The following is a 54,526-nucleotide window of genomic DNA, read 5'->3' as shown; positions in this document are numbered from 1 at the left end:
GTACAAACACCATAAAATTAGGATTTGTACGACTTAAGCTCGTTATTGGTTGGGGAATTCAGGTTAAATAGGAGATTGAAAAGTAGAGGAAGTTTAATGCTCTTTATTAGGAATGAATGGAATAAGTATAAGTAATTCTTATAATTTTTCCTTCCAACAAAACGGGAAATAGCTCAGTTTGGTAGAGCACTACGTTCGGGACGTAGGGGTCGCAGGTTCAAATCCTGTTTTCCCGATAGGACGGCAAAAATACGGTTTGTCTATTTGAATTAGGGAAATCTAGAAGTGACATGTTATCTAGTCGTTTTTCTGTTATCGAATAATAATAAATAAATTATATTTGCGTGCTTATGGGCACAAGTGAAGAAGTAAGGTTTTTCGGCAGAGAGAAATCTTATTTTTTATCTAAACTGCTCTTTTGTAAAAGATTTGCCTTACTTTTGGTTGACTCGGACTGCCTTTTTAGAAAAGATGCTGGAGCTTAAGTGTTGAAATTTTCTTTAGTTTCTGTATAATAGTCAACAAAGGTCAAATAATAGAAGTGATGAAAGGGAGGAAAAATCATGGCAAACCTATCCGATGATATAGAGCGTTATATCAAAGCTTACTTGCAAGGGATGGATGAGGTCGAATTGCGACGGAATGAAATAGCCTCTCAGTTCGATTGCGTACCCTCTCAAATTAATTATGTGATTAATACACGTTTTACAATTCCAAAAGGCTATGTGGTTGAAAGTAAACGTGGAGGAAGTGGCTATATTCGTATTTCTAAATTGCAAATTCAAGATGAGGGTGATCTTTTAGACCTCTTGAAAGCTCAAATTTTACGGGAAATGACGCCTAATCAAACTAGGCAATACTTAGTTGATTTACAAAGGCATGGACTGTTGACTAAAAGGGAAACTCAGCTTTTATTATTGGTTTTGACGAGTCCAGCTATTTCTGAAGATCATGATGGTAATCTTTGGCGGAGTGAGATGCTAAGAGAGATTATTGACCAATTACGAGTATTATGGGATTAGATTCTCTTGATTGAGAACAGTAGAAGGAAGGGATAATATTGAGCGATGCATTTACACCTTGTGCTAAGCAGGCCGTTTTTTTAGCGGCTCAAATAGCTATTCAATTTAGACATCAAACGGTGGGCACTGAACACATGCTATATGGCTTGACGAGTGAACCGAACGGGATTGCTGGGAAGCTTTTGAGAGAGTTGAAAGTAACACCAGAAGTGATGTTTGATGAGATAGAACTTTTAACGGGATATGGGACCGCTTCTCCTACTCAAGACCCAATGTATATGCCTTATTCACCTCGTGCCCAGAGAGTTGTTATGCAAGCTGCAAAAGATGCAGAACGTCTTGGTAAAGAAACCATTGGAACAGAAACGCTTCTATTGGCTTTGACACGGGATGAAGGTTTAGCGGGCAGAATTTTGACGAATAATCGGGTCAACTTACGCCATTTGCAAGAATTGATTTTTGAAAAATTAGGCGCTAAGGAGCCGCAAAGGGTAGCGAAACAGGCTAATCGTGCAGCCAACCGTCAAAAACAACCTAGTCAAGCAAAAGGCACTCCAACTCTAGATGAATTGGCTCGCGATTTAACTGAACAAGCGCGTAAAGATCTCTTAGATCCAGTAGTGGGTCGAGAAGATGAAGTGCGTCGCTTGGTTCAAATTCTCAGTCGCCGCAGTAAAAATAACCCTATTCTCTTAGGAGAACCTGGTGTTGGTAAGACGGCCGTTGTGGAAGGTTTAGCCCAACGGATGGTTAAGGGTGATTTACCTGAATCTCTTTGTAAGAAGCGATTGATGATGTTGGATACTGGCAGTTTAGTAGCTGGAACGAAATTTCGTGGTGAATTTGAGGAAAGACTGAAAAAAATCATCCAAGAAATTTATGAAGATGGCCATATTATCCTCTTTATTGACGAAATTCATACGTTGATTGGAGCAGGTGGGGCTGAGGGAGCGATTGATGCTTCTAATATTTTGAAACCTGCTTTAGCACGTGGGGAGTTACAAGTCATAGGGGCAACTACTTTAGATGAATTCCAAAAGTATTTTGAAAAGGATGCTGCTTTGGAAAGGCGCTTTGCAACGGTTATGGTGGATGAGCCTAGTGAAGAAGACACTATCGAAATTTTAAAAGGATTGAGAGGGCGTTATGAAGACCATCATCAAGTGACCATTACTGATGAGGCTTTAGAAACAGCAGTGAAGACGTCTACTCGTTATATTACATCTCGTCAATTACCTGATAAGGCTATTGATTTAATGGACGAAGCGAGTGCTAAAGTTTGCTTAGAGCAAGAAAGTATAGGAGATCCTTTAGAAAAACTTCGCCTCAATGTTGAAAAGTATCAAAAGAAAAAAGAAGAAGCCGTGATGACCCAAGAGTTTCAAAAAGCTGCTTCCTATCGTTTGAAAGAGATGAAAGAGCGTGAAAAACTCGATCAGCTGATGCAACAAGAGCCAAAAGAGCTGGTTAGACCTCAAGTGACTGGACGAGATATTAATGAAGTTGTGGCACAGTGGACGGGTATTCCGGTCAAGCAAATGGAAACGAGTGAACGTGAGAGACTTATTCATTTAGAAGAAGAGCTACATAAACGGGTTATTGGGCAAACAGAAGCTGTTAGCGCAGTTGCTCGAGCTATTCGTAGGTCTAGGTCTGGCTTAAAAGATCCTCGTAGGCCAATTGGATCCTTCCTTTTTCTTGGACCAACTGGTGTTGGGAAAACTGAATTAGCTAAAACGCTAGCAGAAGCGATGTTTGGAGACGAAAGTGCCTTAATTCGTATCGATATGAGTGAATTTATGGAACGGCATACGACCAGTCGCTTAGTGGGTTCCCCTCCAGGCTATGTGGGCTATGAACAAGGCGGGCAATTGACTGAAAAAATTCGACAAAAGCCATATTCAGTGGTTCTCTTTGACGAGGTTGAAAAGGCACATCCAGAAGTCTTCAACATCCTTTTACAACTCTTGGATGATGGTCATTTAACAGACAGTCAGGGTCGGAAGGTTAATTTCCGTAACACGGTTATTATCATGACATCTAATTTAGGTGCTACAGCTCTGAGAGACGAGAAGAGTGTTGGATTTGGAGCTGTTCAACCAAGTCAAAACCATGAAGCAATGGAAAAACGTATTCGGGAAGAATTGAAGAAAGCTTTCCGCCCAGAGTTTTTAAATCGAATTGATGAAACGATCGTCTTCCATTCTCTTTCGGATAAGGATCTTGAAGAAATTGTCCGGCTTATGATGGCATCTATTGTGAAACGAATGAGCGAATTGGGAATTCAATTGAAAGTTACGCCAACTGCCTTGAAGGAAATAGCGAAGAAGAGCTATGATCCAGAATATGGCGCACGTCCAATCAGGAGAGGAATTCAACATCTTATTGAAGATCCATTAAGCGAAAAACTCTTGAGTGGAGAGATTCGTTATGGACAAAAAGTGACGATTGGTTCACGGCAAGGTGAAATTTATATAGAAGCAAAGGATAATAAAAAAGAAAAAACAGTAGAAGAGACTAGTCAGGTTTAAAACTAGGGGTCTCTTTGCTGAGTCAAACTTTTTCTGATAGTCTTAAAAAATAGGGTAAAGGTCGTCTGCTCTTTTTTTTGAGGAAGCGGATGGCAAAAAAGAAACCCATAAGAAAGCTTAGGTCGATTGGCATTGATCCTTTAGCAAAGGACGAAGGCGTGATTTAAAAAGATCAGAAAATAGTTGATTATGGTAAAATAGATCTAGCGAAAGAGTCGTCATATTAAGCTGGGAGGGTGATTTTGATGTTAGATAAGAAAAAGGCCTTAGCTCTAGCGATTGGATCCTCAGTGATCATTGGAGTGCTTGCAGCGCTTATTGCCGCAGACGAAGAAAAGCGTGAATCTGTGGCGGCGTATATTAATCGTAAAAAAGTAAAATTCTTTGTTCGAGAAAAGTTAAATGGTAACGAGAAAGCTATGGCTATCGTTGACCGTCTATCAGATGAGGATATTCAGCGCTTGATGAATCTTTTAGAGAACTCTAAGGATTGGAAGGAATCTTTTTTAGCCCATCTGGATCAAGTGAAAGATAATGTGGATCAAGTGAAGGATAAGGCAATGCGCTTGGCTAGGAAATCTGTCACAAAAGACGGCGATTGGTTAGATCGCGCTTTGGAATTAGCAGAAAAGTATTTAGCTTAGTAAGACTGTGGATAAGAGACTGTGGCTAGTTGTGGCCTTCAGTCTCTTTCGTCTGTAAGAAAGGAGAAAGCGGTCATGCTACATTTGCCAAATGGAGAAGTTTATCCAAATTTTGGAATTGGTAGTTGGTATTTGGGAGAAAACACCGCTAGATGGGAGGAGGAAAGGGACTGTATACGCTATGCTATTGAAAATGGGGTTAATTTGATCGATACGGCTGAAATGTACGGAGATGGGCGAGCGGAATCCTTAATAGGTCAGGCGATTAAAGGGGTAGAACGCGATTCGCTTTTGATCGTATCAAAGGTATATCCATGGAATGCAAGTTTGGAGCAAATGAAGAAGAGTTGCTTGGCTTCTTTGGAACGGTTAGGGACGGATTATCTAGACATGTACTTGTTGCATTGGCCAGGGAATATCCCTTTAGAGGAAACTGTCCAAGCTTTCGAAGACCTCAAAAAGGAGGGGCTGATCAGAGCTTGGGGAGTGTCAAATTTCGATGTGGAAGATATGGAAGCTTTGGAGAAAGTGGCTGATGGAGATCAGTGCCAAATCAATCAGGTTCTTTATCATTTAGCTTCTAGAGGGATTGAGTATGCTTTAAAACCAACTTTAGATAGGAAGGGAATCCCTCTTATGGCATATTGTCCTTTGGGGCAGGCTGGCAGGCTGAAGAAGGATCTATTAACCGATCCGAGTATTCAAATGGTTGCAGATAGGCATGGCGTTAGTCGCTATCAAGTTTTATTGGCATTTATTTTGAATCAAGAGCAAATGATGGCAATTCCTCGAACGGGAAATATTGAACATATGGCTGATAATTTAAAAGCTAGGGAGTTGCGCTTATCGAAAGAAGATTATGCGTTATTAGATCAGGCCTTCCCCGCCCCTGATCATCGAGTAGCTTTAGATACGGAGTGAAGGAATTGAAAGAGGGACAGAATCTAAGAAAAAATCCAGATGAAAAAACGTATTCAGAACTTGGGAAAGAATGGGGTACAAAAGGGAAACAAGGGCTAGTTGCCAGTTCGTTGACAGGAGAGGACGCTAACATGTCAGCGAAAAATTTAAAAGATGCTGAGTATTTTATGAGCTTAGCTATAGAAGAGGCAAAGAAGGCGGAAGAAATAGGAGAAGTTCCCATTGGTGCAGTGGTCGTCTATCAAGGAAAAGTTATTGGAAGAGGGCACAACAAACGTGAAAGTAGTTATTTAGCGACTAGTCATGCGGAATTATTAGCCATCAATGAAGCTAATAAAAATTTAAATGCTTGGCGCTTAACAGATTGTGATCTCTATGTGACCTTAGAACCTTGTCCAATGTGTTCTGGAGCGATTATCCTTAGTCGCTTGCGCCATGTTTATTTTGGCGCTAGAGATGAAAAAGCAGGTTGTTGCGGGAGCTTGATGAATCTTTTAGCCGACCAACGCTTTAATCATCAAGTTCCTTTAACAGAAGGAATATGCCAAGAACAGTGTCAACAGTTATTGAGTAACTTCTTTAAGACGTTGCGCCAACGTCAACAAAAGCTAAAGAAGGCTAGACAAGTCACTAAGCGATGGCTAGGGAATTTTAAATAGTTTGACCCTTTTTGAGAGAGGATGAATGATCCTTAAATGAAGCTGTAGGGTAGTTTTTGTGATTGAGATCTAGGTAAATGAAATAGGCTGAAACAAGCTTCTTGTTGAAAGTGATAATAAAGGGACTAGACTTGAGTTGACACATACAATAAAGGGGCTAGACTTGAATTGAAAGGGACAATTTGCTATAATCAACTTACCGAAAGGTCATAGGCAATAACGAGCTTACGAACGAGTCAGGTCCGGAAGGAAGCAGCTATAAGTAAGTTTCGTTATGTGCTCTATGTTTTTTTTTGCCCTAAATTGCGATAGGTTTGTGGTAAAATGAATACAAGTATATACCTATAAAAGGTGGAAGAAGGAGGAAAAGTATGGCCTATCAAGCGCTCTATCGGGTGTGGCGCCCGCAAAGTTTTAAAGAGGTTATTGGGCAAGAAGCAATTACGAAAACTTTGTCTCACGCGATAGCTAGCGGGAAGATTAGTCACGCTTACTTGTTTACTGGACCACGTGGAACAGGGAAGACCAGTGTAGCCAAAATATTTGCTAAAGCAGTCAATTGTCAAAATCCTGTAGAAGGCAATCCTTGTGGGGAATGTGCAGTTTGCCAAGCGGTTCAGGAAAACCGGATGAACGATGTGATTGAAATTGACGCCGCCAGCAATAATGGGGTAGATGAAATTCGTGATATAAGGGATAAAGTGCGCTATGCTCCAACAGAGGGTCGATACAAAGTATATATTGTCGATGAGGTCCATATGTTGTCGATTGGGGCTTTTAATGCCTTGCTCAAAACATTGGAGGAGCCACCTTCCCATGTTATTTTCATTTTAGCGACAACTGAGCCACATAAAGTTCCAGCAACTATCTTGTCACGGGTTCAACGGTTCGATTTTAAACGGATCGATGTGGCAACGATGATCGAGAGAATGCAAGTCATTCTTGATCAGAAAAGTATAAGCTATGATGGAGAGGCTTTAAAAACTATTGCGAGAGTCGCTAATGGTGGGATGAGGGATGCACTTAGTCTATTGGACCAAGCCCTTGCCTATGATAGCTCGACGCTCTCTATGGAGAATGCCTTAGTAGCTACTGGGGCAATAGACCAAAATATTATTGGGGACTATGTCAAAGCTTTGTCTGATGGGAAAGTGCAAGAGGCTTTGGATATTATTCATCGTTGCTTATCAGATGGTAAAGAGGCGGGACGGTTAATTGAGAGTGTCCTAGCCTATATAAGAGATGTTTTGATAGAAGAAGAGGCATCTGATCAAGAAAATTTCCTTTATACTTTAGTAGATTTATTAACTCAGGCACAAGGCTTATTGAAATTTAGCCAACATCCACAAATTTATTTGGATGTGATGACTGTAAAAGCTGGACATTTGCCTAAGCAGAAACAAACATCAGCTAATACTTGCGATGATGGGGCTTGGCGGTTAGAAATGGAGAGTTTAAAAGATCAAGTTGCTCACTTGCAGGCTAAAATCAGTCAATTGGAAAGTCAATGTCAGTTACAAGGGCAAGGAGAAAGCCTTGTAGCCAATGCTTCACCAGGTCAAGCAGGGCAAAGGATAGGGCCTATTTTGCAAGGACAGACCCCTATCAGTGAACAAGGGGCAGATGAAGAAGCATATCGAGTGGATACTGGAGCTGTTTACCGGATTTTAAATCAAGCCACTCGGCCAATCTTGACCCGTTTGCAAGAAAATTGGCAGGATTTAGTGGGTTTATTAGCCCATGTGGAAAGATCTGCCTTAAAAAATTCTGAAGTAGTCGCTGCGGGAGAAAATGGCTTTGTCCTGAGTTTTCCATATGAATTGCTGGCTAGAAAGGCTAATCAGTCTAGTGTACATGCAGCGATTCAACGTTATCTCACCCAACAATTGCAATATGAAGGTGACTATGTTTGTATTCTAGAGGAAGATTGGCAACGATTGAGAAGTCAATATATCTTAGAACGCCGGCAACAGAAAAAGGCAGAAACCGTAACACGAGCCACTATAGGTCAAGAAACTGAAGAAGAACAAGTCGATCTAGCACAAGAAGCTATTGATCTTTTTGGGGCTGATCGAGTGATTGTTGAAGAAAAAAGAAATGGGGAATAAGAAATGCGTGGAATGGGAAATATGCAAGGTATGATGCAAAAAATGCAAAAAATGCAAAAGCAATTAGTGAAAGAACAAGAGGAATTGAACAAAACAGAATTTGTTGGTCAGTCTCAATCTGATTTGGTTCAAGTAACCATGAACGGAAAACATGAAGTGGTTAAAGTGGCTTTGAAACAAGAAGCAGTAGACCCAGAGGATTTGGGGATGTTAGAAGATTTGATTCAAATGGCTGTTAATGATGCCGTTGAAAAAGTTCAAAAAGCTAACGAACAACGGATGGGAAAATACACTAAGGGATTAAATATTCCAGGTTTCTAAAGCTCGATGCTTGATGTTAGGAGGATGGCATGCAATATCCAGAACCGCTCGCGCGCCTTATAAATAGTTATATGAAATTACCCGGTATTGGGGCAAAAACAGCGGCACGCTTAGCTTTCTTTACCCTCAATATGGAGGAAGAAGAGGTTTTAGCCTTTGCGGATGCTTTGGTGAGTTGCCAAAGAGACCTAACGCATTGTTCGATTTGTGGGAATATCACGGAGAATGATCCTTGCCCTATCTGTTCAGACGAGACGAGAGATCTTGGAAAATTGCTGATAGTAGAATCTACAAAAGATCTGATGAGTATTGAGCGAATGCAAGATTATAGAGGCCTCTATCATGTATTAGGTGGAGTTTTATCTCCAATACAGGGAACAGGACCAGAAGATTTGACTATTCCACAACTCATCAAACGCCTACAAGAACACGAAGAAATTAAAGAAGTTATTTTGGCAACGAATGCCACAGCTGAAGGAGAAGCAACGGCCATGTATTTGAGCCGCTTGATTAAACCTTCTGGCATTAAGGTCACACGTTTAGCACATGGTTTGTCGATTGGGTCTGACATAGAGTATGCAGATGAAATAACCTTATTAAAAGCCATTGAGGGCAGACGGGAGATGTAAAGTGAGAGGGCTATTTATTAGTTTAGAAGGAATAGATGGGTCTGGGAAATCGACGGCTTTAACGACGGTTCTTGAGCGCCTAAAAAAACGTTATAAAGAGCTGACATTTGTTCAAAGTAGAGAGCCAGGCGGAAACCTTATTGCGGAAGCTATTCGAGAAATCATTTTGAATCCGGACTATAAGGCTATGGATGCTAGGACGGAAGCACTCTTGTATGCAGCGAGTCGTCGGCAACACTTAGTTGAAAATTTATTACCGCAACTTGATCAAGGGAAAGTGGTTATCTGTGACCGATTTATTGATAGTTCCTTAGCCTATCAAGGCTATGCGAGGTCTTTGGGGATCTACAATGTGCTAACTATTAACCGTTTTGCGACAGAAGGACTTTTGCCAGATCTTACGCTCTATTTTGACATTGATCCTGTTTTGGGAATGGAAAGGGTCAAGGGACGGGGGAAGAAGGATCGACTAGAAGAAGAAGGTTATAGCTTTCAACAAGCGGTCAGAAAGGGTTATTTGGAAGTTGTTGATAAATATCCCGAACGTATTGTAGTGATTGATGCCAGTCGAAATGTAGAAGAGGTTGCAAAGGTTGTTGAAGAAAAGTTGATCCAAGCGATCGATTGCCACTATGGGAAAGGAGAATAACCATGAAATTAATTATGGCTATTGTACATGATGAAGATGCTTATGAATTGGCTCAAGCCTTTAGTGAGAAACACATTGCCGCAACACAATTAAAGTCCTCAGGGAGTTTCTTGCGTAGAGGGAATACGACTTTCCTTATTGGGACTGAAGAAGAAAGAATTGATGAAATTCTTGATTTGATCAAAAAACTCGGCCATCATAGAACAGAATTTGTGGCGCCAACCAGTTATAACGAAGGCGGGATCTTTAACAATTTTACGCCACCAGTAGAAGTGCCAATCGGTGGAGCGACAGTTTTTGTGTTGCCAGTCGATGCTTTTCATAAATTCTAATGATGACAGAAAGTTTATTGGAACGTTTTGAGCGTTTGATTGAAAAGGATCAGCTTAGCCATGCTTATCTGATTGATGGGCAAGATAGGTTAGCACGGCGGAATTTTATCTTCCAAATTGCAGCTTCTTCTTTAGCGGAAAAAGGGCGTAGTAAAGAAGACTTAATCGAGCAAATGCGCCATAATCAACACATCAATGTTCAAATCATCGATGCCTCTGAGCCTGAAAAAATGAAGGGGGAAATCCTTCAGAGCAAAACGGCTGGGAAAAAGGCTAAAGGCCAAACTGGTAAGAAAGCATCAACAAGTTCAAAAGAGCAAAAGGCTAAAAAGGTTATAGGACAATCCATAAAAATTGAAAAGATACGTCGTTTAGTAGACGAATTGAGTCAATCGTCACGAGATGGACGGGATCGCTTCTATATTTTAGATGATGCGGAAAAGTTGACCCTTAATGCGGCTAACAGTTTGCTCAAATCCTTAGAAGAGCCAAACAAGGGAAATCATCTCTTTATTTCAGTGGATAACTATGAAATGGTTTTGCCAACTATTCGTTCTCGCTGTCAGTGGATTCATCTGCCAGACGTCTCACTCAAAGAGACTCGAAAAAGTTTTGAAGAAGCGGGTTTATCTACAGCTATGGCGCAATGGGTAGCTTTTCAAGTCACACGAGTAGAAGATGCCAAAAACCTCGCTAAGGATGAAAGCTATGCGAAGAAATTAGCTGCAGAGTGGAAATGGTTTAGCTTGTTAGGGCGGCAACCTATAGAGGCAATGATTTCTGTCAAAAAATACGTCAGTGATTATTGCGATACAAGAATGGACGCATACAATTATTTGAATGATCTTGCTTTATTAGCAAGAGATGCCTTGGTGTATCCTTATGTATCAAAAGAAGAATTGACTCGTATTGATCGCATTGAGGCCTATAAGGAATTAGTCCAACATAGTCCAGCTGATTATTGGCTAAAAGTAAGTGAGTCTATTGAACAAGCTATGAAAGAGATCAAGGCTAACATTTCTACTGAGGCGGTTTTTGAAGGCTTAGCAGTTCGTTGCCAGTTAGCTTTAAAGACGGGGAAGACTAGATCTAGATAGTGCTAGGGATAGACTTCTTAATCTAAAGAGTCAGTGATATAGGATAAATGGATCACAGAATGATCAAAAGAGATGTAAGCTAGAAAGGCTGGAAAAAGTTGACGAAAGAAAAGAAGAGCCTAAAAAGCGTGACAATGGAGGAGAAAGGAGGGGCGCAAGTGACACGAATTATGGAAGAATTATATCAATTTGAACAAGCCTTGCAACGGATGACGGATACGACAATGATGTTAGAAAATGTCATCAGTGAATTAATGCAAGAGAACAATGCTCTACGCCAAGAGCAAGAGCGCCTCTTAAGCCAAAGTCAGCAAGGCGCTACAATGGAAGAATTTAAACCACAAAAATCCTCGCAAATGATGATGGATTTATATGAACAAGGCTTTCATATTTGTAATGAGGCTTATGGGAAACGTATGCAAGCAGGAGACCATTGTTTATTTTGCGAAGCTATGTTGGAACGTTTAACGGAAGGAATGTAGAATGGTTAAGGGAGAAAAAGAGGACGGAAGACATCTCATCCAAGAAAGGTTGGAAGAAACTTTAGCCAAAATAGAGTTAAAAGAAGGCGAAAGAGTCGATTATTTGATCCGAGAAGGAATTGCCTTAATCCAACACCCAGACGTCTTTGCCTTTTCGATGGATGCAGTCCTCTTAGCAGATTTTGCGATCCTACCTAAACGACAAACGGCGACTGTCTTGGATCTCTGTTCAGGGAATGGGGCAGTGGCCTTTTTGGCGTCTACTAAGACTAAGGCAAAAATACAACTGGTTGAAATTCAAGAACGCTTGGTAGATATGGCAAAGCGGACAATTGAGGGGAATGGATTAGAAGGACGCTATCAAGTGATTCAGGCGGACGTGAAGGATTACCGAAAATGGGGGAAACTGGACTCGGTAGATTATATCTTGTGTAACCCCCCTTACTTTACAGCTAAGAACCACCAAACTGTCCACAATGAAGAAGCTCAACGCATCGCTCGCCATGAGATTCTTTTGAATTTTGAGCAGTTGTGTCAAGCTATTTCCGGTCTATTGAAAACTAGAGGAAAAGCAGCTATTGTCCATCGACCGGAACGATTAACGGAACTGTTAATGACTCTTCAAGCCCATCAATTGACACCTAAACGCTTGCAAATGATTTACCCTAAACAAGGTCAGGAAGCCAATGGAGTCTTGATCGAAGTGATGAAGCAAGGATCATTCGGGGGCTTACGAGTGCAAAAAGCCTTGACTGTCCATGAAGAAGATGGTAGCTATACTCCCTATATGGCGCAATTATTGGGGTTGAATAAAGGGGATAGGGCCACTAGTGAGAGATGAAGGGGATTAAAAAGGAGTTGCTAATGGAGGCTTATGTCTATGTCTTAGAGTGCGCAGATGGCACTCTCTACACTGGCTATACCAACCGATTGGAGGAGCGAGTAGAAAGGCACAATGCTGGGAAGGGAGCAAAGTATACACGAATCAGACGACCAGTTCGCTTGGTATGGGCTAAAAAATGGCCGAATAAATCTCTAGCGATGAAAGCGGAGTACGCCTTCAAACAGTTAAAACGTCCTGAAAAAGAAAAGTACCTAGCTCAATATGGTATTCATTTCCCTTTAGCTCAATCCCATTCGGCTTTGATCGTTGAGGCGAGTAAAAGCGAAGTTCAAGCGCTGACTGTAACGAGTGAGAAGAGAAATAATGCAAGCATTGAAGCTGACGAGTAGCTAGAAAAAATGCAGTGAGGACTGTTTGAAGTCAGCAGAGGAAACGCCAAGCGCTGATTATGGCAGTCAAGAAGAGAAGAAGCCAAGTACTGATTGTGGCAGTCTAGAAGAGAAGATGATAAGCGCTGATTGTGGCAGTCAAGAAGAGAAAAAGCCCAGCTATGATTGCGCAGTTACGAAGAGAAACAGGTCAAGTGATGACTGCGCAGTCAAGAAGAGAAGAAGCCAAGCGATGACTTGAATAAGTAAGAAGAAAGGCGATGATTTCGATGGCCGGTAATCTTTATTTAGTTCCAACGCCTATAGGTAATTTGGAGGATATGACCTACCGAGCTGTGCGTGTTTTAGGAGAAGTGGATTTGATTTTGGCTGAAGATACACGGCATACGCAGAAATTATTAAATCACTTTGCCATTTCAACCAAGCAATTAAGTTTTCACGAGCACAACACACAAGAACGGATTCCGGAAATTTTAACCAAATTAAGAGAGGGGATCCATATGGCTCAAGTCAGTGATGCAGGAACTCCTTCGATTTCAGATCCGGGTGTTGAGTTGGTGCAAGCAGCGATTCAAGCGGGGATCAAGGTCATTCCTTTACCAGGAGCCAATGCGGCCATTACTGCCTTGATAGCTTCGGGATTAAAGGTTCAACCATTTACCTTTTGGGGTTTCTTGCCAAGAAAGAAACAAGAACGTTTATCTATGCTAGAACGTGGATATAAGCAAGCAGTAACGGGCATTTATTATGAATCTCCCCACCGGATTAACAAATTACTAGAAGAAGTTGAAAGTGTATTTGGCCCTGACCGACGCATAGCTATTGGACGGGAATTGACTAAAAGCTATGAAGAATTTTTACGTGGAAGGCTAGCAGACTTGCGACAAGAGACGTCAGATAAGGTATGGAAGGGCGAATTAGTGGTCGTTATCGAGGGGCAAGGAGAAGCTGTTGAAGAAAAACAGGAAGTGATCAATGATAAGCCTGAAGATATTCGAAAGGCCATTGAAAAAGCTGTGTCAGAGGGTGTGAAAGCTAACCAAGCCATGAAAGAAGTGGCTAAACGTTTAGGGAAAAATAAACGTGAAGTCTACCGTATTTATCATGATTTAGACTAAAATAAAGTCAATCTAGGAGACCTTCCTTAGTTGAGTAAGCCCAGTGCTATAAGGATGAGTCACGATAAGATTGACTGGATATAAGCTTGTGCCTGCAAAAAACTATGCACAACCTACTTCTCTAAAATGAGAGGTAGGTTATTTTTGTGCTTTTAGACATGAATAGGGGAAGAAAGTTAATGCGAAAAAGACTGACAGCAAAATAAAAAGAGGAGTAGATGAAGGGAATAGGAAGAAAATAGGAAAGAGGAGCTTGGAATAGGGAATTGCGAAAAAAGTAAGGTAAAAATATAGTAAGAGTTAAAATGGGGAAGCAAGTGCGGATTAGTTAAGAAAAGGTATGAAATAGAGGGATTGTAATGATTACAAGTTAGAAATAAATGCAAACTATATAGGAATATCATGAAAAGACTTTTCTTTAAAGACTTGGTTTGTAAATATTTTTTAAAAAAAATAGGGATATAGGCGTATTTTATAAAATGTTAAATGAGAGCTATAAGAGGACGGTTATATCTCTAGTGATTATAATTTGAAAACGAGTGGCCTTTAAAGATATACATTGACGAATATTCTATTTTCACTCATTTTACCGAACGGGAATCCATCTGCTAAGCGCTTTCCTTCCCTTAACATCCTCTTACTGAAATCTTAATAGAGGGTTTTTGTATATTAATATATAGATAGTTAAAATATAAGTGTTGAAGGCATACTTTTGGAGGGGGAAAATGAGAAAGATATATAATCAAATAGAAGGGCAAAAAAAGGATAGGGTAGGGGCAATAGATCAAAATAAAGATAGATCAGTAGCTAGTCTTTTCTCATGTGAAATAGAGGGTCAAGGGATCGATTTTAGGGAAATGGGGCAAAAAAAAGTAAGGAAGTGTCTAGGGAAAGAAGTATCGACCTATGCTTTCCGTAAACTGTCTGTAGGACTTGTTTCTGTGATGATTGGGGCAGGGATTCTTTTTGCGAGTGATCAAGCTATTGTTCAAGTGGAAGCAAGTGAAGCAGGAACTGGATTGGTTTTAGGAGAAGTCGCAAAAGATCCAAAAGCAAGCGAGATAGTTAAGGAAGAAGAGAGAATAAAAGAGAATGAGATCGAAGAAATAAAAGAGAATAAACCTGAAGAAAAAATAAAAGAGACTATTTCCACAGAAGATGTCGATGAGGAAAATATTTCGTCTGTAGGCAAAACAGATTCTTTTAAAAAAGATGGAGAAAAGGCTAGGGGAAGGGAAGAGGTTTTTGAAAATCCCAAAAATGAAAGCGGTTCAAAAGAAGAAGTTTCAGCTAATACGGGAAGCGAAGCTGCTTTTTACGCTGCTGAAGGGGAAAGAGTGGATCTAACTAGCGAGACGGATTCCTCTAAGGATATGTCAGACAAACTAGAGGATGTCAAGATTAGTTTGGATAAGCATTCAGACAATGCATTCTCTGAAAACTCGGATACGATCTATCCTTTTCATGGAGATTATTTTATTTTTAGGGGGTCGTTTTCTTTACCAAAGGGACTGAAAGAAGGGCATTATTTTGATTTAAGTTATTCAGATACGCTCAGGTTATCGGATATCAATAATTCTGCCCATCCTTATGGGAAAGTTTCTGATTTAGTGATTGATGAGATGACGATTGCTAAAGCTGAACCGATGAAAGGAAAAATTCGCTATCGATTGACTCGGGCGGGAGAATGGTTATCGGATGGTAAAGTCAAGTTGCAACTGTGCTTTTTTATCAACAGAAGGCAAGTGACAAATAGCGGGGATGTTCCGTTTGAAATACGATTAGGGGAAAAGAAATTAGAGGATAAAAAGCTCCATGTTTCTTTTTATAAACCCGGTGAAGAAGTGAGGGAGCCTTACTTTGATTTAACGGTGACAGATGCTGATTATCAAAATGGAGAATTCACTTTAGCTGGGATTGCTAATGGTAAACGACGTACTTTAGACGGTAGTCCTTATGTATATCTTGGTAGTAACTTTGGAAGAGAGACCTACAATGTTGAGAATGGGCGGCCAGTATTTAGCATTTATGAAATAAAAGATAATTTAAAAATCCCAGAAAGTTTAGTTCTCCGAGAAGAGGACATGAAAAAGGAAGATGCAAAACTGCTGCCTGCGATAGGCAAAAATGGCGAAAGATTATATATGTTTAAACTGCCTACAAGCTATAAAGCCTATTATTTTGAGATCAAAGTAAAGAGGCCTAAGACGGCGAAAGACGAGTTAAAGGCGTTTTCGACCTATTATTACCGAACGATAGGAGGGTATAATATAGCCGAAAATCGATCCTTAAGTTTAGGGAAGAGTGTATCGTCAGCAACTATAGGGCTTGGTGAAATAAAAGAAAGATATAATATTGAGGGGCAAGTTTTTGAGGACTATAACCGAGATGGGAAAAAAGCACAAAATGGAGAACCAGGTAAGGCAGGAGTGAAAGTGCAATTATGCGATACTGCTGGAGATTTGATAGGAGAGACTTTCACTGATGCTAACGGGAATTATAGTTTTAACAACAAGATTCCTCGACAATACTTGGTTAAATTTATGTCTCCCTTAGGCTATCAGTCGAAAAATAAAAAGGTGCTGAAGGCAGATATCCGTAAAGGGGATGCCAAACAGCTTGATTATGGTGTCTACCAACTTATGGCAGAAGAACAATATGCCTATGAAATGACCGTAGAAAGTGTTGATTATAAGGTTGAAGTAAAAGAGGATCCGGATCTCCCACTTGGTTATATGAAATTAGTGAGATCTGGAGAATTGGGGAAAGTTCGTCATTTTTACAAGTATCCTGCGATTGTAAAGGATGGAGAATTTAACCCTAAACTCTATCAAGGTTATTTTGAAGAAGTGAGCAGTATTGTAGAGAAAAAGCCAGTTAATGAAGTATGGATTAAAGGGACTGGCAGTATTTTGAAGGATATAGCTATAGAAACTGAATCCGTTACTGAAGCTGAAAGAACAGGAACTAAAGTAACTATCCATTATACGACGGTGGATAAAGACGGGCGTAGTCGTAAGGATAAAAAAGAATGGACCATTTATAACGGTAGTAATGGGGAACCAGGTCCGCAAGGCCCACGAGGCGAAGCAGGCCCAGCAGGTCCAGCGGGTCCACGAGGAGAAGCGGGTCCAGCAGGTCCACAAGGCCTACGAGGTGAAGCCGGCCCACAAGGTCCGAAGGGAGAAGCAGGACCACAAGGCTCGAAAGGCGACAAGGGAGATCAAGGAGCAGTAGGTCCACAAGGCCCACAAGGCGAAGTAGGTCCACAAGGTCCGAAGGGAGAAGCAGGTCCGCAAGGTCCACGAGGAGAAGCAGGCCCACAAGGTCCGAAGGGAGAAGCAGGTCCGCAAGGCCCACGAGGCGAAGCAGGCCCACAAGGTCCGAAGGGAGAAGCAGGTCCACAAGGCCCACGCGGTGAAGCCGGCCCACAAGGTCCGAAGGGAGAAGCAGGTCCGCAAGGTCCACGAGGAGAAGCCGGCCCACAAGGTCCGAAGGGAGAAGCAGGACCACAAGGCTCGAAAGGCGACAAGGGAGATCAAGGAGCAGTAGGTCCACAAGGCCCACAAGGCGAAGTAGGTCCACAAGGCCCACGAGGCGAAGCCGGCCCAGCAGGTCCGAAAGGTGAAGCAGGTCCACAAGGTCCGAAGGGAGAAGCAGGTCCACAAGGCCCACGCGGTGAAGCAGGCCCACAAGGACCGAAGGGAGAAGCAGGTCCACAAGGCCCACGCGGTGAAGCAGGTCCACAAGGTCCGAAGGGAGAAGCAGGTCCACAAGGCCCACGCGGTGAAGCCGGCCCACAAGGTCCGAAGGGAGAAGCAGGTCCGCAAGGTCCACGAGGAGAAGCCGGCCCACAAGGTCCACGAGGAGAAGCAGGCCCACAAGGGGCACAAGGTGAAACAGGCCCACAAGGACCGCAAGGTGAAGTAGGTCCACAAGGCCCACAAGGGCCACGAGGCGAATCCGGCTCACAAGGCCCGAAAGGTGACAAGGGAGATCGTGGTGCAGTAGGCCCACAAGGCAAACAAGGAGATCAAGGATCAAAAGCTGAATTTTATGCTAGAGGCGATAAAAAAGAAAATGATGATCCGGAGAAATCTAGTGAAGAAATGCCTAGAAAGAATGATAAGGAAGAGTCTAGTTCCTCATCGGAAATAACACATACTGATAAGGAAGAAACAGGGAATGAGGAAAAAAGGAATGAAGGAAAAGTTAGAAGCATAGACCCAATGCAGGAAAATGCATCTCCAAAAGCGCCAATGCAAGAATCTTCAGTAAAAGAAGATCCAGTACCAAAAAAGCTAGTCCCAAAAGTGTCAGGCCAAGAAGCTACAAGGGCAAAAGTGTCAGGCCAAAAAGCGACAGGGGAAAAAGTGACAAAGTCAAAAGATCTTGAAAAACAGCCGACGACTCAAAAGTTGAAAAGACTTCCACAAACCGGCGAAAACTCTTTATTTGGAATAAACACGATTGGCCAAGCGGTTATCTTGCTGACGGGGGCTATGGCTTTATTGGCGAAAGGCAAGAAAGAAGATGAAGACGAATAAATCGAAACAGATAGTCTGATCTATAAATAAGTTCACTAAGGAAGCTATAAAAGTAGGATAAAGGTAATTTCAGTGCTTTGCCTAAAATAAAAAAAGACTTGCCAGATCTAAAAAAACTCCCTTCCAATAGAGAGGGGAGTGGTTCTTAGACTATAGGCAAGTCTTTATTTTTTTGACAAAAGGTCTCGAATATCGCGAAGGTAATCTTCTGCAGTTGGTTTTGCTTCTGCCACTTCTTCAACATCTTTTTTGCCAGCTAAACGTTCTTGGGCTGTGTTGACGGCTTTAACCATTACAAAGAGAACGAATCCGATGATGACAAAATTGATAACCGCTTGTAAGAAATTACCGTATTTCAATGTAGCAACCCCGATTTTGAGGGAAAGGTCGGTGACATCTGTAGAGCCAGTTAGCGCATTGATGATAGGCATGATTAAGTCAGCTACCAAAGAATCGACGATTGCTTTGAAAGCAGCCCCGATAATAACACCGACAGCCAAGTCCATTACATTACCACGCATCAAAAAATCCTTAAACTCTTTTAACATAATAGGCCTCCTTTTTGATAAGTGCTATAAAATAGGTTCTATTCAAGAATACAGGATATTTTTTAGAAAAGCTAGTAAAAAGCTTGAATTGATAGGTATATAGCAAAATAATTTGTAAAAAAACAATAAATAGCTTAATGAATAAATTCATTTGAGCTGGTACTTTGTGTGCTTCTAAGTAAAAACCGTGCATAGAGAGAAGAGTATTGTCAGATTAGTCAATGTATTTATTGGGGTTAAAGGCTTCAGGGATGGAGATTTCTTTGCCTAAAATCCGTTGAGCCAAACGATAGCCTATAATAGGGCCACTGGTTAAACCGGAAGAGCCTAGTCCGCTAGCGACTTTTATTCTATTGCAGAAAGGATAGTCCCCATAAAGTGGCAAGAAATCTTCTGTATAAGCTCGTGTACCAACTCGTTCGCTTATTTTTTCAAAGTGAAGATCTGGGAAGTAAGATTTAGCTTCTTCCATAAAAGAGTTTGAGATGGTTTGGTCAAGGCTTAGATCGTAACCCTTATCATTTTCGTGTGAAGCGCCAATAATGACTTGGCAAGCACGGTCAGGAATGATATCCGTTTCGCCGACTAGCATCAGTACTGGCCAAGATTCTGTTGACTCGCCACAATTGCAAACGATTAGTTGCCCCTTTTGTGGGCGGATACCAACGCGATGGTTTAAAGGAGATAGGACATCAGCCAGAAAAGCTCCTGCAGCGACAATGACTTGATCAACATCCCATTGTTGACTTTCTGAAGTGATGCTGACTAATCGATCTGTATGCTTTTTAATGTGGACTTTTTGAGGGATGAATTGGCCGCCTTGTTGCACAAATTGATCTTGCATGATTTTAACCAGTCGCGCTCCGTCTACTTTACCGCCACCACTTGCGAAAAGGGCATGATATGCACTTTTAAAGCCGGGGATCGTATGAGTAATTTCTTCAGGTGTTAGGATAGCTAATTCTCCCATGGTTGGATCAGATTGACGGCGTTCCATAGCCTTTTCGTACAAACGTTGGACGAGGGATCTTTTCTTTTTGAAAACAATGGCGCCACATTCTTCGAAAGGGAGTTCTTCTACGCCATCGCTTGTTAAATCTGCCATTAATTGCCGATAAAATTTAGCCCCATCAGCCACTAGTTGGTACCAATCTGCGTTACGTCTTTGAGAGAACCAAGGGCATATGATTCCGGCACTAGCCTTGCTAGCTTGACCGACACCGTGATCAAAGAGCAATGTTTTTTGGCCAGCACGTTGCAAGTAATAGGCAGCTGTCACCCCTACGATACCTGAGCCGATAACGGCTACTGTTTTTTCTTCCATCCCTACCACTCCTTTTATTTACTAGTCTTTCACCCAAAAATTTTAGCTACTGTGATAGTTATTATAGCATAGAGGGGGGAGAGAGGAGATGTTTTCAAGTAGCTGGATGAAGGGAGAGAAAAGCTTCTTTTTTTTATGACAAGAAATAGTGAGAAAAGTGGTGGATAGAGATGAAATGGGGTGAAAGCACCAAGTAGAATTTTTTTGAAAGGCTTGATATGCTGATGTTTCAAAGCTTTTTAAGATCCTGTGGGGAATAACTGGTTCTTTTGATAGAATAATGAATTTTTTGATGAATTTAATTGAACCCCTTTCGAAAATCTCCTACAATTAACTTAACTGGTAATGACCACGAAAGAGGTGAACATGATGACCAAACAGAGCCATAGTTTATCCCTTTATGCGCAACTGTGTGAAAACCTGATTACTTATATCAAAATGGAAAAAAGGCCAGGGGAACGTATGCCTTCTGAACGTGAAATTTGTGCTAAATATCACATCAGTAGAACAACGGTAAGGTCAGCGTTTGGGGAACTAGAATCTTTGGGTTATGTGTATAGACGGCCAGGGCAAGGGACTTATGTATCAAGCTTATGGCGACAACGACAAAATCTCTTAGATAGCTATAGCTTTACGGAACAAATGGTTCAGCTGGGAAAAGAACCGGATAATCGTATCTTGAAATTTCAAATGATTACTGCGCCACATTATCTAGCGGAGCGGATGGGACTTTTAGAAGGGGCTAAATTGTATCAAATGAAACGTGTGCGTTTGGCTAATGGAACTCCTATGATGGTTGAGACGACTTACCTGCCAGAGGAAATTTTCCCTCGTATGGAAGTAGAACAAGTCGGGAAAAGTTCTTTGTATGACTTTCTTCAACAACAATATGGGCAAGTTATACGCTATGCAGATGAAGAATTTACGGCAGGTATCGTGGATGCTGAGGAAGCCCATGAGCTAGAAGTAGCACAAGGGAGTCCTTGTTTACGCCTCACTCGGCAAACGGTGAATAATAAGGGGCAACTCATTGAATTGACCTTTTCTATCGCTAGAAGTGATCAATTTATCTATCGTGTACGTTACCATCAAACAGAAGAAGGGAAGGGAAACGAAGATGTTTAAGGCAAGCAAAGAGGAATTAGAGCGTCTTAAAGCAGAAATAACCACCCGTGAAATAAAGCAACAACCAGAATTGTGGCAAGAAGCCTTGGCATACTATCAAGAGCATTATAAAGAAATCCATACATTTTTGGATGAAGTTGTAGGTAAAGATCGCACTCGAGTGATCTTTACCGGTGCTGGGACATCTGCTTATGTAGGGGATACTATTTATCCATATTTGAAAGAAGTTGGGGATGAAGATCGCTACGAATTTCTAGCAGTGCCAACGACTAGTTTAGTTTCCAATCCATATGCCTACTTTAAAGCGGATAAAAAGACTATACTCGTTTCATTTGCTCGTTCAGGGAATAGTCCCGAAAGTGTAGCCAGTGTGGAACTTGGCAAACAATTAGTGAAAGATTTCTATCAAATCACCATTACTTGTGCCAAAGATGGTAAGTTAGCACAACAAGCTCATGGTGATCGTTCCAATCTGCTATTGATGATGCCAGAGCGGTCGAATGACCAAGGTTTTGCTATGACAGGATCATACACATGCATGACGTTGACGGCTTTGTTGATTTTTGACCAACATACTGAAGAAGATAAAGAAAACTATGTGCACTCGATCGTTGACATGGGTCAAGAAGTGATTGCTCGTGAAGACGAACTCCTAGCTATAACTAGTCCAACATATGATCGGGTCATATACTTAGGGTCTGGCGCTTTTGAAGGCTTGGCTCGAGAAGTACAACTAAAGATTTTGGAATTAACAGCTGGACAAATTGCGACAGCTTTTGACTCTTCTATGGGCTTCCGGCATGGTCCTAAATCGTTTGTGAATGAACGTTCTCTAGCTTTCGTTTTCATTTCAAATAATCCTTACACGAGGCAATATGATGTCGATATTTACAAAGAACTTGCTGGAGATCAAATTGCTGAAAAAGTGATTGCGATTGGGGTAGAACCGCTAGATTTAGACGGGGAAAAGTTTGTCTTTAAAGACAAGAATAGGCAAGTCCCAGATGCTTATATGGCGCTACCATTTGCCATATTAGGTCAAACGATTGCTTTGCTTACTTCTATTAAAGTGGGCAATAAACCAGATACACCTTCACCTACTGGCACTGTCAATCGGGTGGTTAAAGGGGTAAGTATTCATCCTTATCAAGACTAGTAGAAAAAAGAAAGGAATGGCAAGATGACAACCTATATTAAGGCAAAACGTTTCTATTATCCAGGACATGTTCGAGAAGCAGGATATCTTGAAATTACAGCGAACGGGCAGTTTGGGGAATATACAAGTGAATTGAAGGACGCTGAGGCGAAAGTAGTTGATTACAGTGATTTCAGTGTCGCTCCAGGATTGGTTGATACCCATATTCATGGCTTTATGGGCTATGATGTGATGGATAATGATGCAGAAGGCTTACGTGTTATTGCAGAAGGCCTTCCAAGCTGTGGGGTAACTTCCTGGTTGCCGACAACTTTAACAGCTGACCATGATTTGCTAAAAGAAGTCTGCCAAACGATTAAGAATTTCAAAGGGAATGCTAAATCTGCCAAAATTAGAGGGATTTTCTTTGAAGGCCCTTATTTCTGCGAAGAACACAAAGGGGCGCAAAATCCTAAATATATGACAGATCCAAATAGCGATGAATTGGACGAATGGCAAGAAGCAGCTGGGGGCTTGCTCAAAAAGATTGCGATTGCTCCAGAACGTCCTGGTTCAGTAGAATTTACTCGCCATGCAAGAGAAAAAGGGATTTTCATTGCTTTGGGGCATTCAGGGGCAACGTATGAGGAATGCTTGAAGGCTGTTGATGCAGGGGCTAATATTTTCGTCCATGTGTTCAATGGGATGCGTGGGCTTCATCACAGAGAACCAGGTGTCGTTGGAGCGGCGATGAATTGTAAGGAAACATATGGCGAATTGATCTGTGATGGTTATCATGTGCAACCGGGAGCGTGCGAATGCTTGATGAATGCACATGGCCGAGATAGAATCGCCTTAATAACAGATTGTATGAGAGCAGGCGGATTAGGTGACGGCAAATCGACATTAGGAGAATTTGAAGTTATTGTAAAAGATGGCGCTGCCAGATTAGCTAACTCTGGCTCTTTGGCCGGAAGTGTATTACAATTAATTCACGGGGTAAAGAATGTAGTGGACTGGGAGATTGCTACTCCACAAGAAGCTCTTCATATGGCAACTCTTTCCCCAGCTAAATCGGTGAAAATAGATGACGTGTGCGGCAAAATTGCAGCCGGTTATGCAGCAGACTTCATTGTTCTCAACGATGACTTAGAGTTGCAAGCCACTTATATCGATGGCGAAAAAGTTTATCAAGCTTAGTTTATTGATTAGATGACTAATCAAAGATCATTTAGAAAGAAGGATGACCAATGTCAAAACTAACCATCTCTAAAGAAAAATACGCACGTCTTGAACGTTTATCTGATAAAAACCATGTAATCAGTGCTCTTGCTATCGACCAACGTGGTTCTCTTAAACGTATGTTGGCTGAAGGGAAAGACACTCCTAACGAAAACGATATCGTTGAATACAAAAAATTAGTTTCTAAAAAATTAACTCCTTACGCTTCTTCTATCTTGTTGGACCCAGAATATGGTTTGCCAGCATCTGAATTACGTCATGAAGAAGCAGGTTTGTTAGTGGCTTATGAAAAAACTGGTTACGATGCTACAGAACCAGGTCGTTTGCCTGACTTATTGCCATTATGGTCTGCACGTCGCTTGAAAGAAGCTGGCGCTGACGCTGTTAAAGTATTGTTGTACTACGATATTGACGAAGGCGAAGAAATCAATGAACAAAAACATGCATTCGTTGAACGTATTGGTAGCGAATGTTTAGCAGAAGACATGCCATTCTTCTTGGAAATCGTTACTTACGATGCTAACATCGAAGACGCTAAGAGCTTAGAATACGCTAAGGTTAAACCTCACAAAGTTAACGACTCTGTAGTTGAATTCTCTAAAGATCGTTACCATGTAGATGTATTGAAATTGGAAGTTCCAGTGAACATGGACTATGTTGAAGGTTACGCTAAAGGTGAAGTGGCTTACACTAAAGAAGAAGCTAAAGCTTACTTCAAAGCTCAATCTGACGCAACTGATTTACCATACATCTTCTTGTCTGCAGGGGTTACTGCTGAATTATTCCAAGAAACACTTCGTTTTGCTAAAGAAGCAGGTGCTAACTTCAACGGGGTACTTTGTGGCCGTGCAACTTGGAAAGAATCCGTTGCTGTATACGCTAAAGAAGGCGAAGAAGCATGTATTGAATGGTTAGACAACCAAGGTAAGAAGAACATGGATGACTTAAACGCTGTTATCGAAGCTTCTTGCAGCTCTTGGGAAAGCAAAGTAGAAGTTCGTTAATTCTTCTACAGGATACTTTCGACATCTATCAAGAAGGACCAAGCCTATTTATGGGTTTGGTCCTTTTTTATTAAAGATAGTTGCATAGATCAGGTGATGAAAAAGGGATGACTGGAATAGCGGTTTTCTTAAGCAATAAATACATCGGAAGTGGCAACTGCTGTTTATCCTGAATTTCCCGATAGATAACATGGTTATGAGTCAGGAAATTCAGCTTATGAGCTAAAAAATAAGTGCTAGACAAATCTAGCTGAAAGTCAGACTTGGAAGCCCTTGGTGAGAACTGTTTCATTTTATGTCTTTTCTAATGGAAAGATTGTAATTATATCCAAAGATAAATATAATAGAAGAAGAGAAAGATAAGAAATTGCTAGATGAGTCGTGGAAAGTTAAAAGTGGCTAGCCTGCTTTTATGCTGGAACGGTGAGGAGTAAGGAGAAGGGTATGACAGAAGAAAAGAAACATGTAACAGCAACATACCAAGTCTTGCCGGTAGAGGCTAAGTGGGTTCAACTGCCAACCGGAGAAGAAGTAGACTTTAAAGAAGTAGATTTACCATCTTTAGAAATGGCACGCCTCTACTACGCTATGTCAGTGGCTATTACTTATGCAGATACTTTAGCGAAGTTAAGGGGACAACAAGGACTTCACTTTGAAGTTCACCGGATAGATGTTTCTGTGGATATGGTGGTAAGAAATAGCTTAGATAATACGCCTGCTTATCAATTGCATGTGATAGTGCAATTGTCTGGGGATGATGCCGAACTATTTGCGGAAGCTATTTGCCGTCGTGCGATTGGACGTTGCCCACTTTTGCATCTCTTAGAAAACAATCCTTTGGCCTTGAAACTATTTTACCGCTATGCGAATGAAGAAGAACTACACCCTCTTTTTTTGAGTTAGGGGACTTGTGAAACCTGTGCTCGTTTGCTATTTATCTGAGGCTTTTTAGAACTGTTCTCGCTTGCCTATCAGATGAATTGCGAATTTGCTGGTCTTCAGCACAGCATCTAACTTTTATCTCTCGTGTAGATTTGCTAAGATATGGATGGATAAAAAGATACAAGAGTTTTTGGGAGAGGTTGATGAAAAAATGAAACTAGTTATTGGTAGCGATCATGCTGGTGTAGATTTAAAAGATACAATTATTGACTATGTGTCCTCTTTAGGTCATGAAATTGTTGACTATGGCCCTGCTCATGGTGAAAAGATGGACTATCCAAAAAATGGTGAAAAAGTTGGTCGTGCGGTAGCCTCCGGGGAATTTGATGGCGGTATTCTAATTTGCGGTACAGGGATTGGCATTTCTATCTCTGCTAATAAGGTTAAAGGGGTACGGGCGGCAGTATGCTCTGAACCATATTCTGCTAAGATGGCTAAAATTCATAACAATGCGAATATTATCGCTTTTGGCGCTCGGGTTGTCGGGGATGAACTAGCGAAAATGATTGTACATGAATGGTTATCTAACGAATTTGAAGGCGGACGACATGCTCGTCGGGTAGCTATGATTGATGCTATTGGGGATGAAGAAAGCTATTCTTGTTCTTCCTCTTGCGCTTGTGATGCTAGTCTAGGGGATGCATGTAGTTCTGCTTCCTCCTGTGGCTGTGGTGACAAGTGTGACTGTGGCGACAAGTGCGACTGCGGTGACAAGTGCGACTGTGGCGACAAGTGCGACTGCGGTGACAAGTGCGACTGCGGCGACAAGTGCGATTGCGGTGACAAGTGCGATTGCGGTGACAAGTGCGACTGTGGCGACAAGTGCGACTGCGGTGACAAGTGCGACTGTGGCGACAAGTGCGATTGCGGTGACAAGTGCGATTGCGGTGGCAAGTGCGACTGTGGTGGCAAGTGCGACTCTACCGCTAAAGCCAAAGAAGCAAGCAAGTGCGATCTGGATAATGCTAGTTGCTGTAGTGGAAACTTTGGTTGTGACGACCCTTGCTATTGCTGTGATGAATGTTAATATATAATCAAAGGATAGATCATGCAGAGCGTTGAGCGGGCAAGATCTAACGAAAAATGCTCGTGGGCTAGTTCTCACGAGTTTTTTTGGATTAAAAGGAGGAAGAGACGAGTGGCAGAAATAAACCAAATCGACTGGCTCAGTAAATTGTTAAACAAGAGTAAGAAATTGCTGGTGCTCACTGGTGCAGGGGTATCTACTGGATCAGGCATCCCTGACTTTCGTTCGGCCAATGGAATTTATGATCGCATTAAAGGGGTACATTATTCTGGTGAAGAGGCCTTGTCTATTGATTTTTTGAGAAGAGAGCCGGAATTATTTTATCGGAATTTTATCGAGCATCTTTACTTCCCAGAAGCTGAGCCTTCTTTTGTTCACCGGTTTATAGCTCGATTAGAGAGCCCCGATCGTCAGGTGACCGTTCTTACACAAAATATAGACGGACTGCATCAAAAGGCTGGTTCTAGTCGAGTAGTAGAGCTACATGGCAGTGCCTTGCGCTTTAGAACACGGGACGGATTGAAGTTTGATTATAGTGAGGTGGAAGTAGCTCAAAATGCGATTTGTTATAAGGGAGAACAGCTGAGACCAGATATTGTCTTGTATGGAGAGGCCTTGGATACAGATGCGATCAACAGTGCTATTTGCGCCTTGCAAGAAGCAGATACCCTTTTAGTCTTAGGGACTAGCCTACGTGTTTACCCAGTAGCGGCTTTACCACAATATTTCATGGGAGAGACGAAAATATTGGTCAATAAAGAAGCCACCCCTTTGGACGGCAACTTCGATTTAGTCATTCATGAAAACATAGAGGCTGTACTAAAGAAGCTAGGTATAAGTTAGCTATAGTAGAACTGATAGTATATGAAAGTGTAATTTTAGCGTTCCTATGAAGTAGATAGCTAGTTGTAGGCGGATAGGGGGCTAGCTTTTTATTGTGGCAGGATTCAAAGTACTTATTAACTGTAGATCTTTAAATTTTTTATGGTTAAGGGCAAAGAGAACACAGAAAAATGAGAAAAAAATGGAAGAGAAAGTAGCGATTTAGCTTTCTCTCATTATAGCGGGACAGGAAATGACCCTGCTTTTTAGAACAGGCATATGTCTCCTGTATAATTGCTTTGAAGAATGGAAGCGCCTAAAAAACAAGAAAATAGCCAGGGCTGTCATTAGATAATATAACAGGATTAGGAACGATAAAAAACAGATGAAATATTAATGTTCGTATTCTGCGGTGTATTTAGATTAAAAATAGCGCTTTATCTTGCTTTTTACGAATAATTATCGTACGATATAGCCAGATAAGCAAATGAGAGCGATTTTATCTCTGGATAAGCTGATACAGTCTGGAAGGGGAGCTCTTACCACTAAGCATTCGAATTCACGAAGGAGGACTATGATGTCTCAATATGCCTATATCAAACGTTTTGATGAAATTGGTAAGGAGGATATACCTGAAGTCGGCGGGAAAGGGGCCAATCTTGGAGAATTAACTGCAATGGGTCTACCAGTACCACCAGGCTTTTGTGTCACTTCTAGAGGTTATCAGCGCTTTGTTGACTATGCAAAACTTGATGATGTAGTGGCGAAAATTTTATCTCATTGTGATGTGGATGATGCCAAGGCCTTGGCGATTTTGAGTGAAGAAATTCGGCAACGCTTTCAAAAGAGCCCTGTAGCCCCTGATTTGGAGGAAGAGATCCGTTCAGCCTATCAACGTTTTGCTGAACGAATCCATGTCCAAGACCCAGAAGTAGCAGTACGTTCATCTGCAACTGCTGAAGATTTGCCAGATGCTTCTTTTGCTGGGCAACAAGATACATACTTACACATTAAAGGAGCGGATGATTTAATCGACCATGTTCGTAAATGCTGGGCCTCTCTTTGGACAGCTAGAGCGATCTATTATCGTGAAAAACAACACTTTAATCATTTTGATGTGGCACTTTCTGCCGTTGTTCAAAAGATGGTGAAATCAGAAAAATCTGGGGTAATGTTTACAGCTAATCCTATAAATTCCTCCACAGATGAAATGATGATTAACTCTTCTTGGGGATTAGGAGAAGCAGTAGTCTCTGGCAGTGTAACGCCTGATGAGTTTATCGTTGATAAAGCTAGCAGACGGGTCATTGAGCAAAATATTGCCCATAAAAAATGCATGGTCGTAAAGAATCCTGAAGGAATTGGAACAGTTCAAGTGCCTGTTGCCGAGCAATTAGGGGAAGAATATGTGGAGAAATCTTCTCTGACACCAGAAGAATTAGAAATTTTAATTGATAATGGACTAAAAGTAGAAAAATTGTATGGCTCCGTTCAAGATACTGAGTGGGGTTTAGATGAGGATACTCACGAATTTTATTTCCTACAAAGTCGACCAATCACGACATTGAAGGGGCATGAAGAAAGTCAAGAAGTAGCTAAGGCGAGTGAAAATCTCCATCCAATATTGAAAGGGTTACCAGCTTCTCCAGGGATAGGCCGTGGGAAAGTTCGTGTTATTCAACATATGTCTGAAATTGGGAATGTACAAGAAGGGGAAGTCCTTGTAGCTGGAATGACTAATCCTGACATGGTACCAGCTATGAAGAAAGCAGCAGCATTAGTAACAGATGAGGGTGGACGGACTTGTCATGCGGCTATTGTTTCTAGAGAACTACAAATTCCTTGTATTGTAGGGACAAAGAATGCCACTACTCTTCTTCAAAATAATCAAATGGTTACGGTCGATGCTAAACGTGGAGTAGTTTACGACGGGGATGTATTGAAGCAAGAGGAAAAGCCATTAGAAACTAGCGCTAAAGCAAGTGTCAGCTATCAAGAAATGGCACCAATTACTGGGACTAAGATCTATATGAATTTAGGGCAACCAGACCTCATCCATCGCTACAAAGATTTACCATTCGACGGAATAGGATTGATGCGGACAGAGTTTATCTTTACCAACAAGATAGGTATTCACCCACTTTACCTCATCAAGACAGGTCGTCAACAACTGATGATTGACAAGTTGTCTGAAAATATTGCAGAAGTGGCCCAAGAAATTTACCCAAGAAAGATTGTCGTCCGCTTGTCAGATTTCCGTACGAACGAATATCGTGGATTGGAAGGCGGAGACGAAGTAGAACCTATAGAGGCTAATCCGATGATTGGCTGGCGTGGGGTTTCTCGCTATGTTTCTAAAGCATATGAAGAAGGATTCCGCCTAGAGTGCCAAGCTTTGCGACGCGTTCGTGAGCAATTAGGATTAGATAATGTATATGCTATGCTACCATTTGTTCGCACCTTGGATGAACTAGAACAAGCGAAAAAAATAATGGCAGAAGAAGGACTTTCTCGCTCTAAGACATTTAAGATTTGGATGATGGCTGAAGTGCCTGCTGTCGTCCTTCAGGCAGAAGAATTTGCGCGATTAGTCGATGGCTTCTCTATTGGATCAAATGACCTCACTCAACTGATTATGGGTGCAGATCGTGATTCTGAAATTTTGAATAATATGGGCTATTTCGACGAACGTAATGAAGCAGTGAAAAAGGCCTTGAAGATCATTATTGACGCTGCTAATAAGGTAGGGATTACCTGCTCAATCTGTGGTCAAGCACCAAGTCAATATCCAGAACTGGCGGAATATCTGGTGGAATGTGGAGTGACTTCCATGAGTGTAAATCCGGATACTGTGGCCTTTACTAAACGTTTGGTTGCTTCTGTAGAGCAAAAGATTATCCTGCAAAAATTGAGAAATTTATAGGAAGACAAGCAAAAAAGAGTAGTTTCTTCTAATAATAGTGACATAACAGAAGACAAGCAAGATAAGCAATGGGTGAATAGGAAGAAGAGAAGGAATGATCAGCACAACGTAGTAAATAATGGGGGCTGGTCGAACTATTGGAAGGAAAAAAGCTGTAAAGTCAGCAAAGAAATAGCGGTCTGGCAAAACTTGTCAGGCCGCTTTAACGTAAGTTTTTAATAATTTGTCGCATTTTATCGGATCTTCATGGTAAACTAGACTAGATAATGACTTGCGGCAAGAGTAGGAAACAAGAAGTCAACTAATTCATAGGGGAGTGAGTCTACCTGGTCGCTAAATGGAGGTATTTTCAGTATGAACAAAAAAATTTACCGTGCAGCGATTAAGGGGCTGATCGGCCTAACCCTTTGTGGAGGGGTGGCTACTTACGGTGTTGGCTCTTACTTTGTCCGCTATGCCTTGGTTCCTAAAAGCGGTGGAGATGATAGAAAGGTCAAGAAAACAGCGACAGCAAAATCGCAAAAGAAAAAATCAGATTCAGTGCATGCACGTGAAGACTTAGAAAGAGATCGCTGGTTGAAGGAGGTTTTGCCTCTGACACATCGCCGGACCATAACCAGCAAAGACGGATTGAAGTTGGTTGGTCATGAATTTATCCAACCCCATGATAAAACGACCAATAACTGGCTGATGATTGTCCATGGTTACCAGTCTAGCGAAAAAGAGTCACAACTTTTAGCGCGCCACTTCTATCAAATGGGGTATAATGTCTTTACAATGAGCTTACGGGCGCATCGCCCAAGTGAAGGGCAATATATTGGAATGGGCTATCTGGATAAGGATGATCTCAAGCAATGGACGGAAGATTTGCTTCAACGACATCCGGATAGCCGAATTATTTATCATGGCACCTCTATGGGAGGGGCGACTGTTATGATGGCAGCAGGTGATAAACCCAACCCACGTGTGCTTGGGGTCATCGATGATTGTGGCTTTTCCAGTGTTTGGAATATCTTTGGTTCAGAGTTGGATAAACGATTCAACTTGCCTACTTTTCCTGTTTTAGATATGGCACGTGTGATGGGAGAAGTTAAAGCAGGCTATGATATTAAAGATGGGGAAGTAATCAACTATGCTAAGAAAATTCACATGCCCGCTCTGTTAGTTCATACTAAAGGGGATGATTTTGTTCCAGTTAAGATGACAGAAGAACTATATAAAGCTATCCCTGGAAAGGATAAGAAGAAAGTCATTTACCAAAGGGGTGGCCATGCAGCAGCTAAATTTATGTATCTTGACCGCTATTATAAAGAAATGGCAGACTTTACTAAGCGTGTCTTTCAAGGGAAAAATTAGCTTTAAGGAGTCTTTAAGCCAAAACTAAACTATAGGTCTAACGCTCTTTCAAGAAAAAAATTAGCTTTAACCTATCTTTATAAGGGAAAACCAGGCTTTAACCATAAGGAGGAAAAACAATGAAATTAAAAAAATGGTCCATTAGTCTTTTAACATTAGCTTCAGTGACCTTGTTTGCTTGCTCTCAACCTAAACAGGTGACAAGTCCAGCTAAAGAAGCAAAAACGGAACAAAAGGAAGTAAAGAAGGACAAAGAAGTTCTTTCTATCAAGGTGAGTATCTTACACAAGGGTGAAGCAGTTGAATCTAGCGAAAAGACTGTGGAAGTGAAAAAAGGCGAAAGCTTTCTAGATGCCTTTAAGAAGGCTTATAAAGTCGAAGAAAAAGATGGATTTGTTACGGCTATCAATGACTTGAAATCAGATCAAGGGGATACAAAAGGCCAATATTGGAAATTATTGGTTAACGACAAAATGGCAGAAGTCGGAGCAGATAAAGTCAAATTGTCTGATGGAGATCATGTGACATGGGACTTGACAGACGATTGGAATTAAGACGTATAGCCCAGTTAGCCTTATTGACATCAGCTGCCGTTGTAGGACGGTGGCTGTTTGCCTTTGTGCCCAATGTTCAACCGGTAACAAGTATGGTAATTTTCATTTCCCTTATCTATGGGATGTGCGATGGCGCTTTAGTGGGGATGTTGACCATGTTAGTTTCCAATCTCTTTTTGGGAATGGGCTGGTGGACTATTCCGCAAATGCTCGCTTATGCTCTGATTGCTGTTCTTTCTGCTTTGTGGGGGAAGACAGCTTTAAAGAATAAGCGAATAATGTCTGCTATATGGGCAGCAGCCATGGGGTATTTTTACGGGATAATCGTCACTTTAGCACAAATTTTACATTTAGGCCTGGCGAATGGGTGGATTTACTATCTCAATGGATTATCTTTTGACACTTATCATGCATTAGGGAATGTTGCTTTCTATTTATTACTTTTACCAATATTTCCGAATTTATTGCAACGATTTGATTACCGAAAAGCGGGCAAGTCAGCTTGAAAGCGTTGACAATTCTGAAGAACTTTCTGATAATTAAAAGGTAAGTATAGTCAGAAAGGAAGATGTCAAATGGGGAAATATGAGGAACTACGTCGGGAATATATGAAACGCAAACAAAAATATGCAGAAGTTATTCCAGACTTGATGCCTGGCATAGGCAAGATGACCATGGCTATTGCAGAAACAGATATTTTAGATATCAAAACAATGGAAATGATTTTTGTGGCTTGTGCGATTGCTCGTCATTGTGAGCCATGTATTGCTACCCATGTCAAGGGCTTTTATGATGCAGGCGGCACTCGTGAAGAACTCGTTGCAGTGATTGGGGTTACTGTTGTGATGGGTGGAGGGCCTGAAGCTAACTATGCTAGTACAGCTTTAGAAGCCTATGATGAATTACTGGCAGAAGAATAGGATCTATGCTTCTTGTTGGGATAATACAACTAGTTTGACCTTTATAGGATGTGAAAGGAAAGTGAAAAGCTCCCTTTAGTAGTGATGGCTACTGAAGGGAGCTTTATATATGTTAATCCACAAATAGGGAAGGGAGATTTTTATAAAAAGTTAGGAGTTAGCAGGAAACGAAGGAAAACAGAGAGGGGGAGCTAAAATAGGCCTTCAGCGATTCGTTGGAAAGTTTCGACATTGGCTATAGCTCTTCCGCTAACCAGATGAGGAGCACCACCGCCAGTGACTTGATCTAGCTGTTCTTTTAAAATTCCGAATAAATCTCTTGAACGATTTTCAGCCGATATAATGGCGAAATGGATACTGTTAGATTCCTCGGTGAATAAGATCTGATTTCCGACGATTTTTTTGGTCATTAACTGCGATAATTCACGTAGTTCCTTAGGGTCAATGTCTTGGAGATGGATAATCTTTTGACCTAGTTTTGAAAGGCGATCGGCTTTTTGAAGTAAAAGGCTCTTTTTAAGCTGTTGGATTTCCTTTTTGGACTCTTTGTCAGATTGGCGGAGTTTTTTTACGGCATTTAGAATATCTGTCCCGCTAACACTGAGCAATTGACTTAAGCTCTTTTGTTGGAGATAAAGTTGCTCTAACAAACTGTTGCAACTGCTATTGACAGCGATATGCACCCGAGTTCCCTTGGCAGTGTTTTCGCTATAGAGATTACTATAGGAGCCGATCTGCCCGGTATGATTGACATGGCAGGTGCCACAGGGTTGGGTGTTTACTTCTTTAAAATGAACGATACGAACTTCGTCAAATTGATGATAAAATTCATCGGGATAATCGGATCCTTTCATGTAGGTAAATTCGACTGGAAAATCTAATCGAATCATTTGACGCAAAAAGTTTTGAGACTCATCTATTAGATCTTGCGACAAATCTTTTACAGCAAGCTCATACCAGGTATTGTCAGGGTTGGCGTTGACAGCGATTATTTTTAAACCCTTGGATTCATAAAAACCATCTAATAGATGGAAGCTACTTTGAATAGCGGTATTTAACCATCGGGTGTTTAAATCTACTTGCATATGAATAGGATTGCTTAACTGTCCCGAAACTTTGTGGTAAAGAATATCTCCCTCCCATTTCAAGTCAACTAAAGGAAGACCGTTGATGCTGCCGTGATCAGAAGGTTGACCACCTTTCTCTCCGTAAAAAACAGTATCTTCAAAGGAGTAATAGCCGTTTTTTTCGCTCACAATTTGCGTTGTTAAGCTGACTTCTTCGAAATTATCATAATGGGCATTCATGTGCCTACCCCCTTTTTTATAGATAGCTAAAGCAAGTTTTAGATGCTTTTAGTATAGAAAAAATGTTGTTTATAGGCTAATTGTGAATCCAATCTAAGTCCACTGAAAGCCCATAATGGTCACTGACTACTGGAGCAAGTGAACCATCGAAAGTAATCTTAGAACTGTTGATAGAAAAGTCCTTGCTGGAGAAGAGATGATCCACTTTATAGGCTTTTTGATTATTTTCCCAACCGTCAATATCGGCCTTAATACTGTGATCACCATAAACCTGACGAGCAACTTTGTGACTATCTTGTAATTTCAGGGGACTTTCTAGAATCATTTGGTAACCTTCTTGATCCGTTGGGTTATTAAAATCGCCCATTAATAATAAGGGAGAATTCAGAGTGAGCAATTCTTTTTCTAGGCGTTGCCATTCAGCTTGAAAGCCTTTGTTGAACCAAGATAAATGCATACTAACGATAGTGACTGCTTTGCCCTTCAATTTTGTTTTAGCCAGTAAAGCCCGTCTTGTATGATAGTCCTTTTCGTCGTCTGTATCTGACAGAAGAATATCAGAAACCTCAATAGGCTCTCTCGATAAAATGGCGACACCTTCATGGTAAAAATCGTAGCCTATATGATTGTAGGCCCATGACCAGTAATAATCGAGCCCCTTCTTTTTAAGGTAGTGAGTTAAAAGAAGGGCATAATGCTCTTGGTGGATGGCAGGTGTGTTAGGGAGGGCTTGGTAAAGGGATAAGTCTGTTGCGACTTCCCCTGACATGACTTGATTGATTTCTTGCAAGCAAATGATATCATATTCTTCTTTTAGGATATGTTCAGCCAAATCGACTAATTTTTTGAGAGGATTAGCTTCTATCCAAGAATGTGTATTGAGTGTTAATACTTTGACCATAATTTCTCCTTTATAAGACAAGGAGAGTCATAGGTTAAACAGGAAACATGACCTGTACCTATCACTCTCTTTGTGATGTATGAAAGATGCGGCTAGTCTTGATAAAAGACTCTTGTATTGTGTATTAAAGTTCTACAGTTGCGACTAAGTGTTTAGCAACTTGATCACCTTGAGAGACCAAGCTCACATTTTTGATCTCTGCTGTATTAGTAAAGGCAACGACAATAGTTGTTTCACGATCTGCTGATTTGATAGCCTCAAGATCAGCGACAACTAATAGGTCACCTGCAGAAACACGTTGCCCTTCGGATACTTTTACTGAGAATGGTACACCGTTTAAGGCTACCGTTCCAAGACCGACATGGACAAGAACCTCAAGGCCGTTATCAGTGAGTAAACCAAAAGCGTGCTTAGTTGGGAAGATGCTGGTTACTAAACCTGCAACCGGTGCATAAATATTGCCATTAATCGGTTCAACAGCAAAACCATCACCCATCATCTTGTCGGCAAAAACTTTGTCGTTAACTTCTGTGATTGGTAAAACTGTCCCATCTGCTACAGATAAAACCTTTTCTGTGACTTGTTTAAAATCTGCGGTATTAACAGGTTTGCTGTCAATAGCCTCGACATTGACTTCTGGAATAATAGCATCTGAAGCCAGCAAGTCTTGAATATCTGATTTTAGGATATCTGCTTTAGGGCCGTATACAGCTTGAACACCGCTACCTTTTATAATTAAGCCCATAGCGCCAGCTTTTTTCCAATATTCTTCAGCCCCAACTTTAGCGGGGTCTTTAACGCTTACCCGCAAACGAGTCATGCAGGCATCGACATCATCAATATTGTCAGGCCCGCCTAGAAGGTTGATGATTTGGACGATTTGGGAATTGCTATTAACTAGTTGACCAGAAGCAGCTTTAGATGTGTCAGTATCGACCATATCTGCATCATAATTACCTAAACGTCCTGCTGTTGCTAGACGCATTTTCTTAATCATTGTATCAGCAATAAAGTACATGATGACTGCAAAAGCAAGAGAAACCCAAATAAAGTTAATCAAGTCCATTCCAAGGCCAGCTTTTAGAGCCATAGGAGTACGGGTTAATAATTCAATATTACCGAATGAGTGGACGCGAAGGTGGACGAGATCGGCCATGGCGAAGGAAGCCCCTTGGACAAGAGCGTAAACAATGTAGAGTGGCATGGCAGCAAACATAAACATGTATTCAAGAGGTTCTGTTACCCCAGTTAAGAAAACGGCTGCCGCTGCAGAAATAAACATCATTTTATATTTACTTTTCTTGTCAGCGTCAACATTACGGTACATGGCAAAAGCAAGACCCATCAATGTCCCTGTAGAACCGATCATTTGACCTACTTTGAAACGTGCAGGAGTAACGGTGCTGAGTAAATGATGGTAAGCTGAAGCGTCAGATCCTTTCAGATTAACTAAGTCAGTTACCCAAGCCAACCATAATGGATCTTGACCGAATACTTTTGTCCCTTGCGCTGCGCCTGTTAGCACTTCATAAGTTCCACCAAGGGCTGTGTAGTTCATTGGAATAGTTAACATATGATGGAGACCAAATGGGAGCAAGAGACGTTCCAAGGTTCCGTATAAGAATGGGGCAAGAATAGGAGCGGAATCTTGTGAAGAAGCAATCCACATACCAAAATTATTGATACCAGATTGGATAAGTGGCCAAACAACAACTAAAGCCAGAGCGACCATAATAGAACGTAAAATGACCACAAAAGGTACGAAACGTTTCCCATTAAAGAAGGTCAGTACTTCAGGAAGTTTACGGTAGTTATAATATTTATTATAAGCTGTTGCGCCGACGAAACCGGCGATAATACCTACGAATACCCCTGTATTTAAAGCTGGGGATTCTAATACACTTGTAAAATAGTCCTTAACAACCATCTGAGTTCCAAGAAGGCTTGTGATTTTTGCTTCTGGGTCAGCAAGCATTTCACCGGATACACCATAAAAAGCACCGGTAATGCGGTTAATCAAGACGAAAGCAAGTCCTGAGGCAAAGGCACCGCCAGCTCTATCCTTAGCCCAACTCCCCCCGATGGCTAAAGCAAAGAGTAAGTGGAGGTTGACGATAACCGCCCACCCAATCTGAGCAATGATATTTCCTAGTGATGCTAAAAATGCTGAGTGAAGGTTAATCATAGGAATAGAGTTCCCGATACTAATCATTAAACCAGCAGCTGGCATGACAGCGATGACCACCATTAAGCATTTGCCGAATTTTTGCCAAAATTCGAAACTAAACAATTGTTTGAATGACGTTTTCATTCTACCTCTCCTTTTGTGACACCCATATAGCATAAACACATGCTTTAAATAGTGAGTGTTTATGCTAAGGGAATGTTAATAACGCAAGTTCTTATGGCGCAAACGGTTGCGTTAATGAAGTGACTTCATTATACTAATCTTTTCTAAAATTGTAAAGCGTTTTCCCTTCTGGAAGATAGATTTCTCCGCTAAGCTAGGAATATGGCACCCTGCTAAATATGGCAAGTCTTCAACATATAAGAGATTAAGGGGGCAGGTAGATAGAGGAGAGCAAAAAAAAAGCCCACTCTAGCAGTGGGCGAACATGCTTATTTAGAATGCCGTGTAGAATCGGCGATAGGGAGTTTGTCTTTAAGTAAATGGATAATTTGCTCCTTATCTTTTTTCTTAAAGATAAGAGTGACCTTACTGTTGGTTTGCATAAAAACCACACGAATGTCTTCTTGTTGGCGTCCGGGTAAGATATTCACCCCTAAAAGATCTGTGTAGACTAGTTTATGGTTAGACAAGCTACGCCAATCATTTTCGGAAAAATAGAGGCAGGCTTGATCTGTTAGTCCAGTCGAAAAAATGAAGCAAATCCTATAAAGGCCAATCATTAGCCAAGTTAAGGCTCCTAGCCAACCTAAAGTATCTTGAGTTAAAAAAGCCAATAGGATGGTAAAAAACGAGAAGGCAATATTGGCGATGTTTTGCCATGTTAGTAAGGGTTGACGAATGAGGACTTGCATGGCGGAAGAGAGTTGGCGGAAAACAGTGAATGACATAATAGAAAACATAAGCGCAGTAAGAACGGTGAGCATAGAAAGCCTCCTTGGTGAATCAATCCATCTTCTTTAGTATAGCAAAAGTATCCTGTATTCGACAGATGAAGTAGCCATTTTAAGGGCAAAAGTCTCTGGAATCGAAAGCATTTGCTAGTTAAGCCAAAAGCTTAGGAAAGGTAAATGAATGAACATTAACATAAAAATAAGGAGGCTTTTTGGCCTCCTTATTATTCAAATGCCGAAAACAGGGATCGAACCTGCGACCTACGCGTTACGAGTGCGTTGCTCTGCCAGCTGAGCTATTTCGGCGACACATGCCATATTATAGCGAAGTCAGATAGGAAAGTAAAGACTGAGCAAGTTTTTTTACTTGAGGGAAGTAAAGATGGACTATTTTTTATAGGAAGCAGTGAAGACGAGAGGAGTTGTTGATGAGAGTCAATTCGTCCCAATAGATTAAGGCCTAGTGAATAAAAAAATGAAGCTAGTTCTTTTGCAGATAATCTGATTGTGATTTTGTTAGCCTAGATGAGTGACTGCCCCTATTGGTTAAGGAGCAGTCAAAGGACTAGGAGATTTTAGTAGCGAGTAGTTATAAGAGGAAAAGGCTCTCTGTGAATAGGACGAGTAGATTGGAAACTACAGGTTTAAAGCTGAAGCAACAACTCCTGTTAACGGTCTAAGATGAAACCTTGTTCTTGTAAGAAAGTGGATAAACTTTTGCTTTTATGTGATGCAGCCGTTAAATGATTTAGAACTTGATCTGTAAAGCTATCTGACCGTCGATTGTGTTGACGGGTATCATAATAGTTTGTCATTTCTTTATCGTAGTTTTCTAAGGCTTTAGTATAGGAATATTGATGAGGGTAGCTATTTTCTCCTACTTTGAGGTCAAGTGACATGCGAGGCTTAAGCTGAGAAGGGTTAGCTACATGTCCGAAAGCGATACCTAATAGAGGGAAAGTGAATTTTGGTAGATTTAACAGCTCAACCAAAGCATCTAAATCATTCATGATGCTCCCTAAGAAAACACCACCTAAATCAAGCGATTCTAAAGCGACCATCACATTTTGAGCAGCTAGATAGCTATCAGAAATGGCTTCAAATAAAAAGTCTAGAGTCGGTTGTTGATTTGACTTAGCGGATTTTTCATGCAAGATAGTATAGTTGCGGTAGCAGTCGGCAATGAATATCCACACTTCTGGAGCTTGAGCGATGTAGGGTTGACCAGCTATAGTGGCAATGGCCTCCTTTTTATCTTGATCAGTCAAGCGAATAATCGAACAACTTTGCAGTCCGCGACTGGAGGCTGTTCGATTCATGACTGCTAATAAACTTTGAATAGTGCCTTCATCCACAGATTGATCGGTAAAGTCTCGAATGCTTCTATGATTTAATTGCCTTTCAATGGTGGTCATCAAGTATCTCTCCTTTTCTAGCTGAAATCTTTATAAGTTAAAGGTAAACGGAATCCCTCAGAAAGTCAAATAAGAAAGGGTAATACTTATAAGTAGGGAATCCCTCAGAAAGTCAAATAAGAAAGGGTAATACTTATAAGTAGGGAATCCCTCAGGAAGGTAAATAAGAGGAGAAAAGAGATTAGACAATATGATACACTCGACGTGCTATAATAGAGGATGAGTGAGCTAATGACAAAAAGTTAGAGAAGAAGGGGAAAGTGGCTTATTTTGAGCCTTCTTTCTAGCATAAAGGGCGAAAAACTGATAGTATAGACTTCATGCCAAGAAGAGAGACAAGTTAGAGCGAGGGAAACTATTGTGTTAGAAAAGAATTATGGAATGATCATTGGGATAGCAGCCATGGTGATTGCGATGGCTTGTGGAATGGAACGATGGGCCAGTGTAGGTGTAGGTGTTTTAGTTGGAGCTTTTGCTATTCCATTTGCCCATAAGTGGGTGACGGATCGTGAAAGAAAGATTCAAGCTGAACGTTTGTATGAGCAAATGCAAGAGCAAGGGCGCTACCAATCTTTTGAAGAAAAACCAAGGAAACATGTGCGGAAAAAACATGAAAGTGAGGAATAAGGTGACACCGGAAATTATTGCGACAGTAGAATCTTTAGAGCAGGCTGAAGCTTTACTGAAATTAGGAGTGGATCGTATTCAATTTGGGGAGGATTATTTTGGCTTGCGCTTGAAAAAATCTTTCTCTAGAGAGCAACAAGCAGAATTGATAGACCTAGCTCATCGATATGGTAAAAAGGCAGATCTTGCTGTTAATGGAATATTTCATAATGATCGCATCGAAAGAGTAGAAGAGTATTTGCGCTTTTTAAACGAAAAAGGGGCAGATTCTATCACAGTTGGCGATCCTGGAGTCGTGCAAGTGATGAAAGGCTTAGAAAGGCATCCAGACTTTCGTTATGACATGCAAGTAATGGTGACGAATGCCAAGCAAATTAATTTCTGGGCTAAACGTGGAGCTAAGAGCGCTATTGTGGCTCGGGAAATTCCTCGAGAAGAACTAGCGCTGATTATAGAAAAGGCTATTGTTCCAGTAGAGGTGCAAGTATATGGACCGACCTGTATTCACCAATCCAAACGGCCTTTGCTTGAAAATTACTTCAATTATGTCCATGAAGATGAAGAAGTAACTCGTGAAAGAGATCTTTTTTTGAGCGAACCAATGAAGCCAAATACGCACTATTCCATCTACCAAGACATGAATGGCACGCATATATTTGCCAGCAATGATTTAAATATGATCGGTCAATTAAAAGAATTGCTAGATATGGGAGCAGGACAGCTTAAATTGGATGGGCTATTTACGGATGCTGAATCTTTTGTCTCGATTGTGGAGATATTTAAGAAAGAAGTAGAAGCAGTGCTAGATGGTAGTTGGACTAAAGAAGGTGCAGAAGAAGCTAATCGAAGTTTAAATGCTTACCATCGAGCTAATCGGAGTTTTGATACAGGATTTTACTTTAAGGATCCAAAAGAAGTGCAATAGCCTTAGTCGTCTATTTTAAGTTCATGAGCAGAGGCCTCTATCCGATTGATGAAAGCAAGTTAAGGCAGATGACAAAGAAGATTGGGATAAGCCAGGGAAAGCAACTGGTATGACTGATAGAGATGATCAGGGAGAAGTCTTTGTTGGCTTAATAGATAAGAGTAGGAGAAGGAGTCCGGTATAGAGGACTTTTGTATGAAGACAGTAAGAATGAGGAGGAGTGGCATGGGCCGCGTCATTACGAAAAAACCAGAGCTATTAGCTCCAGGTGGTACTTTAGAAAAATTAAAGATGGCGATTCATTATGGAGCAGATGCTTGCTATATTGGGGGGCAGGCGTATGGTTTACGTAGTCGTGCAGGTAATTTTGATTTTACAGAAATGAAAGAAGCAGTAGACTATGCGCACGAGCATGGAGCAAAAATTTATTTGGCCTCTAACATGGTTACACATGAAGGAGATGAAAAGGGGGCAGGGGAATTTTATCGGACTGTTCGCGATTTAGGGATAGATGCGGTATTAGTCTCAGACCCAGCTTTAATGGAAATTGCAGTGACGGAAGCTCCAGGCCTAGCGATTCATTTATCTACACAGGCTAGTGCAACCAATTACCAAACCCTCAATTTTTGGGCAGATGAGGGCTTAGAACGGGTGGTTTTGGCTCGGGAAGTTAGTATGGAAGAAATTCGCTATATGCGGGAACGAGTGAATGTGGAAATTGAGGCCTTTGTTCATGGGGCAATGTGCATTTCTTATTCTGGGCGTTGTGTCTTAAGTAACCATATGGCGAACCGTGATGCGAACCGTGGAGGCTGCGCTCAGTCTTGTCGTTGGAAATACGGCTTGTTTGATATGGACTTGCCAGGGCTCAAACATACTATTGGAGAAGAACATGGCGTGGAAGAAGCTTTTTCTATGAGTGCGGTTGACCTATCTATGCTAGGGCATATTCCTGATTTAGTGGAAGCGGGGATCGATAGCTTGAAGGTAGAAGGCCGGATGAAGTCTATTCACTATGTTTCTACTGTATGTAATGTTTATCGGAAGGCGATTGATGCTTATTGCGCTGATCCAGATCATTACGAATTGAAAAAGGAATGGGTGGATGAGTTGTGGAAAGTTGCGCAAAGAGAACTCGCTACAGGCTTCTTCTACGGGACGCCTACTGAAGAGGAACAACTCTTTGGTCCACGTCGCAAGATTCCTCAATATGCCTTTGTAGGCCAAGTCATAGCATATGATGAAGCAAGTGGGATAGCGACCATCCAACAAAGAAATAATTTTGGCTGCGGGGACGAGGTTGAATTTTACGGGCCAGGTATGCGCCACTTTACCCAAACGGTTGAAGAGCTAAAGGATGAAAATGGACTAGCTATTGATCGTGCACCTCATGCCATGATGATCTGTCAAATGCCGGTTAAAGAACCCGTTCAAGTCTACGATATGATAAGGAAACGGAAGTGATGGGCGATTGGCTGCTAGCTAAGGTGTTAGGCGGATAGACTGACGGGTAAATAAGTTAGACTGATACGCTTGCCTTTAGCGAAGTTAAATGGAGCAGAATTTTTTTACGTCAGTAAGGCGGAGTAAAAGGCTGCTCTTTTTTGCTTTTAAGCTATCCTAAAAATATAGTGATAAGATAATGAAAACCAATTTGAGGGAAGATGACTTCCGGTGAAAGAGACTTTAAAAAATTAAGGGAAAGTAACTGGAATCACTTGACAAGTTGGGGCGTTTTGGTAAAATGATCAAAGATTAAAGGACTTTTAATTTTGTCCCGTGAGGCAAAAAAAGCTCAACCAGTTGAGAGTTATGGCGAGTTGGGGAGAGTTTCTCGCTCGATATGACCGGTCAAGCGGGTCCTTTAGGAAAGAAAGGGCTCTTTTTTGTGCCCAAAAGGAGAGAGACACGTGGAATTAGAAACAAATAATGTCAATTTGCGGTATGATGTGGATCAAAAACCGTCAGCTGGTTTGGGTTGGCTTTTGAGTGTGCAACATGTTTTTGCTATGTTTGGGGCGACGATCTTGGTACCTTTGATTTTGGGGATGCCTGTATCGGTAGCCTTGTTTGCTAGTGGAATCGGGACCTTGATTTATGGCTTTGCTACACAGTATAAGGTGCCTGTTTATTTAGGGTCATCCTTTGCCTTTATTACAGCTATGGCTTTTGCGATGAAACAAATGCACGGGGACGTTAAAGCAGCTCAAACAGGGATTATGCTAACGGGTTTGGTTTATGTTATCGTAGCTTTCTTTGTTAAATATTTAGGAACTCGTTGGATTGACCGCCTCTTACCACCAATTGTTATTGGACCGATGATTATCGTTATCGGCTTGGGACTATCCGGATCTGCGGTAAAAAATGCAGGTTTTGTTGAAAAAGGGGATTGGAGAGGGATGTTGGTTGCTGTGGTGACTTTCTTGATCTCTGCTTTCATTAATACGAAAGCGAAAGGCTTTATCAAAATTATCCCATTCATTTTCGGTATTGTTGGAGGTTATTTAACAGCTCTTGCCTTTGGTTTAGTCGACTTTACTCCAGTGCTTGAAGCTAAATGGATCCAAGCCCCACAATTTATTTTGCCATTTAAGACACCTTACTTTGATCACTACAATCTGTATTTTGGACCGGAAAGCTGGGCGATCGTTCCAGTTGCTATCGTGACTATTGCTGAACATATTGGGGATCATACCGTCTTAAGTGAGATTTGTGGTCGAGAATTTTTAAAGACCCCAGGATTGAAACGGACTTTAGTTGGGGATGGGATTGCGACGACTGTTTCTGCCTTCTTGGGAGGTCCAGCTAATACGACATACGGTGAAAATACAGGGGTTGTAGCCTTGACCCGTGTAGCTAGCGTAAGTGTTATTCAAAGAGCTGCCTGCATTGCTATGGGGCTATCCTTCTTAGGAAAGTTTACGGCGATTATTGCCACGATTCCAAACTGTGTCCTAGGCGGGATGTCCATCTTACTCTATGGGGTTATCGCTTCTAATGGGTTGAAAGTGTTGATTGAAAACCGTGTGGACTTTAAACAAGTTCGTAATTTGATCATTGCCTCAGCTATGCTAGTGCTTGGCTTAGGTGGAGCAGTCTTACATTTAGGAAGTTTAGTGACTTTATCTGGGACAACCCTATGTGCTTTGTCTGGTGTAGCCTTGAACCTCATCTTGCCAGAAGAAGAAAAATTAAATATTACTATTGACTAAATTGAGTTAATCTAAAGAATAGAACAGCCTCGTGGGAGTTTTTGAGATTCCGACGAGGCTGTTTTTTATGTCAGACAAGTTGCTAAGGATCCTTTTGGAAAAGGGCGGCTAGTCTTTTGGTGAAGAGGTTTATATTAAGATAAAGAGTAATGTGGCCAGAAAGTATAGAGGTATCCCTATGGAATCAATAAAAAATTGAACGCAGCCAATATAAGATGATATAATAAGAATGAGTTAAAGAATAGCGAGGAATTTTATGACACTTAACTATAAACCGTTGTGGATACAACTTGCAAAAAAAGGATTAAGAAAGAAAGATGTCATTGCTATGGCTGGGCTTACCACAAATGTTATGGCACAAATGGGCAAGAATAAGCCGATAACATTGAAAAATTTAGAAAGAATATGTAAGGCACTTGATTGTACACCTAACGATGTATTCTCTTTTGATGATTTTTATGAGAATAGTACAACGAAACAAGTTTAATGTAGAAGGGCTATTGGACGATGGATAATAAAGAAAATACTAGAAATAAAATTATAAGTGTAGCAAGTAAACTGTTTATAACAAAGGGTTACGAAGAAACTAGAATTTCAGATATTATAAATGGACTTGATGGATTAACCAAGGGGGCAATATATCATTATTTTGAATCTAAGGAAGATATTTTTAATTCGGTTGTCAGTGAGATAGGAAGTAAAAACATACAAATCTTTGAAGAAATAAAAAGAGATAAAAGTTTACTGGGAGCTGAAAAACTAATAAAAATCGTAAAATCAAGTTTTGACAACAAAAACATGGAAGCTATCACACGCATGTCTCCTAATTTGTTGGATAATCCTAAATTGCTTTCGGCCTTTATTATTGAAATAAGGGATATAACAATTCCTCGGTATATTCAGCCTATAATAAATGAAGGTATAGCAGATGGTAGTATAAGAACTAAATATCCAAATGAAACAGCAGAAATGATTGCTGTTTTACTGAATTTATGGTTAAATCCACTGATATGGCAAAATGAGCAAATAAAAGTATCAAATAAAATGGAAGTAATTAACATGATGTTAGAAAAATTCGGGGTCAAGTTATTCGATGAGGAATTGATCAGTAAAATGGAAGATTGATTACCTAATAGCCAGTATTTATAACGCATGATTGGAAGCTAAATATCCACCATGCGTTTTTTTATTGAGATAAGTTTGTTATGAATATACAAATTGTTATTAAGGTGTTGATTAGCATACCCTTGGTATGTTAATATATAGAAACATACCAAGGGTATGCTTCTGTTTGGATGGATACCAGTGATATGTACAAAAGTAGGACTACTATATCAGCTGATGAATAATGAAAAAATTAAGAAGGAGATTGTTGACATGAAAAATATTAAAGTGCGTAAAGCAGAAAGTGCAAATGCAACGGCATGGTGGATTGTCATTTAATAGTTACGCAGCGTAGTTAAAATATAACGTTTTGTATTTTGTAATGATGTTATTAGACAACCCAATGATAGATACAGATTATAAAAAAAAAAACTACTAACTGAAAAAGAGTGCTATATTTGGAGAACTATGAAAGTTGTTGGGATGTCGATTGATGTATATATGTTGACGTTTTGGGCGGTACCTTGTTTATATAAGCTGATTATATGGATGGGGGGAAAACCATGAATTTTACAAATTTATATGTCAAAAATCTGAGTAAGTCGTATAAAAATAACATGAAAGCCAATGATAATATAACACTGGAATTTAAATCTGGAGAAATAACAGCGCTTATAGGTCACAATGGGGCAGGAAAAACGACCCTATTAAATCAGATGATAGGGCTTATAAAACCTACAAGTGGGAGCATCTTCGTTAATCAGATGGAAGTAACCAATAAACCTGCAATTGCAAGGAAACTAGTTTCGTCAATGCCACAATTTCAACTTCCTCTTAAAGGAGTTTCAGTTATTCAATCTATTGAAAGTGTTTTAAGAGTTAAAGGGTATTCAAGGGAAAATTCGAAAAGAAAAGCTGAAGATATCATTGACTTTTTGCAAATAAATAAATGGAAAAATGTATCGGGGGAAAAATTATCTGGAGGACTACAAAGGCTGACATCTTTTGCGATAAGTGTTACAGATGATTCTCCGATAATAGTTTTAGATGAACCCACAAATGATGTGGATCCTATAAGAAGGGTTCTTATGTGGAAATATTTACGAAAACTTGCGGATAATGGAAAAATAATCATAATCGTAACACATAACCTTTTAGAAGTGGAAAGGTATGCAAACAGGTATATTTTACTTGACAAAGGTAGTGTTCAAGTTGATATGAAAATAGATCAGAAACTTTTAAATAGTAGGCATCTACTTAGTATTTGGATGAAGATTGGCTCTTTGTATGACAGCTATGAGGAGATAGTAGGTAGAAATGATAAAAAATATATATAACAGCTCTGTAGGATTAATAAAATGGAGCTTAATTAGACATAAAGTTTATATACCTGCATTTGTTATAGTTCAAATGTTGTTATCGGTATCAGTAATATATGGGTTCTCTTTTATCACCAATGCTGTTGATAAAATATCAAGGACTTTTCTATGCACTGGGGCAATTACTATAAATATTATAGCAATCACTTGTGTTTTGTCTCCCCAAATTGTAAGTGAAGCAAAACAAAATGGAGTGTTAGATTATCAAAAAACTCTACCGATAGCACGAGTGGGCATTATAATGGCAGATTTATTTATATGGGGAGTAATTTCTTTGCCGGGTATTTTTGCCTCTATGATTGTTGGTTCACTATATTTCAATATGAATCCACAAATAAATATGGTTAGTTGCGTAAGTTTGATCTTTATAATGATGGCATTAACTTTTTTTGGCTTTTCAATTGCCTACTTATTTCCAGCGAATATTGTGCCCTTAATAACTCAAGTTATTATGATGGGAAGCTTGATGTTTTCACCAATAGTTTATTCAGCGGATAGATTACCTATGTGTATGGCGTATATATATAACTATCTCCCATTTGTTCCAGTAAGCAAAATTATAAGATTTTGTTTATTTGGATTAGATGATTTTAAAATAATGAATTATATTGTTATTTTATTTTGGGGAAGTATTTCCTTTTTGTCCTCATTGTATGTATTAACAAGGAGGGGATAAATTATGTATTTAAGAGTAGAGGGACTAAACAAGGTTATAAAAGGCAGGACTGTTTTAGAGGATGTTAACCTCAGCTTTATGCCAAATAAAATATATGGTCTTATCGGAGACAATGGAGCGGGGAAAACAACTTTTTTTAGGACGGTATTAGGATTAACTAAATATAGTGGCAAGTTTTATATCGATGGAATCGAAGAAAGCAATTACAGAAATGATGGCTTTTTTAAACGTGTGGGCGTTGTCATGCCTTTCCCTAAAGCTTATGAAAAGTGTACTATACAAGAGATATTTGAAGAGCATTGTTTTTATATGGGTATCCCAGAAATTAATCGTATAAGTAGTTTTCTTAGTAGGCTAGGATTAAATACCAATCTTAATGCCAAAATATCCGACCTGTCACTTGGGATGAAGCAGAAATTAAATATAGCACTTGCTTTATCTCATCGGCCTGATTTACTGTTGCTGGATGAACCTTTTAATGGATTAGATAGAACTGGTATATATAATTTAAAAAAAGTAATGAATGATTTTAAACAAAATAATAAGATAGTAATTATCTCAAGCCATTCATTTAGAGAGCTGGAAGATATTATTGATGAAGTCATCGTGTTGGATAGTGGGAAAATAATAGCTTCAGAAGATGTAAATCTATTTCCTGAGAAAGGTATCAATAGCTTGGATGAATTTTTTGAAATGATGAAGGGAGGAGAGGATGATGAATAGCTATGAAAAGCATTTTTCGAAAACAAGCTTTAAAAATATAGCTTTGTGGACTATTGTTATTCATATCTTTTCATTGGCTTTTTTCTCGATCGTAGGGAAGTTTGAAGAAATAGATGCGGACTTTATTTTGAAAAGTGGAAAAGGAATAGCTGTATTGGCATCAACGGTAACCTTGAGTTTTTTAACGATATATGGCATATATATCATTGACAAAAGATTGGTTGTTAGATATACGGGGGATTTCAGAGAAAGGTCATATATATATCCGTCAGGAAGAGAAAACGTTTTCAAAAAAGAACACTCGGATTAATATATAGGTATTCGTCAGTGTTTTTGGCTTGTATATGTTTGCTGAATACGGCATATATTTTTGTGTTTGAGGGGGCAAAAATATTTAGTGTCCCCGCGCGTGTTTTTGCTATTCTATTATATTCTTGTAGCACTTCAATATTAACGGTACTGGTAAGTGTGATTATCCTCTTATGTTCAATAGTTCTGGGGATAAAACATCAGTCTACAAATATAGCATTAATTACAGCGGTGGTTTTAATCGCGTGTATTGGGAATGTTGTGGCACATTCTTATTTATTGAACGTGCTTACCATACAAAGTATAAATGTCAGTCTGCTATGCATTGGATATGGGTTATATAAAGTTTTAACAAATATGATTAAAAATGACGATGTGATGAAATGAGGAAATAGCAATAGCTTATACGGGTTTATCATGAAAATAATAAAAAGAGTGAACATAATACAACAATTTTGCTCAAAGCGCTTTTGTGATACTGCTGTTGATAGATTTAGGAATATTGGCGGTGTAATGGCAAGTGTAATCTCTAATTTGGAATCAAGCAAGTGACTTAAGCTTGCGGGTGAAATTGGTTAGAAGCTTCCTTAACAAGAGAGGGAATATCGGAAATAAGTGTAAAGCTAAAAAACGTAAAAGTGGAGATGGATAAATTGCCTTGCTAGGCTAGAAAAAGCGTAAAAAAGGGCAAAAATCCTTTGGTATTTATGATAGAGTAGAGGCAGAAATAGTTGCTTGATAAGTGCGCTACTCTTAGCAAAGGAGATCTTAGGATGATATATGATTTTGAAACAACAGTAGACCGCTTGAAACAAGGGAGTCGTAAGTGGATGGCGATGAGAGAGTTACGCCCTGATGTAAGGGAAGGGGTTGTTCCCTTTTCGGTAGCTGATAGCGATATACCACTGATGCCAGAAATTCGTGAAGGATTGAAAGCCTATTTGGATGAAGCGGTTTTAGGCTATACATCGATGACAGATGCTCAATATCAAGCCGTTATCGATTGGCAGGCTAAACACCACCAATTCCCTGTAAAAAAAGAATGGATTTTAACTACTTGTGGAGTGGTAGCCGCTTTGCATTATGCTGTCCAAGCTTTTAGCAAAGCAGGGGAAGGAGTGGCTATTCTTACACCGGTATATCCTCCGTTTTATAGAGCCGTGACCTTGCATGATCGCCTTTTAGTGGATATTCCTTTAAAGGAAGGAAGAGATCATCATTTTACGATTGATTTTGATGGCTTAGAAGAAGCGATCAAAGAGTATCGTATTACTTTGTTGCTCTTTTGTTCGCCACATAACCCGGTAGGAAGGGTTTGGACTAAAGATGAACTGACTCGATTAGCGAGCATTGCAGAAAAATATGGAGTCATCATTGCTTGTGATGAAATCCATAATGATTTGATCCGTTCGGGTTACACTCATCAGGTATTAGCGCAATTGAACGATTGGACGAAAGAACATGTGCTGACCTTTACCGCTCCAAGTAAGACTTTTAATATAGCAGGCCTACAAACATCCGTTATTATTATTCCCAATGAAGAATTACGAAGAAAGTTTGAGGAACAGATGGAGTTAAATGCGTGCCATGGCGCTAATGCTCTAGGTTTAAAAGCAATGGAGCTTGCTTACACTCAGGGAGAAGCTTGGTTAGAGGGCTACTTGACTTTGGTTGAAAGAAATATTCAGGTTTTAGGAGACTTTTTGTCGAAAAAACTTCCAAAGGCTTACATGGCACAAATGGAAGGGACATATTTGGCTTGGGTCAACTTGGAAGCTTATGTGGAAGATTTAGATAGTTTGATGGACAGACTGTATGACGAGGACATCTTTTTCACAGATGGATCTACTTTTGGGGAGGCTGGACGTGGATTTGTGCGAGTGAATTTGTCTGCAACGACAGAAGAATTGAAGAAAGTCCTAGACCGCCTTGCTAATTGTATAAGCTAGACTTACTCATACTAGGATAGCATTAGTTCCATAGTCTAGATGAAGTTCATAGAGTAGAATTAATTTATAGGAAAGAACTAGATCCATTGGCTGTAGCAAATTGCATAGGCTATAGTGAAATGGATAGGATAAGAAGAGTTTTGTCGATAAACTGCTCCCTGGCTAATGGCTAGGGGGCAGTTCGACATATAAGAGTAAAATTGATGGAGGATCAGTCTTTGGCAGGAGTGCTTTGGATTAAAAGTGTTATATACTAGATCTATTGAATGGAAAGAATGACGTCAAACGGAAAGGACAGTAGTATTTTGACGACAATTGTAGTCCTGAATAGCTGTTTTAAGTAAGAGGAGGACAGGCATGTCTTTAACGATAGATTTTAATATGGTCAGCGAGTTGCTCCATCAAACAAAAGATCATGTGGATAAGATGCCTACTATTCGTATTATGGTAGTGGGGAAGACGGGAGTAGGGAAAAGTACCCTGATTAATAACCTCTTCCGTGAAAAAATGGCCACTACTGGGGTAGGGAAGCCAGTGACCCAATATGTGCAACGCCTCTTTAAAGATGGTGTGCCCATGGTTTTGTATGATACAAGGGGATTGGAGCTAGACGAGAATGTACGTGAAGTGATACGGGAAGAACTCCTTGAAACACTTACGAAGAATGAAAAATATCAAGGAGAAAAAATACACCTAGTTTACTATTGCATAAATTCCCAAACTAATAGGATTGAAGATGAAGAAATCAGCCTGATTAAAGCTTTGGCAAAATATGTCCCTGTTATCGTTGTCTTAACCCAATCAATGGGAACTTCAGCTAATGAATTTAAACATTTTATCGAAGGGATACATTTGCCGATTGAAGGCATCTATCCAGTTATGGCTGAACCCTTTCCTATTTATGAAGATGTCACTATTCCTAGATGGGGTCTTGAAGACTTAATCGCAGCATCTTTTGAATCTATTCCGGAAGAAAATCGTATAGCCTTTACTAATGTTCAACAAATTGATATTGCTCGAAAAACCAAGGAAGCGAGAAGGTGGGTCAAAAAATATATTTACACCACTTTTGGGATTGGTTTCGCCCCTATTCCATTTTCAGATGCTAGCCTTTTAGTGCCAATGCAAATTACTATGATGGCACATATTACAGCTATATTTGGGGTGACGATGGATCAAGCAACTCTGTCAGCTGTATTAGGGGCGGTCGGTGGAACAACAGGAGCGACTTTTGCAGGGCGGTATATTGTGGCTAATTTAACGAAAATGTTGCCTGGTCTAGGAACGATTGTCGGTGCCGTTATCAGTGGAACGACGGCAGCGTCATTAACGACAGCTTTGGGCTATTCTTACATTGAAATTTTGGCCTTGATGGCGAAAGGGAAAGACATAGACGCAAAAGAACTCGGTAAAGTTTTAAGTCAAAAAACAAAGTCACGTCTCAAACAGCATTACTCCCTGTCGGATCGACTAAAGGAGTCTAGGCAAAGAAATGATCAAGACGCCTCAAACTCGACTAGCCAGACGGAGCGCATAGAGGAAAAGGAAATAAAGGAAGGAAAAGAAGATAAAGCATTTCATCAAGCTATATTAGATAGAGCAGAAAGATTGATAAAAGGGGAAAGTCCACAGCAACATTCTTCGACGAAATTATTTGATAGGCTCAAAACTGGGAAAAGGCTGGCCCATCAAGTGGTAAAAATGGGAGCTAAATGGTTGAAAAGGCATAAGTAGAAGTAATGGAGGCAAATGACCTCATTTATCTTGTGCCAGTTTCCAGCTTATAGCAAACAAAAAAGACACATAAATTGCAGGCTTTTTCTAAAAAAATTAGCATAGAAAAACTTAGTTGAAAGCTACTCAACTAAGTTTTTTTGACCTAATAGACTAATTCATGTAAAATAAAAAAGTCTCGAAAAAGATGCCGTATAAGAATGAAACGATAAAAGGGAAAATAGGATCGTTGTGAAAACGTCGACATCCTATAGTCCTAAAGGATATCAGACTCAGGTCTTAAATTACAAAAATGTTACAGTTAAGATACGATTGCTATAATTCACTTTATTTAAGAGCCTACTATGGTATGATTTATCCAGTAAGGTTAAAGGCCTTATTGACAGACTAATGAATTTCGTATAAAAAAGTAAACGACGAGACGTCGGGATCGATTATTTAGGAGGTACACACGAGATGAAGAAATCTTTAGCGGTATTATTAACCGGTTCGCTGCTTGCTGTAAGTTCAGTTGCGCCAAGATCAGTTCATGCTGATGACGAAAATAACCAACCACAAACAGTTGCTGGCGTAAGCAGCCAACAATTGTTACAAGTTATTAGAGAACGTCAAGCACAAAACCAAGCTAACTTGGCTTACGTGAACGACCAAATGGCTCAAGCTCAAGCACAAGCAGAAGAAATTGCGGCTAAGCAAGCCCAAACAGCTCAAGAAATTGACCAACTAAAGAAAGAAATCGCTGTTAAGACAGAACAAATTAACAAGCGTCAAGAAAAAGTTGATCAACAAGCACGTTCTATCCAAGTAAAACGTTCAAACATGAGCTTGTTAGATTTCATCTTCGGTGGTAAGGACTTCCAAGAAGTTGTTAGCCGTTGCCAAGTGGCTTCTGAAATGATCAAAGCCAACAACAAACTTGTTGAACAACACAAACAACAAAAACAAGAATTGGATAAAGCTAAAGAAGAGTTAGATGCTAAACAAGCTATGCAAGAAAAATATGCATATGAATTAGCATGCTTGAAGGATAATTTGAATGGCCAAGCCGGTGCTTTACAAGCTGAAGCAAATAAACTTGCTTCTGACGCACAAGTCGTAGAACAACAAGTTATCGCTGAACAAGAAGCTGCTCGTAAACAAGCAGAAGCAGAAGCTGCCGCTAAGGCTCAAGCAGAAGCAGAGGCGCAAGCAAAAGCGCAAGCTGAAGCAGAAGCTAAAGAAAAAGCAGAAGCGGAGGCTCAAGCTCAAGCTCAAGCTCAAGCTCAAGCAAATGCTCAAGCTCAAACTCAAGCACCTGCTACTCAACCAAGCCAAACAGCTCAAACGCCTGCTGCAACACCAGCTCCAGCGCCAGCTCAACCAGCTACGCCAGCGCCAACTCCAGCTACTCCGGCTCCAGCAGCTCCAAAACCTGCTGCTCCAGCTCGTCAAGTTGCGCCAGCACCAGCTGCTAACGCTTCTTCTGTAACGGAAATTGCTAAACAATATATTGGAACACCTTATGTATGGGGTGGTTCTACACCAGCTGGATTTGACTGCTCTGGATTCGTTCAATATGTTTACAACAAGGTTGGACGTCAATTACCACGTGTAACTACTGGCCAAGAATTTGCCGGGACACGGATCAGTTCTGACCAAGCTCAAGCAGGAGACTTAGTTTTCTGGGGTAATCCAGGATCAACTTACCACGTAGGTTTGTCTTTAGGCGGTGGCAAGTACATCCACAGCCCTCAACCTGGTCAATCTGTAACGATCCAATCTCACCAATGGTTCCGTCCAGACTTTGCGGTTCGGTTGAAGTAGTTTAAACAATAGATCTATCAACTCCCTTCTTTTGAAGGGGGTTTTTGTTTTTAGAGAATATAGTATTATTAGTCATTAGAATAAGCTAAGGCTCATTTTTGCGCTTTATATCCTGAATTCCCCAACCAATAACGAGCTTAAGTCGTACAAATCCTAATTTTATGGT

49 protein-coding genes, 2 tRNA genes, 1 other RNA gene and 1 pseudogene are annotated in these 54,526 nt (G+C 40.5%); 45 read left to right on the top strand and 8 right to left on the bottom strand.

Annotation, left to right across the window (positions count from 1 at the left end):
• Positions 1 to 162: 162 nt before the first annotated feature.
• The 19 genes from D3H64_RS08220 to D3H64_RS10540 all read left to right on the top strand — a co-directional run bounded on the left by D3H64_RS08220 (position 163) and on the right by D3H64_RS10540 (position 18,293).
• Positions 163 to 236 (top strand) — tRNA-Pro (locus D3H64_RS08220).
• Positions 237 to 563: 327 nt separating this feature from the next.
• A complete protein-coding gene (locus D3H64_RS10545; protein ID WP_121565765.1) occupies positions 564 to 1,022 on the top strand; it encodes a CtsR family transcriptional regulator in 459 nt (152 codons plus the stop codon).
• A gap of 38 nt (positions 1,023 to 1,060) precedes the next feature.
• Positions 1,061 to 3,553 (top strand): ATP-dependent Clp protease ATP-binding subunit, encoded by a 2,493-nt coding sequence (locus tag D3H64_RS08210; protein WP_121565764.1) that lies wholly within the window; start codon positions 1,061 to 1,063, stop codon positions 3,551 to 3,553.
• Positions 3,554 to 3,798: 245 nt separating this feature from the next.
• On the top strand, positions 3,799 to 4,197 hold the full coding sequence (locus D3H64_RS08205; protein WP_121565763.1) for a hypothetical protein: 399 nt from the start codon (positions 3,799 to 3,801) through the stop codon (positions 4,195 to 4,197).
• 75 nt (positions 4,198 to 4,272) lie between these two features.
• Positions 4,273 to 5,118 (top strand): aldo/keto reductase, encoded by an 846-nt coding sequence (locus tag D3H64_RS08200; protein ID WP_121565762.1) that lies wholly within the window; start codon positions 4,273 to 4,275, stop codon positions 5,116 to 5,118.
• Positions 5,119 to 5,249: 131 nt separating this feature from the next.
• On the top strand, positions 5,250 to 5,777 hold the full coding sequence (gene tadA / locus D3H64_RS08195; RefSeq protein ID WP_121565769.1) for a tRNA adenosine(34) deaminase TadA: 528 nt from the start codon (positions 5,250 to 5,252) through the stop codon (positions 5,775 to 5,777).
• Positions 5,778 to 5,982: 205 nt separating this feature from the next.
• An RNA gene (gene ffs, locus D3H64_RS08190) (signal recognition particle sRNA small type) lies at positions 5,983 to 6,069 on the top strand.
• A 79-nt stretch (positions 6,070 to 6,148) separates the two neighbouring features.
• Positions 6,149 to 7,885 (top strand): DNA polymerase III subunit gamma/tau, encoded by a 1,737-nt coding sequence (gene dnaX, locus D3H64_RS08185; RefSeq protein WP_121565761.1) that lies wholly within the window; start codon positions 6,149 to 6,151, stop codon positions 7,883 to 7,885.
• Positions 7,886 to 7,888: 3 nt separating this feature from the next.
• Entirely contained in the window at positions 7,889 to 8,206 is a 318-nt protein-coding gene (locus D3H64_RS08180) for a YbaB/EbfC family nucleoid-associated protein (RefSeq protein ID WP_121565760.1), read from the top strand.
• Positions 8,207 to 8,235: 29 nt separating this feature from the next.
• Positions 8,236 to 8,835: a recombination mediator RecR gene (gene recR, locus D3H64_RS08175; RefSeq protein WP_121565759.1), complete on the top strand. Its 600-nt coding sequence runs from the start codon at positions 8,236 to 8,238 to the stop codon at positions 8,833 to 8,835.
• 1 nt (position 8,836) lies between these two features.
• Positions 8,837 to 9,484: a dTMP kinase gene (gene tmk, locus D3H64_RS08170; RefSeq protein WP_121565758.1), complete on the top strand. Its 648-nt coding sequence runs from the start codon at positions 8,837 to 8,839 to the stop codon at positions 9,482 to 9,484.
• A 2-nt stretch (positions 9,485 to 9,486) separates the two neighbouring features.
• Positions 9,487 to 9,816, top strand: a complete 330-nt coding sequence (locus tag D3H64_RS08165) for a cyclic-di-AMP receptor (RefSeq protein ID WP_121565757.1) — start codon at positions 9,487 to 9,489, stop codon at positions 9,814 to 9,816.
• A 17-nt stretch (positions 9,817 to 9,833) separates the two neighbouring features.
• The gene (locus tag D3H64_RS08160) at positions 9,834 to 10,913 is read left to right on the top strand and encodes a hypothetical protein (protein ID WP_158589258.1); all 1,080 of its coding nucleotides are present in this window, start codon (positions 9,834 to 9,836) and stop codon (positions 10,911 to 10,913) included.
• Between the two features lie 158 nt (positions 10,914 to 11,071).
• Complete coding sequence (locus D3H64_RS08155) at positions 11,072 to 11,395, top strand: initiation control protein YabA (protein WP_158589257.1); 324 nt, start codon at positions 11,072 to 11,074, stop codon at positions 11,393 to 11,395.
• A gap of 1 nt (position 11,396) precedes the next feature.
• Positions 11,397 to 12,236: a tRNA1(Val) (adenine(37)-N6)-methyltransferase gene (locus D3H64_RS08150; RefSeq protein ID WP_121565754.1), complete on the top strand. Its 840-nt coding sequence runs from the start codon at positions 11,397 to 11,399 to the stop codon at positions 12,234 to 12,236.
• Between the two features lie 23 nt (positions 12,237 to 12,259).
• Positions 12,260 to 12,628, top strand: coding sequence for a GIY-YIG nuclease family protein (locus D3H64_RS08145; protein WP_121565768.1), 369 nt, complete (start codon positions 12,260 to 12,262; stop codon positions 12,626 to 12,628).
• Positions 12,629 to 12,653: 25 nt separating this feature from the next.
• A complete protein-coding gene (locus D3H64_RS08140; RefSeq protein ID WP_121565753.1) occupies positions 12,654 to 12,869 on the top strand; it encodes a hypothetical protein in 216 nt (71 codons plus the stop codon).
• A 19-nt stretch (positions 12,870 to 12,888) separates the two neighbouring features.
• Complete coding sequence (gene rsmI, locus D3H64_RS08135; RefSeq protein ID WP_121565752.1) at positions 12,889 to 13,746, top strand: 16S rRNA (cytidine(1402)-2'-O)-methyltransferase; 858 nt, start codon at positions 12,889 to 12,891, stop codon at positions 13,744 to 13,746.
• 725 nt (positions 13,747 to 14,471) lie between these two features.
• The gene (locus D3H64_RS10540; protein ID WP_121565751.1) at positions 14,472 to 18,293 is read left to right on the top strand and encodes an SdrD B-like domain-containing protein; all 3,822 of its coding nucleotides are present in this window, start codon (positions 14,472 to 14,474) and stop codon (positions 18,291 to 18,293) included.
• A gap of 164 nt (positions 18,294 to 18,457) precedes the next feature.
• Here the strand turns inward: D3H64_RS10540 and mscL are convergent, their stop codons facing one another.
• Positions 18,458 to 18,841 carry a large conductance mechanosensitive channel protein MscL gene (gene mscL, locus D3H64_RS08125; RefSeq protein ID WP_121565750.1) on the bottom strand — a complete coding sequence of 128 codons (384 nt, stop codon included), beginning with the start codon at positions 18,839 to 18,841 and terminating at the stop codon, positions 18,458 to 18,460.
• Between the two features lie 214 nt (positions 18,842 to 19,055).
• Complete coding sequence (locus D3H64_RS08120; RefSeq protein WP_121565749.1) at positions 19,056 to 20,165, bottom strand: FAD-binding oxidoreductase; 1,110 nt, start codon at positions 20,163 to 20,165, stop codon at positions 19,056 to 19,058.
• 366 nt (positions 20,166 to 20,531) lie between these two features.
• Between D3H64_RS08120 and D3H64_RS08115 the strand changes: the two genes are divergently transcribed.
• The 12 genes and pseudogenes from D3H64_RS08115 (at position 20,532) to D3H64_RS08060 (ending at position 33,215) form a co-directional block, all read left to right on the top strand.
• Positions 20,532 to 21,290: a GntR family transcriptional regulator gene (locus D3H64_RS08115; protein WP_121565748.1), complete on the top strand. Its 759-nt coding sequence runs from the start codon at positions 20,532 to 20,534 to the stop codon at positions 21,288 to 21,290.
• Positions 21,283 to 22,446 carry an SIS domain-containing protein gene (locus tag D3H64_RS08110; protein WP_121565747.1) on the top strand — a complete coding sequence of 388 codons (1,164 nt, stop codon included), beginning with the start codon at positions 21,283 to 21,285 and terminating at the stop codon, positions 22,444 to 22,446. The genes D3H64_RS08115 and D3H64_RS08110 overlap by 8 nt, the downstream gene beginning before the upstream one ends.
• 24 nt (positions 22,447 to 22,470) lie before the next feature.
• The gene (nagA, locus tag D3H64_RS08105; protein ID WP_121565746.1) at positions 22,471 to 23,625 is read left to right on the top strand and encodes an N-acetylglucosamine-6-phosphate deacetylase; all 1,155 of its coding nucleotides are present in this window, start codon (positions 22,471 to 22,473) and stop codon (positions 23,623 to 23,625) included.
• Positions 23,626 to 23,675: 50 nt separating this feature from the next.
• Entirely contained in the window at positions 23,676 to 24,671 is a 996-nt protein-coding gene (gene lacD, locus D3H64_RS08100; RefSeq protein WP_121565745.1) for a tagatose-bisphosphate aldolase, read from the top strand.
• 444 nt (positions 24,672 to 25,115) lie between these two features.
• On the top strand, positions 25,116 to 25,574 hold the full coding sequence (locus D3H64_RS08095; protein WP_121565744.1) for a hypothetical protein: 459 nt from the start codon (positions 25,116 to 25,118) through the stop codon (positions 25,572 to 25,574).
• A gap of 190 nt (positions 25,575 to 25,764) precedes the next feature.
• Positions 25,765 to 26,202 (top strand): annotated as a pseudogene (gene rpiB, locus D3H64_RS10425) (ribose 5-phosphate isomerase B); the annotation flags it as partial.
• Between the two features lie 549 nt (positions 26,203 to 26,751).
• Entirely contained in the window at positions 26,752 to 27,483 is a 732-nt protein-coding gene (locus D3H64_RS08085) for an NAD-dependent protein deacylase (RefSeq protein WP_158589256.1), read from the top strand.
• A gap of 556 nt (positions 27,484 to 28,039) precedes the next feature.
• On the top strand, positions 28,040 to 30,385 hold the full coding sequence (gene ppsA / locus D3H64_RS08080; RefSeq protein WP_121565742.1) for a phosphoenolpyruvate synthase: 2,346 nt from the start codon (positions 28,040 to 28,042) through the stop codon (positions 30,383 to 30,385).
• Between the two features lie 354 nt (positions 30,386 to 30,739).
• Entirely contained in the window at positions 30,740 to 31,741 is a 1,002-nt protein-coding gene (locus tag D3H64_RS08075) for an alpha/beta hydrolase (RefSeq protein ID WP_121565741.1), read from the top strand.
• 119 nt (positions 31,742 to 31,860) lie between these two features.
• Complete coding sequence (locus tag D3H64_RS08070) at positions 31,861 to 32,295, top strand: DUF4430 domain-containing protein (protein ID WP_121565740.1); 435 nt, start codon at positions 31,861 to 31,863, stop codon at positions 32,293 to 32,295.
• Positions 32,268 to 32,801, top strand: a complete 534-nt coding sequence (locus tag D3H64_RS08065; RefSeq protein ID WP_121565739.1) for an ECF transporter S component — start codon at positions 32,268 to 32,270, stop codon at positions 32,799 to 32,801. Before D3H64_RS08070 ends, D3H64_RS08065 begins: the two co-directional genes overlap by 28 nt.
• Positions 32,802 to 32,870: 69 nt before the next feature.
• A complete protein-coding gene (locus tag D3H64_RS08060; protein ID WP_121565738.1) occupies positions 32,871 to 33,215 on the top strand; it encodes a carboxymuconolactone decarboxylase family protein in 345 nt (114 codons plus the stop codon).
• 191 nt (positions 33,216 to 33,406) lie between these two features.
• Here the strand turns inward: D3H64_RS08060 and D3H64_RS08055 are convergent, their stop codons facing one another.
• The 6 genes from D3H64_RS08055 to D3H64_RS08030 all read right to left on the bottom strand — a co-directional run bounded on the left by D3H64_RS08055 (position 33,407) and on the right by D3H64_RS08030 (position 39,919).
• Positions 33,407 to 34,522: a hypothetical protein gene (locus D3H64_RS08055; protein WP_121565737.1), complete on the bottom strand. Its 1,116-nt coding sequence runs from the start codon at positions 34,520 to 34,522 to the stop codon at positions 33,407 to 33,409.
• Between the two features lie 76 nt (positions 34,523 to 34,598).
• On the bottom strand, positions 34,599 to 35,423 hold the full coding sequence (locus D3H64_RS08050; RefSeq protein WP_121565736.1) for an endonuclease/exonuclease/phosphatase family protein: 825 nt from the start codon (positions 35,421 to 35,423) through the stop codon (positions 34,599 to 34,601).
• 124 nt (positions 35,424 to 35,547) lie between these two features.
• Complete coding sequence (locus D3H64_RS08045; RefSeq protein WP_121565735.1) at positions 35,548 to 37,734, bottom strand: PTS transporter subunit IIBC; 2,187 nt, start codon at positions 37,732 to 37,734, stop codon at positions 35,548 to 35,550.
• Between the two features lie 308 nt (positions 37,735 to 38,042).
• A complete protein-coding gene (locus D3H64_RS08040) occupies positions 38,043 to 38,537 on the bottom strand; it encodes a hypothetical protein (protein WP_121565734.1) in 495 nt (164 codons plus the stop codon).
• A 200-nt stretch (positions 38,538 to 38,737) separates the two neighbouring features.
• Positions 38,738 to 38,810: transfer RNA gene (locus D3H64_RS08035), tRNA-Thr, on the bottom strand.
• 362 nt (positions 38,811 to 39,172) lie between these two features.
• On the bottom strand, positions 39,173 to 39,919 hold the full coding sequence (locus D3H64_RS08030) for a nitroreductase family protein (protein ID WP_121565733.1): 747 nt from the start codon (positions 39,917 to 39,919) through the stop codon (positions 39,173 to 39,175).
• A 360-nt stretch (positions 39,920 to 40,279) separates the two neighbouring features.
• Here D3H64_RS08030 and D3H64_RS08025 point away from each other — a divergent pair, with 360 nt between their 5' ends.
• The 14 genes from D3H64_RS08025 to D3H64_RS07965 all read left to right on the top strand — a co-directional run bounded on the left by D3H64_RS08025 (position 40,280) and on the right by D3H64_RS07965 (position 54,360).
• A complete protein-coding gene (locus tag D3H64_RS08025; RefSeq protein ID WP_121565732.1) occupies positions 40,280 to 40,546 on the top strand; it encodes a hypothetical protein in 267 nt (88 codons plus the stop codon).
• Positions 40,530 to 41,471: a peptidase U32 family protein gene (locus tag D3H64_RS08020; protein ID WP_121565731.1), complete on the top strand. Its 942-nt coding sequence runs from the start codon at positions 40,530 to 40,532 to the stop codon at positions 41,469 to 41,471. The genes D3H64_RS08025 and D3H64_RS08020 overlap by 17 nt, the downstream gene beginning before the upstream one ends.
• Before the next feature lie 225 nt (positions 41,472 to 41,696).
• Positions 41,697 to 42,935: a U32 family peptidase gene (locus D3H64_RS08015; RefSeq protein WP_121565730.1), complete on the top strand. Its 1,239-nt coding sequence runs from the start codon at positions 41,697 to 41,699 to the stop codon at positions 42,933 to 42,935.
• A 446-nt stretch (positions 42,936 to 43,381) separates the two neighbouring features.
• A complete protein-coding gene (locus tag D3H64_RS08010; RefSeq protein ID WP_121565729.1) occupies positions 43,382 to 44,683 on the top strand; it encodes a uracil-xanthine permease family protein in 1,302 nt (433 codons plus the stop codon).
• 256 nt (positions 44,684 to 44,939) lie between these two features.
• Positions 44,940 to 45,170: a helix-turn-helix transcriptional regulator gene (locus D3H64_RS08005; RefSeq protein WP_121565728.1), complete on the top strand. Its 231-nt coding sequence runs from the start codon at positions 44,940 to 44,942 to the stop codon at positions 45,168 to 45,170.
• Between the two features lie 20 nt (positions 45,171 to 45,190).
• A complete protein-coding gene (locus D3H64_RS08000; RefSeq protein ID WP_121565727.1) occupies positions 45,191 to 45,808 on the top strand; it encodes a TetR/AcrR family transcriptional regulator in 618 nt (205 codons plus the stop codon).
• A 180-nt stretch (positions 45,809 to 45,988) separates the two neighbouring features.
• The gene (locus D3H64_RS10265) at positions 45,989 to 46,126 is read left to right on the top strand and encodes a hypothetical protein (RefSeq protein WP_158589255.1); all 138 of its coding nucleotides are present in this window, start codon (positions 45,989 to 45,991) and stop codon (positions 46,124 to 46,126) included.
• Between the two features lie 224 nt (positions 46,127 to 46,350).
• The gene (locus D3H64_RS07995; RefSeq protein WP_233554923.1) at positions 46,351 to 47,124 is read left to right on the top strand and encodes an ABC transporter ATP-binding protein; all 774 of its coding nucleotides are present in this window, start codon (positions 46,351 to 46,353) and stop codon (positions 47,122 to 47,124) included.
• A complete protein-coding gene (locus tag D3H64_RS07990; RefSeq protein ID WP_121565726.1) occupies positions 47,105 to 47,842 on the top strand; it encodes an ABC transporter permease in 738 nt (245 codons plus the stop codon). Before D3H64_RS07995 ends, D3H64_RS07990 begins: the two co-directional genes overlap by 20 nt.
• 3 nt (positions 47,843 to 47,845) lie before the next feature.
• Positions 47,846 to 48,565: an ABC transporter ATP-binding protein gene (locus D3H64_RS07985; protein ID WP_121565725.1), complete on the top strand. Its 720-nt coding sequence runs from the start codon at positions 47,846 to 47,848 to the stop codon at positions 48,563 to 48,565.
• Complete coding sequence (locus D3H64_RS07980) at positions 48,555 to 48,875, top strand: hypothetical protein (protein ID WP_147429908.1); 321 nt, start codon at positions 48,555 to 48,557, stop codon at positions 48,873 to 48,875. The genes D3H64_RS07985 and D3H64_RS07980 overlap by 11 nt, the downstream gene beginning before the upstream one ends.
• A 772-nt stretch (positions 48,876 to 49,647) precedes the next feature.
• On the top strand, positions 49,648 to 50,823 hold the full coding sequence (locus D3H64_RS07975) for a MalY/PatB family protein (protein WP_121565723.1): 1,176 nt from the start codon (positions 49,648 to 49,650) through the stop codon (positions 50,821 to 50,823).
• 357 nt (positions 50,824 to 51,180) lie between these two features.
• Positions 51,181 to 52,557 (top strand): GTPase, encoded by a 1,377-nt coding sequence (locus tag D3H64_RS07970; RefSeq protein ID WP_121565722.1) that lies wholly within the window; start codon positions 51,181 to 51,183, stop codon positions 52,555 to 52,557.
• Between the two features lie 456 nt (positions 52,558 to 53,013).
• Positions 53,014 to 54,360, top strand: a complete 1,347-nt coding sequence (locus D3H64_RS07965; RefSeq protein WP_121565721.1) for an NlpC/P60 family protein — start codon at positions 53,014 to 53,016, stop codon at positions 54,358 to 54,360.
• Positions 54,361 to 54,526 lie beyond the last annotated feature (166 nt).

Origin of the sequence: Atopobacter sp. AH10, assembly GCF_003664595.1 — a bacterium.
Classification (GTDB): Bacteria; Bacillota; Bacilli; order Lactobacillales; family Aerococcaceae; genus Atopobacter.
The sequence above is the reverse complement of the archived record's forward strand: the minus strand, read 5'-3'. Positions and strand labels throughout refer to the sequence as shown.

Bases quoted from the DNA above. Each gene is read 5' to 3' on its own strand.
- D3H64_RS10545 (WP_121565765.1), top strand. From the start codon at position 564: ATGGCAAACCTATCCGATGATATAGAGCGTTATATCAAAGCTTACTTG.
- D3H64_RS08205 (WP_121565763.1), top strand. From the start codon at position 3,799: ATGTTAGATAAGAAAAAGGCCTTAGCTCTAGCGATTGGATCCTCAGTG.
- D3H64_RS08200 (WP_121565762.1), top strand. From the start codon at position 4,273: ATGCTACATTTGCCAAATGGAGAAGTTTATCCAAATTTTGGAATTGGT.
- tadA (WP_121565769.1), top strand. From the start codon at position 5,250: ATGTCAGCGAAAAATTTAAAAGATGCTGAGTATTTTATGAGCTTAGCT.
- dnaX (WP_121565761.1), top strand. From the start codon at position 6,149: ATGGCCTATCAAGCGCTCTATCGGGTGTGGCGCCCGCAAAGTTTTAAA.
- D3H64_RS08180 (WP_121565760.1), top strand. From the start codon at position 7,889: ATGCGTGGAATGGGAAATATGCAAGGTATGATGCAAAAAATGCAAAAA.
- recR (WP_121565759.1), top strand. From the start codon at position 8,236: ATGCAATATCCAGAACCGCTCGCGCGCCTTATAAATAGTTATATGAAA.
- D3H64_RS08165 (WP_121565757.1), top strand. From the start codon at position 9,487: ATGAAATTAATTATGGCTATTGTACATGATGAAGATGCTTATGAATTG.
- D3H64_RS08150 (WP_121565754.1), top strand. From the start codon at position 11,397: ATGGTTAAGGGAGAAAAAGAGGACGGAAGACATCTCATCCAAGAAAGG.
- D3H64_RS08145 (WP_121565768.1), top strand. From the start codon at position 12,260: ATGGAGGCTTATGTCTATGTCTTAGAGTGCGCAGATGGCACTCTCTAC.
- rsmI (WP_121565752.1), top strand. From the start codon at position 12,889: ATGATTTCGATGGCCGGTAATCTTTATTTAGTTCCAACGCCTATAGGT.
- D3H64_RS10540 (WP_121565751.1), top strand. From the start codon at position 14,472: ATGAGAAAGATATATAATCAAATAGAAGGGCAAAAAAAGGATAGGGTA.
- mscL (WP_121565750.1), bottom strand. From the start codon at position 18,841: ATGTTAAAAGAGTTTAAGGATTTTTTGATGCGTGGTAATGTAATGGAC.
- D3H64_RS08120 (WP_121565749.1), bottom strand. From the start codon at position 20,165: ATGGAAGAAAAAACAGTAGCCGTTATCGGCTCAGGTATCGTAGGGGTG.
- D3H64_RS08115 (WP_121565748.1), top strand. From the start codon at position 20,532: ATGATGACCAAACAGAGCCATAGTTTATCCCTTTATGCGCAACTGTGT.
- D3H64_RS08110 (WP_121565747.1), top strand. From the start codon at position 21,283: ATGTTTAAGGCAAGCAAAGAGGAATTAGAGCGTCTTAAAGCAGAAATA.
- nagA (WP_121565746.1), top strand. From the start codon at position 22,471: ATGACAACCTATATTAAGGCAAAACGTTTCTATTATCCAGGACATGTT.
- lacD (WP_121565745.1), top strand. From the start codon at position 23,676: ATGTCAAAACTAACCATCTCTAAAGAAAAATACGCACGTCTTGAACGT.
- D3H64_RS08095 (WP_121565744.1), top strand. From the start codon at position 25,116: ATGACAGAAGAAAAGAAACATGTAACAGCAACATACCAAGTCTTGCCG.
- ppsA (WP_121565742.1), top strand. From the start codon at position 28,040: ATGTCTCAATATGCCTATATCAAACGTTTTGATGAAATTGGTAAGGAG.
- D3H64_RS08075 (WP_121565741.1), top strand. From the start codon at position 30,740: ATGAACAAAAAAATTTACCGTGCAGCGATTAAGGGGCTGATCGGCCTA.
- D3H64_RS08070 (WP_121565740.1), top strand. From the start codon at position 31,861: ATGAAATTAAAAAAATGGTCCATTAGTCTTTTAACATTAGCTTCAGTG.
- D3H64_RS08065 (WP_121565739.1), top strand. From the start codon at position 32,268: ATGGGACTTGACAGACGATTGGAATTAAGACGTATAGCCCAGTTAGCC.
- D3H64_RS08060 (WP_121565738.1), top strand. From the start codon at position 32,871: ATGGGGAAATATGAGGAACTACGTCGGGAATATATGAAACGCAAACAA.
- D3H64_RS08055 (WP_121565737.1), bottom strand. From the start codon at position 34,522: ATGAATGCCCATTATGATAATTTCGAAGAAGTCAGCTTAACAACGCAA.
- D3H64_RS08050 (WP_121565736.1), bottom strand. From the start codon at position 35,423: ATGGTCAAAGTATTAACACTCAATACACATTCTTGGATAGAAGCTAAT.
- D3H64_RS08045 (WP_121565735.1), bottom strand. From the start codon at position 37,734: ATGAAAACGTCATTCAAACAATTGTTTAGTTTCGAATTTTGGCAAAAA.
- D3H64_RS08040 (WP_121565734.1), bottom strand. From the start codon at position 38,537: ATGCTCACCGTTCTTACTGCGCTTATGTTTTCTATTATGTCATTCACT.
- D3H64_RS08030 (WP_121565733.1), bottom strand. From the start codon at position 39,919: ATGACCACCATTGAAAGGCAATTAAATCATAGAAGCATTCGAGACTTT.
- D3H64_RS08020 (WP_121565731.1), top strand. From the start codon at position 40,530: ATGAAAGTGAGGAATAAGGTGACACCGGAAATTATTGCGACAGTAGAA.
- D3H64_RS08015 (WP_121565730.1), top strand. From the start codon at position 41,697: ATGGGCCGCGTCATTACGAAAAAACCAGAGCTATTAGCTCCAGGTGGT.
- D3H64_RS08005 (WP_121565728.1), top strand. From the start codon at position 44,940: ATGACACTTAACTATAAACCGTTGTGGATACAACTTGCAAAAAAAGGA.
- D3H64_RS08000 (WP_121565727.1), top strand. From the start codon at position 45,191: ATGGATAATAAAGAAAATACTAGAAATAAAATTATAAGTGTAGCAAGT.
- D3H64_RS07995 (WP_233554923.1), top strand. From the start codon at position 46,351: ATGAATTTTACAAATTTATATGTCAAAAATCTGAGTAAGTCGTATAAA.
- D3H64_RS07990 (WP_121565726.1), top strand. From the start codon at position 47,105: ATGATAAAAAATATATATAACAGCTCTGTAGGATTAATAAAATGGAGC.
- D3H64_RS07985 (WP_121565725.1), top strand. From the start codon at position 47,846: ATGTATTTAAGAGTAGAGGGACTAAACAAGGTTATAAAAGGCAGGACT.
- D3H64_RS07980 (WP_147429908.1), top strand. From the start codon at position 48,555: ATGATGAATAGCTATGAAAAGCATTTTTCGAAAACAAGCTTTAAAAAT.
- D3H64_RS07975 (WP_121565723.1), top strand. From the start codon at position 49,648: ATGATATATGATTTTGAAACAACAGTAGACCGCTTGAAACAAGGGAGT.
- D3H64_RS07970 (WP_121565722.1), top strand. From the start codon at position 51,181: ATGTCTTTAACGATAGATTTTAATATGGTCAGCGAGTTGCTCCATCAA.
- D3H64_RS07965 (WP_121565721.1), top strand. From the start codon at position 53,014: ATGAAGAAATCTTTAGCGGTATTATTAACCGGTTCGCTGCTTGCTGTA.